The 57,671-nt window shown below is 62.4% G+C and carries 50 protein-coding genes (1 of these 50 running past the window's edge); 22 read left to right on the plus strand and 28 right to left on the minus strand.

All coding sequences use genetic code 11. The features are described from left to right. Positions 1-154: 154 nt before the first annotated feature. From Q1Y33_RS05030 to Q1Y33_RS05040, 3 genes are read right to left on the minus strand one after another with little or no spacing between them, the layout of a single operon-like run. Positions 155-1,879, minus strand: coding sequence for a phosphoethanolamine transferase (locus Q1Y33_RS05030; RefSeq protein WP_300798656.1), 1,725 nt, complete (start codon positions 1,877-1,879; stop codon positions 155-157). Position 1,880: 1 nt separating this feature from the next. After that, the gene (locus tag Q1Y33_RS05035) at positions 1,881-3,110 is read right to left on the minus strand and encodes a BamA/TamA family outer membrane protein (protein WP_300798657.1); all 1,230 of its coding nucleotides are present in this window, start codon (positions 3,108-3,110) and stop codon (positions 1,881-1,883) included. A 12-nt stretch (positions 3,111-3,122) separates the two neighbouring features. After that, positions 3,123-3,641, minus strand: a complete 519-nt coding sequence (locus tag Q1Y33_RS05040) for a hypothetical protein (protein ID WP_300798658.1) — start codon at positions 3,639-3,641, stop codon at positions 3,123-3,125. 212 nt (positions 3,642-3,853) lie between these two features. Here Q1Y33_RS05040 and Q1Y33_RS05045 point away from each other — a divergent pair, with 212 nt between their 5' ends. Continuing rightward, a complete protein-coding gene (locus Q1Y33_RS05045) occupies positions 3,854-4,336 on the plus strand; it encodes a low molecular weight protein-tyrosine-phosphatase (protein ID WP_300798659.1) in 483 nt (160 codons plus the stop codon). Here the strand turns inward: Q1Y33_RS05045 and Q1Y33_RS05050 are convergent. Next, the gene (locus tag Q1Y33_RS05050) at positions 4,314-5,195 is read right to left on the minus strand and encodes a PorV/PorQ family protein (protein WP_300798660.1); all 882 of its coding nucleotides are present in this window, start codon (positions 5,193-5,195) and stop codon (positions 4,314-4,316) included. The two genes, Q1Y33_RS05045 and Q1Y33_RS05050, sit on opposite strands and share 23 nt — an antisense overlap. 1,082 nt (positions 5,196-6,277) lie before the next feature. Continuing rightward, positions 6,278-7,024, minus strand: a complete 747-nt coding sequence (fabG, locus tag Q1Y33_RS05055; protein WP_300798661.1) for a 3-oxoacyl-[acyl-carrier-protein] reductase — start codon at positions 7,022-7,024, stop codon at positions 6,278-6,280. A 291-nt stretch (positions 7,025-7,315) separates the two neighbouring features. Between fabG and glyA the strand changes: the two genes are divergently transcribed. Then, positions 7,316-8,596, plus strand: coding sequence for a serine hydroxymethyltransferase (gene glyA, locus Q1Y33_RS05060; RefSeq protein WP_300798662.1), 1,281 nt, complete (start codon positions 7,316-7,318; stop codon positions 8,594-8,596). A gap of 1 nt (position 8,597) precedes the next feature. Beyond that, the gene (locus Q1Y33_RS05065) at positions 8,598-9,278 is read left to right on the plus strand and encodes a DUF2461 domain-containing protein (protein ID WP_300798663.1); all 681 of its coding nucleotides are present in this window, start codon (positions 8,598-8,600) and stop codon (positions 9,276-9,278) included. A gap of 91 nt (positions 9,279-9,369) precedes the next feature. Here the strand turns inward: Q1Y33_RS05065 and Q1Y33_RS05070 are convergent, their stop codons facing one another. The 9 genes from Q1Y33_RS05070 to glmM all read right to left on the minus strand — a co-directional run bounded on the left by Q1Y33_RS05070 (position 9,370) and on the right by glmM (position 17,928). Next, positions 9,370-10,575: an MFS transporter gene (locus tag Q1Y33_RS05070; protein ID WP_300798664.1), complete on the minus strand. Its 1,206-nt coding sequence runs from the start codon at positions 10,573-10,575 to the stop codon at positions 9,370-9,372. A 131-nt stretch (positions 10,576-10,706) separates the two neighbouring features. Then, positions 10,707-10,922, minus strand: coding sequence for a nitroreductase family protein (locus Q1Y33_RS09665; RefSeq protein WP_363322796.1), 216 nt, complete (start codon positions 10,920-10,922; stop codon positions 10,707-10,709). A gap of 9 nt (positions 10,923-10,931) precedes the next feature. Next, a complete protein-coding gene (locus Q1Y33_RS09670) occupies positions 10,932-11,279 on the minus strand; it encodes a nitroreductase family protein (protein ID WP_363322792.1) in 348 nt (115 codons plus the stop codon). A gap of 1 nt (position 11,280) precedes the next feature. Then, on the minus strand, positions 11,281-11,775 hold the full coding sequence (locus Q1Y33_RS05080; RefSeq protein ID WP_300798665.1) for a GAF domain-containing protein: 495 nt from the start codon (positions 11,773-11,775) through the stop codon (positions 11,281-11,283). Between the two features lie 167 nt (positions 11,776-11,942). After that, positions 11,943-13,787, minus strand: coding sequence for a glutamine--fructose-6-phosphate transaminase (isomerizing) (glmS, locus tag Q1Y33_RS05085; protein ID WP_300798666.1), 1,845 nt, complete (start codon positions 13,785-13,787; stop codon positions 11,943-11,945). A gap of 131 nt (positions 13,788-13,918) precedes the next feature. Next, a complete protein-coding gene (locus tag Q1Y33_RS05090; protein ID WP_300798667.1) occupies positions 13,919-14,701 on the minus strand; it encodes an inositol monophosphatase family protein in 783 nt (260 codons plus the stop codon). Positions 14,702-14,716: 15 nt separating this feature from the next. Continuing rightward, a complete protein-coding gene (locus tag Q1Y33_RS05095) occupies positions 14,717-16,084 on the minus strand; it encodes a dipeptidase (protein WP_300798668.1) in 1,368 nt (455 codons plus the stop codon). Further along, positions 16,085-16,396 carry a copper resistance protein NlpE gene (locus Q1Y33_RS05100; protein WP_300798669.1) on the minus strand — a complete coding sequence of 104 codons (312 nt, stop codon included), beginning with the start codon at positions 16,394-16,396 and terminating at the stop codon, positions 16,085-16,087. Positions 16,397-16,539: 143 nt separating this feature from the next. Next, a complete protein-coding gene (gene glmM / locus Q1Y33_RS05105) occupies positions 16,540-17,928 on the minus strand; it encodes a phosphoglucosamine mutase (RefSeq protein WP_300798670.1) in 1,389 nt (462 codons plus the stop codon). Positions 17,929-18,042: 114 nt separating this feature from the next. On the opposite strand from glmM, the gene Q1Y33_RS05110 reads away from it, so the two are divergent. From Q1Y33_RS05110 to Q1Y33_RS05145, 8 genes are all read left to right on the plus strand, one after another. After that, positions 18,043-18,921, plus strand: coding sequence for a nucleoside phosphorylase (locus tag Q1Y33_RS05110; protein WP_300798671.1), 879 nt, complete (start codon positions 18,043-18,045; stop codon positions 18,919-18,921). A gap of 37 nt (positions 18,922-18,958) precedes the next feature. Beyond that, positions 18,959-20,083, plus strand: a complete 1,125-nt coding sequence (gene dnaN, locus Q1Y33_RS05115; RefSeq protein WP_300798672.1) for a DNA polymerase III subunit beta — start codon at positions 18,959-18,961, stop codon at positions 20,081-20,083. Between the two features lie 11 nt (positions 20,084-20,094). Continuing rightward, positions 20,095-20,865: a 3'-5' exonuclease gene (locus Q1Y33_RS05120; RefSeq protein WP_300798673.1), complete on the plus strand. Its 771-nt coding sequence runs from the start codon at positions 20,095-20,097 to the stop codon at positions 20,863-20,865. Positions 20,866-20,867: 2 nt separating this feature from the next. Then, positions 20,868-22,694 carry a LysM peptidoglycan-binding domain-containing protein gene (locus tag Q1Y33_RS05125; RefSeq protein WP_300798674.1) on the plus strand — a complete coding sequence of 609 codons (1,827 nt, stop codon included), beginning with the start codon at positions 20,868-20,870 and terminating at the stop codon, positions 22,692-22,694. Positions 22,695-22,701: 7 nt separating this feature from the next. Continuing rightward, positions 22,702-23,355, plus strand: coding sequence for a redox-sensing transcriptional repressor Rex (locus tag Q1Y33_RS05130; RefSeq protein WP_300798675.1), 654 nt, complete (start codon positions 22,702-22,704; stop codon positions 23,353-23,355). A 25-nt stretch (positions 23,356-23,380) separates the two neighbouring features. Then, entirely contained in the window at positions 23,381-23,974 is a 594-nt protein-coding gene (locus tag Q1Y33_RS05135) for an FAD synthase (RefSeq protein ID WP_300798676.1), read from the plus strand. Between the two features lie 97 nt (positions 23,975-24,071). After that, positions 24,072-24,485 (plus strand): thioesterase family protein, encoded by a 414-nt coding sequence (locus Q1Y33_RS05140; protein WP_300798677.1) that lies wholly within the window; start codon positions 24,072-24,074, stop codon positions 24,483-24,485. 35 nt (positions 24,486-24,520) lie between these two features. Beyond that, entirely contained in the window at positions 24,521-26,218 is a 1,698-nt protein-coding gene (locus Q1Y33_RS05145; RefSeq protein ID WP_300798678.1) for a S41 family peptidase, read from the plus strand. A gap of 173 nt (positions 26,219-26,391) precedes the next feature. On the opposite strand, the gene htpG is transcribed toward Q1Y33_RS05145, so the two are convergent. Then, positions 26,392-28,452 (minus strand): molecular chaperone HtpG, encoded by a 2,061-nt coding sequence (gene htpG, locus Q1Y33_RS05150; protein WP_300798679.1) that lies wholly within the window; start codon positions 28,450-28,452, stop codon positions 26,392-26,394. A 296-nt stretch (positions 28,453-28,748) separates the two neighbouring features. On the opposite strand from htpG, the gene Q1Y33_RS05155 reads away from it, so the two are divergent. Continuing rightward, positions 28,749-29,267 (plus strand): nitroreductase family protein, encoded by a 519-nt coding sequence (locus Q1Y33_RS05155; RefSeq protein ID WP_300798680.1) that lies wholly within the window; start codon positions 28,749-28,751, stop codon positions 29,265-29,267. Between the two features lie 131 nt (positions 29,268-29,398). Here Q1Y33_RS05155 and Q1Y33_RS05160 read toward each other — a convergent pair whose 3' ends face one another. The 3 genes from Q1Y33_RS05160 to dnaE are packed head-to-tail and all read right to left on the minus strand — an operon-like array spanning position 29,399 to position 34,699. Next, positions 29,399-30,391 (minus strand): aldose 1-epimerase, encoded by a 993-nt coding sequence (locus Q1Y33_RS05160; protein ID WP_300798681.1) that lies wholly within the window; start codon positions 30,389-30,391, stop codon positions 29,399-29,401. Position 30,392: 1 nt separating this feature from the next. Further along, positions 30,393-30,707 carry a thioredoxin gene (trxA, locus tag Q1Y33_RS05165; RefSeq protein WP_300798682.1) on the minus strand — a complete coding sequence of 105 codons (315 nt, stop codon included), beginning with the start codon at positions 30,705-30,707 and terminating at the stop codon, positions 30,393-30,395. Between the two features lie 41 nt (positions 30,708-30,748). Then, positions 30,749-34,699 carry a DNA polymerase III subunit alpha gene (gene dnaE, locus Q1Y33_RS05170; protein ID WP_300798683.1) on the minus strand — a complete coding sequence of 1,317 codons (3,951 nt, stop codon included), beginning with the start codon at positions 34,697-34,699 and terminating at the stop codon, positions 30,749-30,751. A gap of 128 nt (positions 34,700-34,827) precedes the next feature. Here dnaE and Q1Y33_RS05175 point away from each other — a divergent pair, with 128 nt between their 5' ends. Continuing rightward, on the plus strand, positions 34,828-35,037 hold the full coding sequence (locus tag Q1Y33_RS05175; protein WP_295906789.1) for a DUF2007 domain-containing protein: 210 nt from the start codon (positions 34,828-34,830) through the stop codon (positions 35,035-35,037). A gap of 106 nt (positions 35,038-35,143) precedes the next feature. On the opposite strand, the gene Q1Y33_RS05180 is transcribed toward Q1Y33_RS05175, so the two are convergent. The 6 genes from Q1Y33_RS05180 to ettA form a co-directional block, all read right to left on the minus strand. Next, positions 35,144-35,881 carry a shikimate dehydrogenase gene (locus Q1Y33_RS05180; protein WP_300798707.1) on the minus strand — a complete coding sequence of 246 codons (738 nt, stop codon included), beginning with the start codon at positions 35,879-35,881 and terminating at the stop codon, positions 35,144-35,146. Beyond that, positions 35,881-36,822, minus strand: coding sequence for a DUF368 domain-containing protein (locus tag Q1Y33_RS05185; RefSeq protein WP_300798684.1), 942 nt, complete (start codon positions 36,820-36,822; stop codon positions 35,881-35,883). Before Q1Y33_RS05185 ends, Q1Y33_RS05180 begins: the two co-directional genes overlap by 1 nt. A gap of 117 nt (positions 36,823-36,939) precedes the next feature. After that, positions 36,940-37,248 (minus strand): DUF3276 family protein, encoded by a 309-nt coding sequence (locus tag Q1Y33_RS05190; RefSeq protein WP_295906787.1) that lies wholly within the window; start codon positions 37,246-37,248, stop codon positions 36,940-36,942. Positions 37,249-37,350: 102 nt separating this feature from the next. Continuing rightward, positions 37,351-39,030 carry a S41 family peptidase gene (locus Q1Y33_RS05195; protein WP_300798685.1) on the minus strand — a complete coding sequence of 560 codons (1,680 nt, stop codon included), beginning with the start codon at positions 39,028-39,030 and terminating at the stop codon, positions 37,351-37,353. 120 nt (positions 39,031-39,150) lie between these two features. Continuing rightward, complete coding sequence (gene hisS / locus Q1Y33_RS05200) at positions 39,151-40,500, minus strand: histidine--tRNA ligase (protein WP_300798686.1); 1,350 nt, start codon at positions 40,498-40,500, stop codon at positions 39,151-39,153. A gap of 143 nt (positions 40,501-40,643) precedes the next feature. Continuing rightward, positions 40,644-42,320 carry an energy-dependent translational throttle protein EttA gene (gene ettA, locus Q1Y33_RS05205; RefSeq protein ID WP_300798687.1) on the minus strand — a complete coding sequence of 559 codons (1,677 nt, stop codon included), beginning with the start codon at positions 42,318-42,320 and terminating at the stop codon, positions 40,644-40,646. Between the two features lie 343 nt (positions 42,321-42,663). Here ettA and Q1Y33_RS05210 point away from each other — a divergent pair, with 343 nt between their 5' ends. Both Q1Y33_RS05210 and Q1Y33_RS05215 read left to right on the plus strand, forming a co-directional pair. Next, on the plus strand, positions 42,664-42,837 hold the full coding sequence (locus Q1Y33_RS05210) for a hypothetical protein (protein WP_300798688.1): 174 nt from the start codon (positions 42,664-42,666) through the stop codon (positions 42,835-42,837). Between the two features lie 13 nt (positions 42,838-42,850). Then, positions 42,851-44,713, plus strand: coding sequence for a fimbrillin family protein (locus tag Q1Y33_RS05215; protein WP_300798689.1), 1,863 nt, complete (start codon positions 42,851-42,853; stop codon positions 44,711-44,713). Positions 44,714-44,945: 232 nt separating this feature from the next. Here the strand turns inward: Q1Y33_RS05215 and rbr are convergent, their stop codons facing one another. Beyond that, positions 44,946-45,524: a rubrerythrin gene (gene rbr / locus Q1Y33_RS05220; protein ID WP_300798690.1), complete on the minus strand. Its 579-nt coding sequence runs from the start codon at positions 45,522-45,524 to the stop codon at positions 44,946-44,948. A gap of 214 nt (positions 45,525-45,738) precedes the next feature. On the opposite strand from rbr, the gene Q1Y33_RS05225 reads away from it, so the two are divergent. Beyond that, complete coding sequence (locus Q1Y33_RS05225) at positions 45,739-46,785, plus strand: CapA family protein (RefSeq protein ID WP_300798691.1); 1,047 nt, start codon at positions 45,739-45,741, stop codon at positions 46,783-46,785. A gap of 81 nt (positions 46,786-46,866) precedes the next feature. Here the strand turns inward: Q1Y33_RS05225 and Q1Y33_RS05230 are convergent, their stop codons facing one another. Next, entirely contained in the window at positions 46,867-47,172 is a 306-nt protein-coding gene (locus tag Q1Y33_RS05230; protein ID WP_300798692.1) for a DUF4491 family protein, read from the minus strand. Positions 47,173-47,288: 116 nt separating this feature from the next. Then, complete coding sequence (locus tag Q1Y33_RS05235; RefSeq protein ID WP_300798693.1) at positions 47,289-48,638, minus strand: DcaP family trimeric outer membrane transporter; 1,350 nt, start codon at positions 48,636-48,638, stop codon at positions 47,289-47,291. A gap of 162 nt (positions 48,639-48,800) precedes the next feature. Here Q1Y33_RS05235 and Q1Y33_RS05240 point away from each other — a divergent pair, with 162 nt between their 5' ends. The 6 genes from Q1Y33_RS05240 to Q1Y33_RS05265 all read left to right on the plus strand — a co-directional run bounded on the left by Q1Y33_RS05240 (position 48,801) and on the right by Q1Y33_RS05265 (position 56,008). Then, the gene (locus Q1Y33_RS05240; RefSeq protein WP_363322794.1) at positions 48,801-49,961 is read left to right on the plus strand and encodes a metallophosphoesterase; all 1,161 of its coding nucleotides are present in this window, start codon (positions 48,801-48,803) and stop codon (positions 49,959-49,961) included. Then, a complete protein-coding gene (locus Q1Y33_RS05245) occupies positions 49,952-51,034 on the plus strand; it encodes a dihydrofolate reductase family protein (protein WP_300798694.1) in 1,083 nt (360 codons plus the stop codon). The genes Q1Y33_RS05240 and Q1Y33_RS05245 overlap by 10 nt, the downstream gene beginning before the upstream one ends. 110 nt (positions 51,035-51,144) lie before the next feature. Then, positions 51,145-52,599 carry a TolC family protein gene (locus Q1Y33_RS05250; protein ID WP_300798695.1) on the plus strand — a complete coding sequence of 485 codons (1,455 nt, stop codon included), beginning with the start codon at positions 51,145-51,147 and terminating at the stop codon, positions 52,597-52,599. A gap of 11 nt (positions 52,600-52,610) precedes the next feature. Beyond that, entirely contained in the window at positions 52,611-53,597 is a 987-nt protein-coding gene (locus Q1Y33_RS05255) for an efflux RND transporter periplasmic adaptor subunit (RefSeq protein WP_300798696.1), read from the plus strand. A 7-nt stretch (positions 53,598-53,604) separates the two neighbouring features. Next, positions 53,605-54,780, plus strand: a complete 1,176-nt coding sequence (locus tag Q1Y33_RS05260; RefSeq protein WP_300798697.1) for an ABC transporter permease — start codon at positions 53,605-53,607, stop codon at positions 54,778-54,780. Between the two features lies 1 nt (position 54,781). Next, positions 54,782-56,008 carry an ABC transporter permease gene (locus Q1Y33_RS05265; RefSeq protein ID WP_300798698.1) on the plus strand — a complete coding sequence of 409 codons (1,227 nt, stop codon included), beginning with the start codon at positions 54,782-54,784 and terminating at the stop codon, positions 56,006-56,008. Between the two features lie 210 nt (positions 56,009-56,218). On the opposite strand, the gene Q1Y33_RS05270 is transcribed toward Q1Y33_RS05265, so the two are convergent. Continuing rightward, positions 56,219-57,671, minus strand: the final stretch of a protein-coding gene (locus Q1Y33_RS05270; protein WP_300798699.1) for a TonB-dependent receptor. It continues 1,481 nt past the right edge of the window; only the last 1,453 of its 2,934 coding nucleotides appear in the window; the start codon falls outside the window, past its right edge — the gene reads right to left on this strand; the stop codon is at positions 56,219-56,221.

Genomic DNA, 57,671 nt, shown 5'->3' on the forward strand with positions numbered 1-57,671 from the left:
ACATCGTTTTTTTCGTTTTTTTGACATAAAAACAGAGATTAGTAGAAACCGGTTTCTACTAATCTCTGTTTTATCCTCCTAACTGCCAAATATTAAGTCGGTTACATTTTATATCTCCAACCAATTTTGGCATCATTACCCGGGATGACGGCGGTTACGGAACGATGCCGTACCGACGGAAGACCTCCATGTCCTCGGGCATGAGCCCTGTCCGGACGAAGGGTACGGCCTCGTTGTGGTCGTTCAGGTAGCAGCGCGGAGCCGTGCGGTCGAAGTCGGCGCTTACGAGCGACACCCGCGTGTCGATGTAGCGGCCGCGGATCGAGGCCATGTCGGCCATCGTGTGGAAAAGCGCGTGGGTCGTGGTCGCCGCCGAGGCGTTGGCTTCGGCCGCAGCGACCTTTTCGGGAAAATTGGCCCGGTACTCCGGGGAGAACCATGCCAGCGACGCCACCCAGAGCTGGTAGGCCGTCGTCGTGGGCGAGGCGTGCAGGAAACGGTGACGCCGGTCGTCGAGGATGTCCTCGCCGTGGTCCGCGCAGTAGAGCAGCGCCGTCGAGGTGTCCTCCAGTCCGCGCAGGTAGTTAATCGTCTCGGCCAGGAAATGATCCGTATAGACGATCGAGTTGTCGTAGGCGTTGCGGAGCATCTCGGCATTCTGCTCGTTGATGGCAACGTCGTTATCCGGCTTGAAGACAGCAAATTCGCGCGGATACCGCTGGTGATAGCTGAAGTGGGAGCCGTAGCAGTGCAGGATGAAGAGCAGTTTTTGTGAAGTGCTCGTTTCGATGACCTTGCGCATCTCGCTGAACAACTGCATGTCGTGACGCGGCGAATGGATGTAGAGCAGGTGCTTCGCATCGTGTGCCAGGTGGTCGATCATGGCCCCCTGCGGCGACTGGTTCGAGATGAACCACGTGTCGAATCCCGCCTCGTTGAAGAGGGCCGGGAGCCCCCGGCGGCGGTAGAGCTCCTCGTGTTCGTCGGTGCCGACCGACGAGAGAATCAGCGGCACGCTCTTGTGCGTGGTGTTGCTCTGCGTGAGGATGTCGCGGAAGAGCACCAGATCGTCGAATGTCGAGAGCCGCGGATTGGTCTCGCGTCCGTAGCCGTAGAGCTGCCAGCTCATCGCACGGGCCGCCTCGCCGATGATGTAGACGTAGATTTCCCGTCCGGGTGCCTCCTGCGTGCGTGTGGCCCCGTAGGTGAAGCCCGCGGCCGTCTTCTCGAAATTGCGCGACTTGCGGAACTCCGACCCGCTCAATCCGGCATTGTAGAGCACGTTGAGCGGGAAGATTTCGTCGCGCAGCACGTGCTTGCTCTCGCTGACGCGGTAGGCGGGCCACAGGACGAGCAGGCCCAGGGCGAAGAGCACGGCGCCGGTCAGTCCGATGTTCATGCGCGTCATGCGCGTCATGTAGCGCTTCAGGCCGATTTCGCGCGAGGCGAGCCACAGCAGCGGCACGTACATGACGCATACCAGCACGACGGCAGGGTAGATGTTGCCCAGCAGCTCACCCGCCTCGCCGGGATTGGTCGTCAGCAGGTTGGTGAACATGTCGGTGGCGATGATCGAGTTGCCGAACAGGTAGAGCAGCACGATCTGGAAGGCACACAGGAAGATGAACGGGAAGGCCAGCCAGACCATGACGCCCGAGCGGCGCAGGACGACGCTCCACATCATGAAAAAGCCGAGCGGCAGCAGGATGAGCGCCTCGGTGGTCCAGACCGAATAGTGCTCCGTATTGGCGAGGACGCAGTTCGGTATGATCATCGCCACGAAGAAATAGACGGGCAGCAGGATCGTGGTGACGCGGCCGCGTCGGCCGGACGGTTCGCGGCGCCTGCTTTTCGGCGGATCGTTATGCTTGTTTCCCATTTCAGAAAGCTTCGTTTATGTTGAGCAGAAAGCCGCTGGTCTTTTTGCCGAATCCGTAGTCGATGCGGACGTTCACCCGCTTCTTCAGCTCCCAGCGCAGACCGATGCCGTAGTTGGGCAGCGTCTCGTCCCAGTCGAACTCCCGCAGGCTGTTGAATACGTTGCCGGCACCGCCCCAGACGACGCCCCCGATCCGGCGCCAGATACGCTGCCGCACCTCGATCTGCGCCGTAATCAGGCAGTTGTCCGTATAGCGGCCCTGGTAGTATCCGCGCATGCGCTGGCTGCCGCCCATGCGGGCGAGCATCGGCCACGGCGTGCCTTCGGAGTTGAAGATGCCGTAAAGGTCGGCGGCGAGGATGCCGTCTTTCCAGACCTTCTGGTAGAAGTCGGCCGTGACGGTCGTGCGCCACAGCGTCTTGCCGCAGTTGCCCAGATGCTTCGGATAGGAGCTCTCCTGAAACGAGAGGTAGATGCCCCGGAACGGGTTGGGAATGAAGTCACGCGAGTCGTACTCGGCGATCAGCCCGATGCCCGTGGCCGTGTAGTGGTGTTTCTGCCCCTCGAGATAGCTCTCGCCCAGCGCATCGAAGCCCCGGCCCTTCGTGTGTTCGAACCCCAGCACGACGCCGAGGTAGGTGTTCGGCAGGACGCGGTGCACGTAGCGGGTCTCGATCTGATACTGTTTTTCGGTGTAGGTAGTCTCCTGGTTGTAGCGCCCGGCGTGGTAGCCGACGCCCCACAGCGAGCGGGGTGCCGACGTGAACATCAGCGTATAGTTGAGCCGGCTACGGTTCTTCGAGAAGATCGTGTTGCCGGTGACGCCCAGCGAGTAGAATCCCGTGACGGAGACGTTGCCGAAGACCGAGACGTCCGACGGCGAGGTCACCGAATCGGTCCGGTCGATGCGGTAGAGCCCCGCGGCGAGCACGCCGATGCCCAGGCTCGTGTTCTTCGAGTAGCTCGGGCCGCCCGCAAAGGTGACGTCGATCTTCTTTTCGAAGGTGCGGTCGACGGTCGAACCGCCGAAATAGTCCACCACGCGCTGCAGGAACGGCTTTTTCCGTGCCGATGACTGCTGCGCGAGCGGCGTGTAGGTGTAGTGCAGCGTGTCGCTGCCCGAGACGTAGGTGTAGACGCTGTCCCGCTCCCGTTCCTGCGCCCGCACGTCGGAGGGCCGAAGACAGAGGCCGCACAGGATGCAGCCCGCAACGAGGATTGCGCGGATCATTCGGGAATCCGATTATTTGTACTTGTCGATAACCTCGTAGAAGGCCTGCTTGTCCTGCTCGGAGAGCTCGCCCTTGCGCAGGAAGACCAGCTCGCCCTCCTTCGAGACGAAGAGCAGCACGAACTGGTTGTTGCAGTCGCCCAGTCCCCAGGCCGTGCTCAGGATGCGCTCCTGGTCGGCCAGCACGAGTGCGCCGTTCTTCTCCGTGCGCTTCTTGGCCATGTTGCGGGCCATGCCGTTGGGAATCATCGGGGCATCCTTGAGGTTCATGACGCCGAATCCGTAGATGTTGTCGCTCTCGGCGCGGTGGGTGCGTTCGAGTTCGAGCGTGAAGTCGTTGTTCTGCTTGTGGCGGTCGGGGTCCACGTAGAATATCATCAGGTTCTTTTCTCCGAAGTAGGGCAGTTTGGCGGGCTTGCCGTCCAGGTCCAGCACCTCGACGTTCGAGACTTTGCGGGGCAGGTCCTGGGCCGTGGCGAGCGACGCCGTGAGTGCGAATGCCGCCAGCATCACGATAACTTTCATCTTCATTGCATTCCGTGTTTAAGTTATTACAAAGAATCGGGGGCAAAGATACGATTTTTATCCGAACATACGGCTCGTGCGAGGGTGGAATATTGTTCCGATTGTTCTTTTTTCTGCTCCGCAAGAGGCGGATGCCGGGCGGGAAAACGGCATCCGGGAGTCCTGCGCCGCCCGGGCGGAGGTTGCAAATCCTCTTCCGAAACGTTATCTTTGCCGCCATGAAAAAGAGGATTCTGTTCGTATGCCTCGGCAACATCTGCCGCTCACCGGCCGCCGAGGAGATCATGCGCCAAACCGCCCGGCGCAATGGGGCGGAGGAGCTGCTCGCCGTCGATTCGGCCGGCACCTACGGAGGACATGCCGGCGATCTGCCCGACGCCCGCATGCGCCATGCGGCGACAGGACGCGGATATGTGCTCACGCACCGCGCACGGCGCATCACCGAAGCCGATTTCGACCGCTTCGACATGATTGTCGTCATGGATGACATGAACTACGAGGCGGTGCACCGGCTGGCGCCGTCGCGCCGGGCCGCCGAAAAGATATTCCGCATGCGGGAGTTCTTCAGTCGCCACCCGCAGTGGGACCATGTTCCCGATCCCTATTACGAGGGGCATGAGGGCTTCGAGCTGGTGCTCGACATGCTGGAGGACGGCTGCGCGGGGATACTGGATTACATCAGAAATCCAGACCGAAACTGATGCTGTAAGTGTTGTGCAGCAGGGTCTCCTTCGCGGCGAAGAGGTAGGCGAAGTCGAGCCGCAGGTGCAGGAAACGCACGCCGAAGCCGACGGTCGTGTAGCTCGGATAGTAGTCGCGCCGCTCGCCGTAGTGGTAACCGGCGCGCAGCTGGACGAGCTGCATGAGGTTGTACTCCGCACCGACCGACATCTGGAAGCCGCGCACGTGCGACGGCGTGAAATAGTACCCCAGGTCGGTGCCGACGGTAATCTCGTGGGCATCGGAGAGGAATGTATCCAGCGCGACACCCGCCGTGAGGTCCATCGGCAGCGCATAGGCCGAGTCGTCGAGGTAGCCGCCTAGGTTGCCCAGCTTCGCACCGGCGCGCAGTGTCGAGTAGTCGCCCACGTTTTCTATCGGCAGCGAGTAGGCGGCACTCAAGTCCGCCGCCAGGGCATCTGCCGAAGCATCGGGTCGCGAGAGGTGCATGTAGCGGGCGACGATGCCGACGGCCCAGCGTTCGCCGATGCGGCGCGTGTAGCCGGCATCGACGGCCATGTCGCTGTTACCCCGCTCGCGCAGGTACTGGCGCCAGCCGAGCTGCACGAGGTTTGTGCCGCCGACACGGCAGTATCCGGATACGGCGTAGTAGTCGAATTTTCCCTGTCCGTAGTAGGACGAGGAGACCTGCGAGGGCAGGGGTGAGAAGGCTGCCGTCGCGGAGTTGTTGTAGAGGGCGTGTGATCCCGAGATGGTGGTCATGGCCACGCCGCCCATGCCGAGGACCTTGGCGTCGGGCGTCGGGAGCGTGGGGGCCTGCGCGTGGGCCGTGCCGATGCAGGCGCAGCACGACAGGACGAAAGTTGCGATTCGTTTCATGTTCGCAAATATACGTAAAAAGATGGAATCTCCAACTCCGGATGCCGCCTGAGGCGTATTGTGCGGGCGGGCCGCCTGACGACGGCATCTCTTCGCCGGGCCGGTCTTCTCCGGAGCGCGCAGGATCGGAGCCTGTGCGCCACCCCGTGACGGACACGCCGCGGGCCGTACCCCTTTTTCCCCGCGTCGAACGAGAGTGCGGATTATGGGTGCCGCCGCTGGCGGCAATGTGTATAAATAATATGATCTCGGCGACGTGTTCTCTCTTATCTTCCCACCGCAAGGCTGATTTTCCCCGCAAGACGGGTCCCGACTTGGTTCCGATGGCGGGGAAGCGGACGGGCGGCTGAAAGCGTGAGCGGCGGGGACGGTTTGCTTGCAAACCCGCGAATAGTCGCCCGACGCCGCTTTCAGACGACCGGACGCCGCCATCGGAATCGGTCGGGTGGCTTTTGCTGCTTTTCGCCATCGAAAAGCAGAGAAAAAGAAAGAGTTTTCTCTTGTACTTTTGAGGCCAAAAGTACCAAAAGCCTCCGCACGTCGTTCTCCGTGGGAGTGCGCGAGCCGCGGTGCTGTCCGGGGCGCGCAAGATCAAGCCTATGCGCCACCCCGTGGCGGACGCGCCGCCACTCGCACCCTCTTTTTTCGCGTCGAACGAGAGTGCGGATTGATTGTGCCGCCAGCGGCGGCAATATGTATAATAACGGTTGCGCGTCTCACCCTGATATATGCCCCTTTTATTTCCCTGCAAGATCAGTTCTCTTTTTCCCGCAAGGCGGGTCCCGACTTGGTTCCGATGGCGAAAAAGCGGACGGGCGGCTGAAAGCGCAAGCGGCGGGGACGGTTTGCTTGCAAACCCGCGCACAGTCGCCCGACGCCGCTTTCAGACGGCCGGACGCCGCCATCGGAATCGGTCGGGTGGCTTTTGCTGCTTTTCGCCACCGAAAAGCAGGTAAAAAAGCAGTTAAAAAGAAGTGGAGAGGGGCGGATAACAGGTAAAAGAGAAGATTTCCCCATGAAAAGAGCCTGCCGGAAAATCCGGCAGGCTCTTTCGTTGCGACGGGGATCGTTCCCGGGTCGATTTAGCAGTTCATCGCACCACAGCAGTGGATAACCTGGCCGCTGACATACGACGAGAGGTCCGACGCAAGGAACAGCGCTACTTTGGCTACATCCTCGGGCGTGCCGCCGCGACGCAGCGGAATCTGCTTGTACCACTCCTCCTTGACCGAGTCGGGCAGCTTGTCCGTCATGTCGGTGATGATGAAGCCCGGGGCGATGCAGTTGGCGCGGATGCCGCGGGGACCCATCTCCTTGGCGATCGACTTGGCCAGACCGATCATGCCGGCCTTCGAAGCCGAATAGTTGCACTGTCCGGCGTTGCCGCTCACGCCCACGACCGACGACATGTTGATGATCGAGCCGCCCTTCTGACGCGCCATGACCGGCGTTACGGCGTGGATGAAGTTGAAGGCCGACTTGAGGTTGACCGTCAGCACGGCGTCCCACTGAGCCTCCGACATGCGCATCATCAGACCGTCTTTCGTGATGCCGGCGTTGTTGACCAGAATGTCGATGCGGCCAAAGTCCTTCATGATCTCGTCGATGACCTTGTGCGTCTCTTCGAAGTTGGCGGCGTTCGAGGCATAGCCCTTGGCCTTGACGCCGAGTGCGGCGATTTCGGCCTCGGTAGCCTTGCCGTTCTCGTCGATCACCAGGTCCGTAAAGGCGACGTCGGCGCCTTCCGATGCGAATTTCAGTGCAATGGCCTTGCCGATGCCGCGGGCAGCACCCGTTACGACAGCCACTTTTCCTTCGAGTAATTTCATAGTTATCTCAATTTTGGTATAAATAGCCGATTTTCCGGCACAAAGATACGAAAAATATTTTAATATGAGCCAAAAGTCCGGTCTTCTCCCGATTTCTTTGGCCTGCGCACGACCGGACGGCAGGAAAAACGGCAGTGTACCGCATGCACCGTGCGGACATCCTTCCGCGCCGGCGGACTATGGCGCGCATGCATTTCGGAAGGAAAAAGTAAAAGTTTGATAGAATTTCGACAAATTTGCTTATCTTTACAAACCGTAAAGGTAACGGATTTCAAAAACCCAAAGTAAAACATGAAAAGAGATTCCCAGATTTTCGATCTGATCGCCGCCGAGCGCAGCCGTCAGATGCACGGCATCGAACTCATCGCTTCGGAGAACTTCGTCAGCGACCAGGTCATGGAGGCCATGGGCTCGGTCCTCACGAACAAGTACGCCGAGGGTTATCCCGCCGCCCGCTACTACGGCGGCTGCGAGGTTGTCGACAAGGTCGAGTCGCTGGCCATCGAGCGCGTCTGCCGCCTCTACGGCGCCGAGTACGCCAACGTGCAGCCCCACTCGGGCGCACAGGCCAACATGGCCGTCTTCTTTGCCGTGATGCAGCCCGGCGACACCTTCATGGGCCTTGACCTGGCACACGGCGGACACCTCTCGCACGGTTCGCCGGTGAACATGTCGGGCAAGTACTTCAAGGCTGTGGGCTACCGTCTCGACGAGGCGACTGGCCGCATCGACTACGACGCCATGGAGCGCCTGGCCGAGGAGTGCCGTCCGAAGCTGATCGTCGGCGGTGCGTCAGCCTACTCGCGCGAGTGGGACTACAAGCGCATGCGCGAGATCGCCGACAAGGTCGGGGCGCTGCTGCTCGTCGACATGGCCCACACGGCGGGTCTGATCGCCGCGGGGCTGCTGGAGAATCCCGTGAAATATGCCCACATCGTCACCTCGACGACCCACAAGACCCTGCGCGGCCCGCGCGGCGGCATCATCCTCATGGGCAAGGACTTTGAAAACCCGTGGGGCCTCACCACGCCGAAGGGCGCCGTGAAGATGATGTCGCAGATTCTCAACTCGTCCGTCTTCCCCGGCATCCAGGGCGGACCGCTCGAGCACGTCATCGCCGCCAAGGCCGTGGCTTTCGGCGAGGCGCTCGAACCCTCCTACAAGGAGTACCAGATACAGGTGCAGAAGAACGCCCGCGCGATGGCCGAAGCCTTCGTTAAGCGTGGCTACAAGATCGTCTCGGGTGGTACGGACAACCACCTGATGCTGGTCGACCTGCGCACGAAGTTCCCCGAGCTGACGGGCAAGCAGGCCGAGAAGTGCCTCGTGGCCGCCGATATCACGACGAACAAGAACATGGTGCCGTTCGACAGCCGCTCGCCGTTCCAGACCTCGGGTCTGCGCTTCGGCACGCCGGCCATCACGACGCGCGGCCTGAAGGAGGACAAGATGGACTACATCGTCGAGCTGATCGACCGCGTGCTGGAGAATCCCGACAGCGAGGAGAACATCGCCGCCGTGCGCCGCGACGTGAACGCCCTGATGGCCGACTATCCGCTCTTCGCCTGGTAACATGGAGCAGGTGCTCGATTTCCTGCGGCGGCTGCACGACAACAACGACCGCGAGTGGTTCGATGCGCACCGCGCCGAGTGGACGCGCGTGAAGGGGCGCTTCGCCGGCTTCACGCAGCGTCTGATCGACGGCATTGCGTCGTTCGACAGCTCGGTGCGGGGGCTGCGGCCGCAGGACTGCACCTACCGCATCGCGCGCGACACGCGTTTCTCGGCCGACAAGACGCCCTACAAGAACTACATCAGCGCCTTCATCGCGCCGCGCGGCAAGAAGTCCGGCTATGCGGGTTACTACCTGCATGTCGAGCCTTCGGGCGACGGACTGCTCGGCGGCAGCCAATTGGGCGGCGGGGTGGTCTGCCTCGAACCGGTCGTGCTGCGCTCCATGCGCGAGGAGATGCTCGACAATGGAGCCGAGGTGCTGCAGGCCGTAAAGGCGGCTCCCGGATTCCGCATCTGGGAGGGCAACAAGCTCAAGCGCGTGCCGACGGGCTTCCCGTCCGACAGCGAATATGCCGAGCTGCTGAAGCTCAAGGATTTCTACGTCGAGCGGCCGCTCGATGAAAAGGAGCTGTTGCGTCCCGACGCCGTGGAATACCTCGTCGGGCAGTTCCGGCTCACGCAGCCCTTCGTGGCGATCCTGAACCGCGCGATCCGCTACGCCTACGAGGAGATGATGTAAGTGCGCGCATTTCGTGTCCAAAACGAACGGCAGGCTTTTCCGAATGGAAGGCCTGCCGTTTTTTTCGTGCGCGCTGCGCCGCGACGCCGTGTCAGCGGAGCCGGTTGGCAAGGAAACTTCGGCGTGCGTAGAGGAAATAGAATATCACGCCCGCGGCATTGACCGCAAAGGCGAGCCAGAAGGCCGCCGTATAGCCGCCCAGGTGCTCGGCGATGCTGCCGCCGCCGATGATGCCGATGCCGACGCCGAGGTCCCACGAGGTGAGGATCGTCGAGTTGGCCGTGCCGCGGCGTTCGTGCGGCGCCAGGTTGATGAACATCGTCTGCATGGCGGGGTACATGTGTCCGTTGCCCAGACCGATCATCAGCGCCGCGGCGTAGTAGCCCCAGAGGTTCGGGACGGCCGAGAAGATGAGGTAGCCGCACAGCGACAGCACCATGCCCGCCGAGGCGTTCTGCACGATCTTGCCCTGCCGTAGCGACTTGCTGCCGATGAGCCGCGAGAGGATCAGACCCACGGCCAGCAGCATGAAGAAGGTGCCCGACCCGGAGGTGATGTGCAGCACCTCCTGGCTGTAGATGGCGATGTAGGTCGAGATGACGCCGAACGAGAACGAGAAGGTCGCGATGCAGAGCCCCTCGCTCCACCCCTTGAGCAGGACGAAGCGGTCGAGCGACAGCTTGCCGTCGCGCTGCACGGGCTGGCGGTCACGGCAGCGGATCGTCGAGTCGATGGCCAGTCCGGCGAAGGCAATCACGAGCGAGAGGGTGAAGAGCAGGTTGAAGTTGTGGATCGTGTGGTAGATGTAGAGGCCTGCCGACGGGCCGATGGCCATGGCGATGTTGTTGCTCAACCCGTAGTAGCCGATGCCTTCCGACCGCCGCTCGGGATGGAGCACGTCGATGGCCATCGTGCTGCTTGCCACGGTCGTGGCGCCGAACGGCGCGCCGTGCAGCGTGCGGATGACGGCAAAGAGCAGCAGCGAGCCGGTGATGTAGTAGCCCGCGAAGAGCAGGGCGAAGCAGAAGTAGCAGAGCAGCAGGACCTTCTTGCGGTTGAACGTGTCGACGACGAATCCGCTGAAGGGGCGCACGCAGAGTGCCGTGAGCGTGTAACCGCACAGCACGAAGCCGATCATCGCCTTGTTGGCCGCGAAGGTGTCGCGCAGGTAGAGCGGCAGCAGCGGCGCCAACAGATAGAATGCGAAAAAGAGCATGAAGTTGGCGATCCACACCTTCAGATAGTTGCTGTTCCAGAGGGCGGGACGTGCCGTCTGCCCGTTGTCAGAAGAGGCCATAAGCGCGATTTTTCCCGGTGCGCAAACCCGTTGCGGCCGGATTACGGGGCAAAAATAGCGATTTTTCCGCTGCGTTGTACCGCGCAGGGGCTTTCACCCGCCACCCGGACCGGGTTTTCAGGACATTTGGGCTACTCTGCGTCCTGCCCGGGCTGCGGCTCTTTTCCCGGGCGGTAGGCGTTCCACGAGCTGATCTCCGCGATCGGCTTGCGCACCTTGTCACGCGTCGCGGCGGCCGGATAGCCCACGGTGATGAGCAGCGGAATCCGCTTGCCGCGCGGCACGCCGAGCAGGCGGGCCGTCTGCGGTTCGTCGAACCACCCGAGGATGCAGGTGCCAAGACCCAGCTCGGCCGCCTAGAGGCAGAAGTGCTCGACGGCGATGCCGACGTCGAGCATGCAGTAATCCTTGCGCTTGAGCATGCTGCCGATGCGGGCCGTGAAGTTCATCTTTTCGAGCACCACGGCGACGATGACCGGCGCCTCGGCGGCAAAGCGGTTCATGCCGAGCCCCTCGGCCGCACGGGCCAGCCGGGCCTTGAGTTGCGGATCGTCCACCGCGACGAAGTGCCACGGCTGCGAATTGCAGGCCGACGGGGCGAGGCGCGCCGCCTCGATGCAGCGCATGACCAGCTCGCGCGGCACGGCGCGCGCTTCATAGTGCCGGTCGCTCTGGCGTTTGCGTATCAGTTCTGAAAAGTCCATGTCAGTAGATTGTTTCGGAGATCAGGGCGGCGATCCGTTCGAGGCCGCGGCGGTCCGTCTCGTCGAAGGCCGCGGGGCGGTCGCTGTCGATGTCGAGCACACCGCGCACCATGCGTTCGGACCCCGTCGAGAAGAGCGGGATGACGATCTCGGAGCGCGAGAGCGAGCTGCAGGCGATGTGCCCGGGGAACTGCTCGACGTCGGGGACCACGATGCTCCGCTCCTCGGCGAAGGCCGTGCCGCAGACGCCGCGTCCCTTGCGGATGCGGTAGCAGGCGACCGTTCCCTGGAACGGCCCGAGGCGGAGCTCCCCGCCCGCCGCGCGGTAGAATCCGACCCAGAAGAAACCGAAGGCCTCACGCAGGGCGGCTGCCGTGTTGGCCAGCACGGCCACTTCGTCGTCGATGCCCTCGATGAGTGCCGCAAGGCGCGGCAGGAAGGCGTCGTAGCACGCCTGCTTCGTGAGTTCGGGTGAAAGGTCGAAACTTTGTTCCATGCCTGTGTGTCGTTTGTCCGCTGTAAAGATAACCATTTATTCCGATTTTGCCGCATCGCCGGCCGCGGCGCGTATTTCCGTCCGGCCTCCGGCAGGGCTGGCAGCAAAAAAGGGCAGAGACCGTTTCCCGGCCCCTGCCCGACAGGCATCGCGCCTTGCCGGAGCGCCTATTCGACGGTCACCGACTTGGCGAGGTTGCGCGGCTGGTCGACATTGCGGCCCTTGTAGACGGCGATGTAGTAGGCCAGCAGCTGCAGCGGCACCGACACGACGATCGGCATGAGGCACTCGGTGATGACCGGCACCTCGATGCAGTAGTCGGCCGAGCGGCGCACCTGTTCGTCGTCGCGCGCCATCACGGCGACGATCTTGCCGCCGCGCGCCTTGATCTCCTCAATGTTGCTCGCCGTCTTCTCGTAGGTGTGGTCCGGCGTGGCGATCGCGACGGTCGGCATCTCGGCGTCGATCAGCGCGATGGGACCGTGCTTCATCTCGGCGGCGGGGTAGCCCTCGGCGTGGATGTAGGAGATCTCCTTGAGCTTGAGCGCCCCTTCGAGCGCCGTGGGGTAGTTGTATCCGCGGCCCAGGTAGATGAAGTTGTGGGCATAGGTGAATATCTTGGCCAGGTCCCTGATCTGGTCGCCGACCTTGAGCACCTCCTCGAGCGTCGCGGGCAGGTCGAGCAGCGCCTGCGCCACCTCATGGTAATAAGCATCCGTCACGGTGCCCTTCTCGCGGCCGATGGCCAGCGCCAGCATCGCCATGACGGTCACCTGGCCCGTGAAGGCCTTGGTCGAGGCCACGCCGATCTCCGGTCCCACGTGGATGTAGGCACCCGAGTCGGTGGCGCGGGCGATCGACGAGCCGACGACGTTGCAGATGCCGAAAACGAAGGCCCCGGCCTTGCGGGCAAGCTCGACGGCGGCCAGCGTGTCGGCCGTCTCGCCCGACTGCGACACGGCGATGACGATGTCGTCCGCGTGGATGATCGGGTTGCGGTAGCGGAACTCCGAGGCGTACTCCACCTCGACGGGTATGCGGCAGATGTTCTCGATCAGGTGCTCGCCGATGAGCGAGGCGTGCCACGACGTGCCGCATGCCACGAAGATGATGCGGCGCGCCGCGAGGAACTTGTCGCGGTGGTCGATCACGCCCGAGAGCTTGACTTCGCACGTCTCGGGATTGATGCGCCCGCGGATGCAGTCGACGATCGTGCGCGGCTGCTCGTAAATCTCCTTGAGCATGAAGTGGGGGTAGCCGCCCTTTTCGAGCTGCGAGATCGAGAGCTGGAGTTTCTTGATGTCGATGCGGCTCTCGTGGTTGTCGAGCGTCACGACCTTGAGCGGGTGGTTGCGGTTGATGACGGCGATCTCCCCGTCGTTGATGTAGACGAACTCCTGCGTGTATTCGATGATCGACGCGGCGTCCGACGAGAGGAAATATTCGCCCTCGCCGAGCCCGACGACCATCGGGCTGCTCTGACGTGCGGCGATGATCTCGTCGCGGTTGCCCTTCTCGATGACGGCGATGGCGTAGGCGCCGACCACCTGCTTGAGGGCCTGCTGCACGGCTTCGAGCAGCGTACAGCCGTTCGTCGTGCGGACGTACTCGATCAGGTTGACCAGCACCTCCGAGTCGGTGCTGCTGCGGAACGTGTAGCCGTTGGCCGTCAGGGCATCCTTCAGCACGCGGAAATTCTCGATGATGCCGTTATGGATCAGCGCGATGTGTTCCGATTCGGAGTAGTGGGGATGGGCATTGGCGTCGTTCGGCACGCCGTGCGTGGCCCAGCGCGTGTGGGCGATGCCGATCGTACCGCCGAGGTCCTTGCCCGCAAGGAAATGTTCCAGATCGGAGACCTTGCCCTTGCACTTGTAGACGTTCAGTGCGCCGTCACGGTTCACCAGGGCGACGCCGGCGCTGTCGTATCCCCGGTATTCGAGGCGGTGAAGCCCCTTGATCAGAATGGGGCAAGCCTCCCGCTTACCCACATAGCCGACTATTCCACACATTTTTTCTCGATTTATCCGGCCGGCAAAATAAGAAAAAATTTTAATAACTACACGAAAGTGGGGGCGGAAATTTCTTCCCGCCCCCGTTAAGATTTTGTTACATCTTTTCTATTTCGCTTTTTTGCAGCGTGTTAGCGAATGTATTGCAGCATCTCGCCGACCAATGTGTTGTTGCCGGCAACGATCGAGACGCCGCGTCCCTCGCGCAGGCTGCGTACCGCACCGCCCGCCTCGCGGACGATCAGCTCCCCGGCGCAGACATCCCACACGTGCAGCGCCAGCTCCCAGTAGCCGTCCAGAAAACCCGCCGCCACGCAGCAGAGGTCGTAGGCCGCCGAGCCGTAGCGGCGGATGCCGCGCGTGCGGGGCAGGATGCGGGCGAGGTTGTCGGCATTGTTGTCCGGGTTGGTCACCTTGTCGTAGGGAAATCCCGTGGCGAGGACCGTCTCCCCGAGCGTCCGTTTCTCCGCCACGCGGATCGGATGCTGCGGACCCTCCATGCGGCCCATGCAGGCGCCGCCGCCGAGCGTGGCGGTGTACAATTCATCGAGGTAGGGCGCATAGACCACCCCGACGACCGTCTCGCCGCGGTGCTGCAGGGCGATCGAGACCGTGAAGACGGGCAGCCCCTGGCTGTAGTTGGTCGTGCCGTCGAGCGGGTCGACGACCCACAGCCATTCGCCGTGGGCATCGCCGCGCGTGCCGCCCTCCTCGCCCAGCACGGCATGGTCGGGGAAACGCTCCGCAATCATGCGGACGATGAGCGCCTCGCTCTCGCGGTCGGCGCGCGTCACCACGTCGCTGACGTTCGACTTGGTGCGGATCGCCAGGTCGCCGCCGCGGAAGTAGGCGAGGTGTATCTTCCCCGCTTCGCGTGCCATGCGCACGGCATGTTCCAGATAGTTCTCGTACATCCTGCGCTCCTCCGGTTATTTGCCCTCGGCGAAATACTTGTAGAACCACGGAATGGTCTCCACCCCGCGGTAGAACTGCTCGAGCCCGTAGCTCTCGTTCGGCGAGTGGATCGCATCCTCGGCCAGTCCGAAGCCGATCAGCAGCGACTTGATGCCGAGAATCGACTCGAAGCCGCTGATGATCGGAATCGACCCGCCCGAATAGAAGGGCAGGGGCTTCTTGCCGAAGGTTCTGGCCACGGCCTTCTCCGCCGCCTTGTAGGCGGGCATGTCGGTCGGTGCGACGTAGGGCATGCCGCCGTGCAGGGCACGGACCTTCACCTTCACGCTGCGGGGTGCGATGGCGCGGAAGTGGCGCTCGAAGAGCCGGGATATCTTGCGGAAGTCCTGATCGGGCACCAGACGCATCGAAATCTTCGCCGAGGCCTTCGACGGGATCACCGTCTTGGTTCCCTCGCCGATGTAGCCGCCCCAGATGCCGTTGACGTCGAGCGAGGGGCGGATGCCCGTGCGCTCGATGGTCGTGTAGCCCGCCTCGCCCTCGACGTCGCCGATCGCAAGCGAACGCTTGTAGGCCGCCAGGCTGAACGGCGCGCGGTTGAAGGCCCGGCGCTCGGCCGCGGTCAGCTCGCGCACGTCGTCGTAGAAGCCCGGGATGGTGACGTGTCCGTTCTCGTCGATAAGGCTTGCCACAAGGCGTGCCAGCACGTTGGCCGGATTGGCCACCGCACCGCCGAAGAGTCCCGAGTGGAGGTCCTTGTCGGGTCCCGTCACCTCGACCTCCATGTAGGCCAGGCCGCGCAGGCCGCAGGTGATCGAGGGGGTCTGCATCGAGATCATCGAGGTGTCCGAGACGAGGATGATGTCGGCCTTGAGCAGCCGTTTGTTGCGGCGGCAGAAGTCGTAGAGGCTCGGCGAGCCGATCTCCTCCTCGCCCTCGAGCATGAATTTCACGTTGCAGGGCAGCGTGTCTGTCGCACACATCGCCTCGAAGGCCTTGGCGTGCATCCAGAGCTGGCCCTTGTCGTCGTCAGCGCCGCGCCCCCGGATGCGGCCGTCGATAATGACCGGCTCGAAAGGCTCCGTGCGCCACTCTTCGCGCGGGTCCACGGGCATGACGTCGTAGTGCCCGTAGACGAGGACGGTCTTCGCCTTCGGCGAGACGATCTTCTCGGCATAGACCACCGGGTTGCCCTCCGTGGGCATCACCTCGGCCCGGTCGGCTCCGGCCTTGACGAGTGCCGCGGCCAGATGTTCGGCACAGCGCTGCATGTCGGGTTTGTGCTCGCTCTGCGCGCTGATCGACGGGATGCGCAGCAGATCGAACAATTCGTCGACGAAGCGCTCCCTGTTGGCTTCGATATACTGTTTTACCTGATCCATTTATTCGTCTTTTTCGTCGGTTTTATAAAGAACATACCATGTGCCCGCCTCTCCCGGAACGGGCTGCTTGTCGGCGTCGAGCATGCGCAGCCGCCCCTGCTCGACCCTGTAGCAGGAGATGCCCTCGCCGTCGGCGGGCGTCAGCGTCAGCAGGTTTTCCGCAACGCGCCAGGCGCCCTCTTCGTCGTACTCCGCCTCGCGCTCCAGATACCGCATGTGCAGCAGGTAGGTGCCGTCCGCACGGAGCGTCAGGTGCATCCCGATTCCCGGGCAGTCGGCTGCGGGGATGGTTCCCGCATAGCTTCCCGCCACATCGCGCGGGTCCTCCGCCGGGCGGCTGTTGCATACCGCCGGAACCGCCCTGTCCGCCGCGGCGCCTTTCCGTTGCATGTTGCCGCCGCACGATCCCGAAAGGAGTGCGGCGGCAACGAGAACTGTCAGCGTCCGGCTCATGCCTAAATCTTGCAGATCGCCTTGATCTCCGCGATGAAACGCTGTGCCAGCGCGTCGGCCTCGTCCATCGACTTGGCCTCGGTGTAGACACGGATGATCGGCTCGGTGTTCGACTTGCGCAGGTGCACCCAGTTCTCCGGGAAGTCGATCTTCACGCCGTCGATGTCGTTCACCTGCTCATTGCGGTAGCGCTCCTTGATCTCGCGCAGCACCTTGTCCACGTCGATTGCCGGCGTGAGCTGGATCTTGTTCTTCGAGGCGAAGTAGGCGGGGTAGGTGGCGCGCAGCTGCGTCATCGTCATGCCCTTCTTGGCCAGGTAGGTCAGGAAGAGTGCCGTGCCGACCAGCGCGTCGCGGCCGTAGTGCAGTTCGGGGTAGATCACGCCGCCGTTGCCCTCGCCGCCGATGATGGCGCCGACCTCCTTCATCTTCGTGGTGACGTTGACCTCGCCGACGGCCGAAGCGTAGTACTTGCCGCCGTGGCGCTCCGTCACGTCGCGCAGCGCGCGCGACGACGAGAGGTTCGAGACCGTATTGCCGCACTGCGTCGAGAGGATGTAGTCGGCCACGGCCACGAGCGTGTACTCCTCGACGAACATCGAGCCGTCCTCCGAGACGAAGGCCAGGCGGTCGACGTCGGGATCGACGACGATGCCCAGGTCGGCCTTCTCGCGCACGATGACCTGCGAAATCTCCGTCAGGTGCTCGGGCAGCGGCTCGGGGTTGTGGGCGAACTCGCCCGTAGGCTCGCAGTTGAGCTCGACGACCTCGCAGCCCAGCTCGCGCAGCAGCTTCGGCATGACGATGCCGCCCACGGAGTTCACGGCGTCGATGACCACCTTGAAGTGGCGCTTGCGCACGGCCTCGACATCGACGAGCGGCAGCCCCAGCACGAGGCGGATGTGCTCGTCGTTGAACCCGTCGCGCGAAAGCACGTGTCCGATCTCGTCGATCGAGGGGTATTCGTAGCCGCTCTCCTCGGCCATGGCGAGCACGCGCTTGCCTTCGGCGTCGGAGAGGAATTCGCCGCTGGCGTTGAGCAGCTTCAGGGCGTTCCACTGGCGGGGGTTGTGCGAGGCGGTGATGATGATGCCGCCGTCGGCCTTCTTCGTGATGACGGCCATCTCGGTGCCGGGCGTGGTGCAGAGCCCGACGTTGATGACGTCGGCACCGCAGGCCAGCAGGGTGCCTTCCACGAGATTCGAGACCATTTCGCCCGAAATGCGGGCGTCACGGCCCACGACGATGGTCAGTTTCTTGCCGGGATTGCGCTCGGCGATCAGGCGCACGTAGGCCGTCGTGAACTTGACGACATCGAGCGGCGTGAGGTTCTCGCCGACGGGGCCTCCGATGGTTCCGCGGATGCCCGAAATGGATTTGATGAGTGTCATGTTTCGCTTGTTTTGGTTGGATACTTATGTTAAAGAAAATTTTTGCCGATGTTTTGATATTCGAGGTAAATATATTACTTTTATGCCAATTATGGAAATTAAAAAGCAACATTTATGAGAACTATTCCCGCTTCCGAATTGATAATCAACAGCGACGGATCGATTTTCCACCTGCACCTGCGTCCCGAGCAGCTTGCCGATACGGTGATTCTGGTCGGAGACCCCGGCCGCGTAGCCCTCGTGGCCGAATATTTCGATACGAAGGAGTGCCAGGTCTCGAACCGCGAATTCAATACCGTGACGGGTACCTATAAGGGAAAACGCATGACGGTCCTCTCGACCGGCATCGGCATCGGCAACATCGACATCAGCGTCACGGAGCTCGACGCGCTGGCCAACGTGGACTTCTCCACGCGGCAGGAGAAGGCCGTCAAGCGGCAGCTGACGCTCGTGCGGCTGGGCACCTCGGGCGCCATCCAGCCCGACATCCGCGTGGGCGAATTCGTCTTTTCGCGCACGTCGGTGGGCTTCGACGGCCTGCTGAACTACTACAAGGGCCGCAACGAGGTGTGCGACCTCGAGATCGAAAAGGCCTTCATGGCCCATACGGGCTGGAACGAGCTGCTGCCGAAGCCCTACTTCATCGATGCCGACCGCACGCTCTTCGAGCACTTCCGCGACGTCACGCGCGAGGGCATCACCATCGCTGCGCCGGGCTTCTACGCCCCGCAGGGCCGCTGGGTGCGCCTCGAGCCGCAGGACGTGCACCTGAACGAGAAGATCGAGTCGTTCGACTACCACGGACGCCGCATCACCAACTTCGAAATGGAGGGCTCGGCGCTGGCCGGACTGGCCGCCCTGATGGGGCACCGCGCCGCCACGATCTGCACGATTATCGCGCAGCGCATCGCCCTGGACGCCTGCACCGACTACAAGCCTCACGTGCGCAGGATGATCGAAACGGCGCTCGACAAGCTCGCCGCACTGGAATAACGAATATGAACAGACCAAAAAAACAGAAAAAATACCTATGAAATTCACCGTATCAAGTTCGGCTCTGCTGTCGCTGCTGGCAACAACCGGAAAGGTAATCAGCAATAAGAACACGCTGCCCATTCTCGACTACTTCCTCATGGAGCTCAACGGCGACCAGCTGAAGGTCACTACGTCGGACCTCGAGACGACGCTCGTGGGGTCGATCACCGTCGACAGCGTCGAGAGCGAAGGGACGATCGCCGCACCGGCCAAGCTGATGCTCGACTCGCTGAAGGAGTTTCCCGAACTGCCGCTGACGATCGATGTCAACGGCGCCAGCTGGGAGATCAAGATCAGCTGGAAGAGCGGCTCGCTGTCGATTCCGGGCGCCAGCGCCGTGAGCTACCCGGCCGTGCCGCAGCTCAACGCCGAGCGCAAGGAGCTGCGTCTGGATGTCGATACGCTCGTCAACGGCATCAACAAGACGATCTTCGCCACGGCGGACGACGAGCTGCGCCCCGTGATGAACGGCATCTATCTTAACCTGCAGCCCGCATCGCTCACCTTTGTGGGTACCGATGCGCACAAGCTGGTGAAGTACGAGTCGGAGTGCGCAAACGAGGTGAGCGCGTCGTTCATCCTGCCGAAGAAGCCCGCCAACCTGCTCAAGTCGGTGCTGCTCAAGGAGGAGGACGCCATCGACGTGAGCTTCGACTCGAAGAACGCGATGTTCCGCCTGAAGAGCCACACGCTCGTCTGCCGCCTGATCGAGGGCAACTACCCGAACTACAACGCCGTCATCCCGGCCAACAACCCCAACAAGGTGCTGGTCGACCGCATCGAGCTGGTGAACGGCATCAAGCGCGTGGCCGTCTGCTCGAACCCCACGACGAACCTCATCCGCATGGACATCGCCGACAACCGCATCACGCTCACGGCCCAGGATATCGACTTCTCGGTGTCGGCCAACGAGACGATCTCGTGCAGCTACGACGGGCAGCCCATCTCGATCGGTTTCAAGTCGACGTTCCTGGTCGAGATACTCTCGAACATCGAGACCCCGACGGTGGTGATCGAACTGGCCGACTCGACGCGCGCCGGTGTCTTCAAGCCGGTCTATGACGACAAGCAGACCAGCTCGACGCTCATGTTGCTCATGCCGATGATGATCAACGCATAACGACATCCGAAATGAAGTTAAACCTCAAGCGCCCGATCATCTTCTTCGACCTCGAGACCACCGGTGTGGATACCGCCCGGGACCGCATCGTCGAGATTTCGATGGTCAAGGTGATGCCCGACGGCGAGGAGATCCGCAAGACCCGCCGGCTCAACCCCGGGATGCCCATCCCCGCCGAGGCGACGGCCGTACACGGCATCACCGACGAGGATGTGAAGGATTGCCCGACCTTCGCGCAGGTCGCCAAGTCGCTCGAGCAGTTCATCCGCGGCTGCGACTTCGGCGGCTTCAACTCCAACCGCTTCGACCTGCCGGTGCTGGTCGAGGAGTTCCTGCGTGCGGGCGTCGACGTGGACCTCAAGCGCCGCAAGTTCATCGACGTGCAGAACATCTTTCACAAGAAGGAGCAGCGCACGCTCGTGGCGGCCTACAAGTTTTATTGCGACAAGGAGCTCGACGACGCCCATTCGGCCGAGGCCGACACGCTGGCCACCTACGAGGTGCTGCAGGCGCAGCTGGACCGCTATCCCGACCTGGCGAACGACGTCGACGCCCTGGCCGAGTATTCGGCGCGGGGCGAATGCGCCGACTATGCCGGGCGCATCCTCTACAACGAGCGGGGCGAGGAGGTCTTCGGATTCGGCAAGTACAAAGGCCGTTCGGTGGCGGAGATATTCCGCATCGAGCCGAGCTACTATGCCTGGATGATGAACGGCGACTTCCCGCTCTATACGAAAAAGGTGATTACGGAGATCCGCATGCGCGACAAAACGACGAAATGACGATGAAACGACTTTGCCTGACGCTTCTGTTGCTCGCATGGGGCCTGTGTGCCGCGGCGGCGGAGAAATCTCCGACGATCGTCTACATCAACGGGGCGAAATACTACATCCACACGGTGCAGGCGGGCGAAACGCTCTATGCGCTGTCGAAGGCCTATGACGTGAGCGAGAAGGTCATCCTGGAGAACAACCCGTCGCTTGCCGGCGGGCTCAAGGCTGCGGCGGTCATCAAGATACCGTTCGTCTCCGAAGTCCCGGCCCCGAAACCGGACCGCAAGCTGCGCAAGACCTTCGACTTCCACACGGTGGCGAAGGGCGAGACGCTCTATGCCATTTCGCGGCAGTACGAAATCCCGATCCAGACGATCATCGAGGACAATCCGACGCTCGACCCGATCCATCTGCGGTTGGGCGAGCGCATCCTCATCCGCAGGAAGCAGATCGGCTCCGAAGACGAGGCCGGCACGCAGCAGCAGTGGGAGGAGTACCGCAATTCGCTCAACAGCGTGGCCGAGGCGGGCACGTCGTACCACATCGTGCGTCCGGGCGAGACCTTCTATTCGCTTGCGCGCCGCTACGAAATTACCGAAGAGGAGCTCGGACGGCTGAACGGCGGGCTGAAAGCCGCCGACCTGAAGGCCGGGGCGATGATCAAGGTGCCGGGCGAAGCGTTGCCGGCCCCTGCCGCCGCCGACTTTGCAGATACGCTGTCGCTGCCGGCGGACCCCGAGCGGTTCGTCGATGAACGGGTCGAGGAGATCGAATTCCGCGCCCTGCGGACAGGGCAGCCGCTCAACGTCGCGCTGCTCCTGCCGATGGCCGTCAACGGGCAGGCCAATGCCAACTACCTGGAGTTCTATCAGGGGTTCCTTCTGGGGCTCGACAGCGTGAAGGCCCGCGGCTACTCGGTCAATCTGAACCTCTACAACACGGCGCGCGACACGGCGCGCATCCGCGCGATCGTCGAGGATGCGGCCTTCGCCTCGTGCGACCTGATCGTCGGCCCGGTCTACGAGGAGGGGCTCTATCCGGTGATCCGCTTTGCCGAACAGCGGCGCATCCCGGTCGTCTCGCCGCTGGCCCACATCACGCGCATGAACAGCGACGTGCTCTTCCAGCTGGCTCCCGATCCGGAGCACAAGTACGACAAGGTGGCCGACCTGCTGCGCGGCGAGCGGCGTGTGACGCTGATCTATACGGCCAGCACGGACAGGGAATTCGAACGCGAAATCCTGGCGCAGCTGGGCGACACGCCCTATACGCGGCATACCTACCAGTACGAGCACCCGTCGAATGCGCGCGAGAACAGCCCGAGCGACCTGACGCCGCTGCTCGAAAACGACGCCGACAACGTCTTTGTCGTCATGTCGGACAACGAGGTCGAGGTGGACCGGATTCTTGCGGCCCTCGCATCGGCCGACACGAACCTTACGAGCCGCGGCCGCACGGCGCCCCGCTTCGTGGTGCTGGGCAATGCCCGCTGGAACCGCTACAACAACCTCGACCATGCGATGTTCTTCAAGGACCGGGTCATCTTTGTCTCGACATACCACGCCAAGCGTGACGCGGAGGTCGTTGCGGAGTTCGACCGGGACTACATCCGGGCCTTCGGCTCGCTGCCGACGCTCTACTCCTACCGGGGCTACGATGCGGCGCTGATTTTCTGCCCGGCGATGTACAACGACATCGAGTACGACATGGAGGGACGCCGCTATACGCCGCTGCAGAGCACCTATCTCTTCGGACAGCGCGAGGGCAGCCACAACCACGTCAACCGCGAGTGGACGCGCGTCAACTACAACAAGGACTTTACGATAACGATCGAATAAAACGGATATGGGCGCATTGACGAACGGAATTCCCGAAAAGACCATCGAACGGTTGAGCGAATACCGGCGCACGCTACTTGCCAGCCACAAGCGGGGCATCACGCACATCTTCTCGCATGTGCTGGCGGGCATGCACGGCATTACGGCCGTGCAGGTGCGGCGCGACCTGATGCTCATCGGCTTTTCGAGCGATACGAAAAAGGGGTATGACGTGCAGGTGCTCATCGAGTACATCAGCAACATCCTCGACAGCCCCACGCCGATGAACATCGCCGTGCTGGGCATGGGCCACCTCGGACAGGCCATCACCAAGTATTTCAACGGCAAGGGGCTGAAACTGAAGATTACGGCGTCGTTCGACGTCGATCCCGAGAAGGTCGGCACGACCATCGACGGCATTCCGTGCTACCACATGGACACCTTCGAGGAGGTCGTCGAGAACAAGGACATCAGCATCGTGGTCGTCTCGTCGCCGACGAAGGTGGCGCCGCAGCTCGTCCTGCCGATTATCAATGCCGGCATCAAGGGGGTGCTCAACTTCACCTCCACGCCGCTGAACTTCCCGCAGGGCATCGTCGTCGAGAACTACGACATCACGACGCTGCTCGAAAAGGTCGCCTATTTCGTCAAGGAGAGCGAGGATACCTCCGGTAATTCATGAGGTGCGACGGCGCAAAACATCGGAAATGAGAGTATTTCACGGATTCGATTCCCTTCCCCGGTTTGTCCGGCCTGTCGTGACCGTCGGCTCCTACGACGGCGTGCATCTCGGGCATCGGGCCTTGATCGACCGACTTGTCGCCGAAGCCCGGGCGCAGGGCGGCGAGAGCATCGTGCTGACCTTCGAGCCCCATCCGCGCATCACGCTCGGCCGGGCCGACGGGCTGCGGCTGCTGACGACGCTCGACGAGAAGGTCCGCCTGCTGGAAGCGCTGGGGGTCGACAACGTGATTGTCATTCCCTTCGACCGGACATTCAGCGCGCTGTCGGGCGGGGAGTTCGTCCGGGAGTACCTGCAACGCCGGCTCGGCGCCGGGACACTCGTGGCGGGGTACGACCACCGCTTCGGGCACGACCGCATCGACAGCGAAGCCACCGCCGGACTGGGCATGCGCGTAATCCGCATCGACGAATGCGAGGTCGGCGGCGAGCATGTCAGTTCGACGGTCATCCGCCGGCTGATTGACGAGGGACGCATCGCGGAGGCCGAGCGGCTGCTCGGGCATCCGGTAAGCGAGAGCGTCCTCCGAGACTGCACCCCGGAGACCTGCAAAAAGTGAGTGGGGGTGGCTGCGGCCGCCGTGCGACGGGTCCGGGGGGGGGTACGAGACGGGATTCCCGCCTTTGGAAAAAGGAAGCACACAAAACAGTTACAAGATGATAAGTCACGATTGCAAAATCCGCGTGTGGTACAAGCACACCGACCAGATGGCCATCTGCCACCATTCGAATTACATTTGCTATTACGAAGCGGCGCGCAGTGAGTTTCTGCGTGCGCTGGGCATGTCCTTCGCCGAGGTGGAGAAGCGGGGCATCATGATGCCGATCCTCGAGGTGCAGTCGAAGTACCGCAAACCGGCCTACTACGACGAACTGCTCACCGTGCGGATTATCCTTCGGGAGCTGCCCACGACGCGCATCAACTTCTTCTACGAAATCTATAACGAGCAAGGACAGCTCATCAACACCGGCATGACGCAGCTGGGCTTCATTCACAGCGACACGCGCCGTCCGTGCCGCTGTCCGGAGTGGTACCTCGACCTGATCCGGGCCCACTGGACCGAGGAGTAGGCAGGACAATGCTTTGACAGCAAATATTCTGACAGATGAAAAAAGCCCTGTTTGCATTCTCGACTGTTCTTCTTTCCTTGGCCCTTACTCTCGTTTGTTGCGAAAGGGACTCCGTAAAATCACTTTCGGCAGAGGAGGCACGGGCAGAGCTCACGCTCCCTGAGACGCCCGACAGCGCACAACTCTCCGCTGCGATACAGGTTGCACGAATCTGGGGCTTTGTCAAATATCACCATCCTGCTTTTTCCGATAAATCATCGGATGCGGATGCCGAATATTTCACCCTTCTGAACCGCATCCTTCATGCGCCGGATTCGACACACAACGGAATATATGCGGACTGGATTGCCACGTTGGGACCCTTTTCCGCACGTGCCGACCACAACGAGCGGCTCGAAGTCTTCAACGACTTCGGCTGGATTTCCGACACGCTGCTTCTCGGAAAACCTTTAAGCCGCCTGTTGTCTGAAATACGTCAGGCCGATCCGGGCAGAAACCGTTATGTCGAACAGACACCCGTCAATGTCTCATACGTCGAGCCGGAATATACCGATATTCCGGACGAAGACATCGCATACAGACTGCTCGGTGTGGCCAAATTCTGGAATGCCGTCGACAGCTATTCTCCCAACCGCAATCTGACGGACCGCCCGTGGGACGAGGTGCTTTCCGACTATACGGCCATGGCATTCGACCGCTCGGTCAACTTTATGGCGCTCTATTCCCGCATGGTATCCGAACTGTGCGATACGCATGTCAATTCGTGGTTTATCCCGCTCTTCGGCGGACGGTTTGCACCCGTCGTATGCCGTTTTGCCGAAGAGCGCCTGTTCGTTGCGGATACCTGCACGCTTGTACCCAACGATTTCCGTGTCGGCGACGAGATTCTCCTCATCGACGGCCAGAGACCCGTCGACCGGCTGGCGGCTCTCACGCCCTATATACCTCACTCCAACAGCGCTTCACTCATGCGCGACGGCTCCTACGCATCGCTGCTGACGGCCGGGAACGATGTGCAGGTCGAGTATCGGAGCAACGGGGAGATTCGCACGTCCATCCTGCCCACGGTCGCCGGAGAGGAGTTTGTCGGACGTATTTACACGAGCCTGTATACGCCCGAAAAACCGACGTTTGAAGAGGTGGCGGATGGTGTGGCCTGCATCCGCATCGGCACACTCACGTGCGCCGACGAAAGCAGGCTTGAAGATTTCCTGCATGAGCATGACAAACTGATTATCGACATGCGGGCATATCCTGCCGACTACAACGTAATTCACTATATGCTTCCCAAATACCTTTTTTCCGAGGCCCGGGAGGCAATTGCCATACTGCTGCCGCTGGCGGATATTCCGGGAACCGCGACGCGCAGGGGGCAGTCAACGGCCCGAACGTCCGATCCCGACCGGCTTTTCAGGGGGCGGGTCGTGCTGCTGGTTGACGCCTGTTCGCAGTCGATGTCCGAATACTTTACCATGTTCCTGCAAACAATTCCGGGAGCCGTGACGATTGGCAGCCAAACGGCCGGAGCCGACGGAAATGTAACGCGTGTCCAGCTGCCGTATGCGGCATTCAACCTCACCGGTCTCGGCGTATACTATCCCGACGGGCAGAACGCCCAGCGCCACGGCGTGAAGATTGACATGGTGGTTGAGCCGACAGCCGAAGGGTTGATGCAGGGCCGAGACGAACAGATGCAGGCGGCAATCGACTATCTGAACGGTGCCGGTATCTGACCCCGGCAAATTGATTCGGCATCGAGGATGATCGTACCCCGTGCGTCCGGCACCCCGCAATCAACCGCATTGTGCACGGAGACAAAAAAGGGAGCGGACCTCTTTATGAAGAAGAGGTCCGCTCCCTTTTTGAGTGTCCGGCGGCGGAATGTCCGTCACCGCACCCGAGGGGGTTATTTCTCGATCAGCGAGATCGAACGCTGGATGAAATCCGTCAAGTTCTTGCCCTTGAGCATGCCGTTGGTCAGCAGGGCCAGGTCGATGATCTGCTTGACGAGCTTGTTCTCGCCGCCGATCTCGCGCAGCCGCTCGTTGCGCTCGTCGCGCAGCGTGACGACCTTCTTCGACAGCTCCTCGCGCGTGGATTTCTCCTCGGCCGAGAGCTCCTCCTCCTTCTTGCCCTTGACCACCTCGTCGAAGCGCTTTTCCTCGGCAACGGCCGCGTCGATCTTCTTGGTGATCGACTTCAGCTTGTCGCCGTAGGACTTCTCCACGTCGGCGAGGATGTCGATGACGATGGGGTGGTTGCCGTTCACGGCGATCGTGAAGTTGTCGGGCATCTGACCGTAGAACTGGCTCATGCCGCCGCCTCCCATGGCCGCCATCTCCTTCATACGGCGCATAAACTCATTCTGCGTGATGACCACGGGCGCCTCGTCGGGCGACATGGCCTCGAACGAGATGTGGTAGTGAATCTTCTCGTCCTTGGGCATCTGGCTCTCGAAGACGGGCGTCAGAATCTCCTGCTGTCCCTCGGTAAGCGACATCTTGATATCCTCGTCCTTCTGGATGAGCTTCTCGATGACGTCGCTGTCCACGCGGGCGAAGCGCACCTCCTTGTTCTTCGACTCGTACCAGTTGATGTAGTGGTTGTCGAGCTGGCCGTCCATCACCAGCACGTCGTAGCCCTTGGCACGGGCGGCTTCGAGCGACGTGTGCTTCTCGACGGGATCGTCCACGTAGAGGAAGACCACGGTCTTGTTCTTGTCCGTCTGGTTCTCCTTGACCTTCTCGGTGTACTCCTTCGGCGTGAAATACTTGCCGTCGACGTTCTTCAAGAGCATGAAGTCGGTGGCCTTCTCGGCGAACTTCTCGTCGGTCAGGATGCCGTACTGGATAAAGATCTTCAGGTCGTCCCACTTGGCCTCATAGTCCGGACGCATCGTGTTGAAGAGCTCCTGCAGCCGGTCGGCCACCTTGCGGGTGATGTAGCTCGAGATCTTCTTCACGTTGGCGTCGCTCTGCAGGTAGCTGCGCGAGACGTTCAGCGGAATATCGGGCGAGTCGATCACGCCGTGCAGCAGCGTCAGGTACTCCGGCACGATACCCTCGACCTGATCGGTAACGTAGACCTGGTTCGAGTAGAGCTGGATCTTGTTCTTCTGAATCTCGAAGTTGTTGTGGATCTTCGGGAAGTAGAGGATGCCGGTCAGGTGGAACGGGTAGTCGATATTGAGGTGGATGTAGAAGAGCGGATCGTCGCTCATCGGGTAGAGCTCGCGGTAGAACTCCTTGTACTGCTCCTCGGTGATGTCGGTCGGCTTGCGCGTCCACAGCGGATCGACGTCGTTGATGATGTTGTCCTTCTCCGTGTCGACATACTTGCCGTCCTTCCACTCCTTGACCTTGCCGAAGGCGATGGGCACGGGCAGGAAGCGGCAGTACTTGCGGAGCAGCTCCTGAACCTTCGACTCCTCGGCGTACTCCTGCGTATCCTCGGCCAGGTGCAGGACGATCGTCGTGCCGCGGTCGCGCGCCTCGTCGGTCTCCTCCATCTCGAACTCGGGCGAACCCTCGCAGCTCCAGTGCACGGTCTTCGCGCCCTCCTTATAGGAGCGGGTGAAGATTTCGACCTTGTCGGCCACCATGAACGACGAATAGAAGCCCAGACCGAAGTGTCCGATGATCGCCTGGTTCTTGTATTTGGCCATGAACTCCTCGGCACCCGAGAAGGCGATCTGGTTGATGTACCTGTCGACCTCCTCGGCCGTCATGCCGACACCGCGGTCGGTGACCGTCAGGGTCTTCTTCGCCTTGTCGACGGCGACATGGATCGTCAGATCGCCTAACTCGCCCTTCACCTCGCCGATCGACGAGAGGGTCTTGAGCTTCTGCGTGGCATCGACAGCGTTCGAGATCAGCTCGCGCAGGAAAATTTCATGGTCCGAATAGAGGAATTTCTTGATTACGGGAAAGATATTCTCCGTAGTCACTCCGATTTTTCCGTTTTTCATAGTCGTATCGTAGTTTTTTGATTTTTGTTCGTCTTCACCGACAGCAACAAACCGTGTGCCACTCCCCGGTATCTGTCAATCTGTCAGCAGGGGACTGACAGGGTGGCGCAACGTGCGCAGTTCGCGCTGTCGGCGCTGTCCGTGGGGGGCGAACACCGACGGCGCGCCCGCACGGACCTTCTCCGCGGACCCGGCCGTCCGTGAGAAAGCAACGCATGGCACCGGCCGTGATATTGCCGGACAGGGACGTGCGGATGTCGGCGTTTTTTCGTATCTTGTGGGAAAAATCGGACGTTATGGATTTTCTCGCATTGGCAAAGAGGCGGTACGCCTGCCGCAGCTACAAGAAACAGGCGGTGGAGCAGGAAAAGCTCGATCTTATTCTCGAAGCGGGGCGCGTGGCCCCCACGGGTGCGAACCGCCAGCCCCAGCGGCTCGTTGTCGTGCGCTCGCAGGAGGGGATGGCACGGCTGGCGCGCTGTACGCGCGACTTCGGCGCCCCGGTGGCGATCATCGTCTGTGCCGACACCACGGAGGTGTGGACGCGCAAATACGACGGCAAGCGGATCGGCGACATCGACGCCTCGATCGTGACGGACCACATGATGCTCTGCGCCGCATCGCTCGGGCTCGACACGCTGTGGATCTGCATGTTCAAGCCCGAGGCCGTGCGCGAGGAGTTCGGCCTGCCCGAGGGGGTCGAACCGGTGAACATCCTGCTCATCGGCTACGGCGACGGGGAACCCGCGTCACCCGACCGCCACGCCGAGACCCGCAAACCCCTTGCGGAGACGGTCATCTGCGAACATTTCTGATCCGACCCATATAAATATAAGAGAGGAACGGGCCTTGTGACCCGTTCCTCTCTCTTTGTGCGGTTGAACCCCGGAAGGGACGATGCGGATGGATGCCGGAAGCGACACCCGGCCATGTCCCGCGCTGCCGCCTACTTTGCGTAGAGGCGGAAACCCATGCGCCAGCTCTCGCCCGGGGCGATGCTGCGGAAGCCTTCGGCTTCGGGATCGGCCATGTTCGGGGCATTCGTCGTCCACGACTGCGGCTCGGGGCAGCAGTAGGGCTCGTGTCCGCCGTTGTTCCAGATCGTCCAGTAGGTCGTCTTGTCGTCGACCTCGTAGAAGGTGCGGACACCCGTGCGGAGGTTCTCGACCAGCGCACCGCGGTACGGCTTGCCGTCGACCTCTATCTCGCGCAGCGTGAAGCCCGCCTCGATCGGCTCACAGCCCGTGACGCGCAGTCCGCCGTCGCGCAGCTTCGCAAACTGCTCCGTGAGCGGCAGGCGGCGGCCCGTCGGGAGGTTGCGTGCACTCAACTCCATCTGTTCGCCCACGGCCACGCGCATCACGTAGTCGGCGTCCGTGCCGCCGGCAAAGGGGATGCGCATCGGCGTGTGGAATCCGACGCCCACGGGCATGCGCTCCGCACTGCGGTTGGCGAACATGATCTCCTGCTTCAGCCCCTCGTTCGAGAGACGGAAGGTGATCTTGCACTTGAAGGCGTGCGGGAAGTCGCGGTAGATGGCGTCGTTCCCGGCGTTGGCGTAGTAGCGGCACTCGACGAGCACCTCGTCGTCGTTCTCCAGTGCCTTCGACACGGCGAACGGCTGGCTCTTGAGGATGCCGTGGTGGTAGTTGTGCTCCTTCTCGATGGTGATGGGGTACCGGTAGGTGCGCCCCTCGAAGGTGTAGCATCCGTCCGCAATGCGGTTGGGCGGGAAGAGCACCGGCAGGCCGAAGACCTGCGGACGCCCCTTGAAGGTCGCGATCTCATCGGCCGCAGGCGTGCGCAGAATCTCGACGCCCAGCCGCGTATTAGCCAGCCGCACGAGGTTCGCACCCATCGCGGGCACGAGCAGCGCCGTGTAGTCGCCCTTCGCAAATTCGACGGCCTGCAGGCCGTTCCAGTCGATGCAGCGGATCATCCTACAGCAGCTTTTCGATCTTCGCCTTCAGCGCGTCCTTCGATGCGGCGCCGACCTGCTTGTCGACCAGCTCGCCGCCCTTGAGGAAGATGATCGTCGGGATGTTGCGCACGCCGTACTTCATCGTGATGTCGTCGTTCTCCTCGACGTCGCACTTGCCGATGACGACGCGGCCCTCATACTCGGCGGCCAGCTCGTCGATGATCGGGGCCACCATGCGGCAGGGGCCGCACCACTCGGCCCAGAAGTCGATGACCACGGGCTTCTCCGACGAAATAATCTCCTGAAAGTTCTCCTTGTTGATTGCTAAAGCCATAGTTGTAATGATTTGAAGTTATTGTTTAGTTGAATTCCAATTTATGCTATCGAATAGTTGATCCGGTTTTCATCGAGATAGTCTACCAGTGATTGCGAGAGCGTTACACGGTGTGACTTCGAGTACAGGTTTATCACGACCTGCGTGTTGCGGTCGAAGACATTGACGCGCAGCAGCGTGTCGCCCTTCGACCCGCGGACCCGTTCCGAAAGGCCTCCGATCAGCTCGTGCGTCACCTCCTCGACGGGCAGCTGCACGGTCACCTCCTTGATCGAGTCGCGCAGTTCGGAGAGCTGCATGATCGAGACGATCTTCACCTCCAGCTCCTTGTCGTTGTAGGGCCGGGGCTGCACCTTGCAGCGGATGAAGAGGAAGTAGTCCGTGAACATGAACTTGCGGAACGTCTCGTAGTCCTTGCCGAAGAGCGCGAACTCGTAGGTGCCGTTGTAGTCCTCGAGCTTGAACTTGCCGAAAGGCTTGTTCGTGCGCGTCATCAGGTTCTGCACGCCCACGACCATGCCCGCCACGGCGATCTCCTGCCCCTTGAGCGCCTCGGGGTGCTCCAGTTCGGTGACCTGCGTCTTGCACATGTGGTCGATCAGGACCTTGTATTCGTCGAGCGGGTGCGCCGAGAGGTAGAGGCCCATCATCTCGCGCTCCTTGCCCAGCGTCTCGAGCTGCGTCCAGTCGGCGCACGCCGGCAGCACGGGGCGCTGGATGTCGACATGGCCGTCGCCGCCGAAGAGGCTCTGCTGGGCGTTGTCGCGCTCGGTCTGGAAGCGCTGTCCGTAGCGCATCAGCTGCTCGAGGAAGGTGACGCCGCTCGAATCGCGGCTGTCCGTACCGAAGAACTTGCCGCGGTGGAAGTCCGTAATCGAGTCGAAGGCGCCGGCATAGGCCATGTTCTCCAGACACTTGCGGTTTACGACGCTGAAGTTCAGCCGCTCCATGAAGTCGTAGATGTCCTTGTAGCGGCCGTTTTTCTCGCGTTCTGCGATGATGCTTTCCGCGGCGGCCTCGCCCACACCCTTGATGGCGGCCAGACCGAAGCGCACGTCGCCCGCGGCATTGGCCGAAAAGGTCTTCCGCGACTCGTTGACGTCCGAACCCAGCACGCGGATGCCCATGCGCTTGCACTCGTTCATGTAGACGGTCAGCTGCTCGACGTTCGTGAGGTTTCGGCTCAGCACCGCCGCCATGTACTCCGACGGGTAGTTGGCCTTCAGGTAGGCCGTCTGGTAGGCGACCCACGAGTAGCACGTCGCGTGCGACTTGTTGAAGGCATAGGAGGCGAACTTCTCCCAGTCGCCCCAGATCTTCTCGAGCACCTTCGGGTCGTGGCCGTTCTTCTGTCCGCCGCGGATGAACTTCGGTTTCAGGGCGTCCAGCTTGTCCTTGAGCTTCTTACCCATCGCCTTGCGCAGCGTGTCCGACTCGCCGCGCGTGAAGTTGGCCAGCAGACGCGACAGCAGCATGACCTGCTCCTGGTAGACCGTCACGCCATACGTATCCTTCAGATACTTCTCCATGACGGGGATGTCGTAGACGATCGGGCTGCGGCCGTGCTTGCGCGCGATGAAGTCCGGGATGTAGTCCATCGGGCCCGGACGGTAGAGGGCGTTCATGGCGATCAGGTCCTCGAAGGTCGAGGGCTGCAGCTCGCGCAGGTATTTCTGCATGCCCGCCGACTCGAACTGGAACGTACCGACGGTGCGGCCCTCGCTGTAGAGCTTGTATGTCGCCGGGTCGTTGATGATCGAGAAGTCGTCGATGTCGATCTTGACGCCCTTCGTCTGGCGGATGTTCTCGACGGCGTCCTTGATGATCGAGAGGGTCTTCAGCCCGAGGAAGTCCATCTTGATGAGGCCCGTATCCTCGATGACCGACCCTTCGTACTGCGTGACGAGCATCTTCTCGCCCGTCTCCTTGTCGTCGGCCGTCGAGACGGGCACCCAGTCGGTGATGTCGTCGCGGCAGATGATCGTACCGCAGGCGTGCACGCCCGTGTTGCGGACGTTGCCCTCGAGCATCTTCGCATAGCGGATCGTGTCGCGCAGCACGGGGTTGTCCGACTGCTCGGCGGCCTTCAGCTCCGGCACCAGCTCGATGGCCTGCCCGAGGCTCTTGACCGGCTTGCCCTCGGGCGTCTTGTCGGGCACGAGCTTGCAGAGCCGGTCCGACTCCGAGAGCATGAGTTTCTGCACGCGGGCCACGTCCTTGATCGAGAGCTTCGTGGCCATCGTGCCGTAGGTGATGATGTGGGCAACCTTCTCCTTGCCGTACTTCTGCGTCACCCAGTTGAGCACGCGGCCGCGGCCGTCGTCGTCGAAGTCGACGTCGATATCGGGCAGCGAGATACGGTCCGGATTGAGAAAACGCTCGAACAGCAGGTCGTAGGCAATCGGGTCGATCTGCGTGATGCCCAGACAGTAGGCCACGGCCGATCCGGCCGCCGAGCCACGTCCCGGACCCACCGAGACGTCCAGCTCCTCGCGCGCCGCACGGATAAAGTCCTGCACGATGAGGAAGTAGCCCGGGAAGCCCATCGTCTTCATGATGTGCAGCTCGAACTTCAGCCGCTCCTGCTGCTCCTCGGTCAGGTGCTCGCCGTAGCGGCGGTGCGCCCCCTCCATCGTCAGCTTGGCCAGGTAGTCGGCCTCGAACTTGATGCGGTAGAGCTTGTCGTAGCCGCCGAGTTTCTCGATCTTCTTGCGGCCCTCCTCCTCGGACATGACGACGTTGCCGTTCTCGTCGCGCGTGAACTCGTCGTAGAGCTCCTGCTCCGTGATGCGGGCGCGATACTCCTCCTCGGTGCCGAACTCCTTCGGAATCTCGAAGTTGGGCATGATCGGCGCGTGGTCGATCGAGTAGAACTCGATCTGGTTGCAGATGTCAACCGTCGTGGCCATTGCCTCCGGGTCGCTCTCGCCGAAGATCGCCGCCATCTCGGCCGTCGTCTTGAGCCACTCCTGCTTCGAGTAGAGCATGCGCTTCGGGTCGTCGAGGTCCTTGCCCGTCGAGAGGCAGATCAGGCGGTCGTGCGCCTCGGCGTTGTCCTCGTCGACGAAATGCACGTCGTTCGTGCAGACCATGCGCACGCCGTATTTGGCCGACAGTTCGCGCAGGTGGCGGTTGACCTCCAGCTGCATGGGGTAGGCCTCGTGGTTGGCCCGCTCGACGGTCGCCTTGTGCAACTGCAGTTCGAGGTAGTAGTCGTCGCCGAAGACCCGCTTGTGCCAGCGGATCGCCTCCTCGGCCTTCTCCAGATCACCGGCCGTGATGGCGCGCGGCACCTCGCCCGCCAGGCAGGCCGAGCAGCAGATCAGCCCCTCGTGGTACTTCTCGATCTCGGCGCGGTCGGTGCGCGGACGCATGTAGAAACCGTCGGTCCACGCCTTCGAGACGATCTTGATGAGGTTGTGGTATCCCTTGAGGTTCTTGGCCAGCAGGATCAGGTGGTAGCCGCTCTGGTCCTGCTTGCCCTCCTTGTCCTGAAGGCGCCGCCGCGCGACATAGACCTCGCAGCCGATGATGGGCTTGAAGTCCGGCACGGCTTCGAGCCCCGCGATCTTCTCCTGCGCCACCGCCGGGTCGAAGCCGAACTCCTTCTGCATGCTTTCGACCTCCTCGACGCGCGCACGGGCCGCGGCGCAGGCCTCGGCATCCTCGGGCGAGTCGTTCTTGCGGCTCTCCAGCGCAGCAAGTTCCTCCTTGAGCTGCCGGAGCCGCGCGGCGGGGTCGCTGCCCTCCGCCAGCAGCTTTTCGAGCCCGGCCGAGAGTTTTTTCAGCGTCTTGATCTTGTCGTGCTTCTTGCCGTTCTGTTTCTTGACGTAGTTGTAGAACTCCTTGATACCGAACATGTCGCCGTGGTCCGTCACGGCGATGCCGGGCTGACCGTCGGCCATGGCCTTGTCCACCAGACGCTGGATGCTGGCCTGTCCGTCGAGGATCGAATATTGCGAATGTACGTGAAGATGAACGAATTTCGACATGGCATGCAGGTTTTCCCCGGGGCGGGGTTCATGCAAAGATAGGCATATTTCCGCACAATTCGTGGCAGGGGTGTTGCATTTTATCAACAAAATGCTTAACTTTAGATAACCGATAAAACCGATGAACCATGAAAGAGGACACTATGGTTGTATTGGCGGAGTACAACACGATCACGGAGGCTGAAATCAGCAAGTCGATGCTCGACAGCGCCGGCATCTGGTCGACGATCCGCAACGAATACATGTCGACCATCTATCCCATCGGCACCATGCCCGCACAGCTTGTCGTGCGCGAATCGGACCTCGAAAGCGCCCGCGCCCTGCTGCAGAACAGATAGCCGGCAGCACCGAAACGGGAAGAAGCGGCACCTTCGGGGTGCACTCCTTCCCGTTTTGTTCTTCGCATGCCGCACCCGCCGAAAGGGCGGGTAGGGCTCCCGCGAACTATTCATTCCATATCCGCCACGAGGCCTCGGCCTGCGTGCGGAACATCGTCTCCCCGTTCAGAATGCGGGCGCCGCGCTGCCGCCCGAAGTCGAGAAAGCGTGTCAGCGGCGGGTTGTAGACCAGATCGAGCAGAAAGTGCTCCGGCGTCACGTAGGCATAGGGAATGCGCGGCGCGGCATCGACGGCGGGATACATGCCGACGGGTGAAGCGTTGACGATCAGCCGGCTGTACTCGACCACCTCGCACGGCAGGTTGTCGTAGGTAAAGTTGCCCCTTGCCGGGTCGCGCGACACGAGGTCGTAGGCGATGCCCCGCTCCGCAAGGACATACTGCACGGCCTGCGAGGCGCCGCCCGTACCAAGAACCAGCGCCCGTTCGGGCTGCTCGGCACCGAGCAGCTCGTCGAGCGCCGCACGCAGACCGATGATGTCGGTATTGTGCCCCGTGAGCCGCCCGTCGGCCGTGCGGCGGATGCAGTTGACCGCCCCGACGGCCGAAGCCTCGAACGAGAGTTCGTCTGTCAGCGGCACCACCTCGCGCTTGTAGGGGATCGTGACATTCAACCCGCACAGATCGGGTGTGCGGCGCAGCAGTTCGGGCAGCGCATCGATCGATGGCAGCTCGTAAAGATCATATCGGCAATCCGTTATCCCCTCTTTTCTGAACTTTTCCGCGAAGTAGACGGCCGAGGCCGAATGCCCCAGCGGCCGACCGATCAGTCCGTAACGCCGCATCATGCCTCGCGTTTCTTCGTGATGATGCGCGCCAGCACCTCAATGCCGTAGATCGTCAGAAATCCGATGATGCAGAGCAGGATGGCCTCGGTCAGCAGCGCCGGTCGACCGGTGATCTGCTCGAAGGTCGCAGGCAGGACGTTGCGTTCGATCAGCGGCTGAAGCGCTCCGTGGCTGTCCAGGTAGGTCTCGACGACCTCCTTCCAGGGCCACACCTTGTTGAGCGAGCCGACCATGAAGCCCATCAGCACGGCGACCGTGACGTCGTGCCAGTGCTTGAGCAGCCACGAGAGCAAGTGCGAGAAGGAGATGATGCCCGCGGCGGCGCCGATGACGAAGACGACGATCACGGGGATGTTCAGGTCGCCGACGGCCTGCATGATGTACTGGTACTTGCCGAGCAGCAGCAGGATGAAGGCTCCCGAGATGCCCGGCAGGATCATGGCGCAGATGGCGATGGCACCCGAGAGCATGATGAACCACCAGTCGTTGGGAGTCTCGGCGGGCGTGGCGACGGTGATCCACCAGGCGATGGCTGCGCCGACGAGCAGCGAAGCGACCGTCGAGAAGTTCCAGCGGCCGATCTGCTGGGCGACGAGCAGGGCCGAGGCGACGATCAGTCCGAAGAAGAACGACCAGATGGCGATCGGGTGGTTCGTGAGCAGGTAGGTCATCAGTCGGGCGAGCGAGAAGATCGCGATGGCGATGCCGACGAGCACGGGCAGCAGGAAGCGTCCGTTGATGTGGCGCCAGAACGAGACGAGGCGCCCCTTTGCGAGGAGTTTCAGGGCCTGGAGGTCGATGCTGCGGATCGAGTCGATGAGCTCCTCGTAGATGCCCGAGATGAAGGCGATCGTGCCGCCCGAGACTCCGGGTACAACGTCAGCCATGCCCATGGCGCAGCCCTTGAGCGCCAGCATGATGTAGCGTGAAAATTTCATATGCGGTTGATTTTGGGTACAAAGATACGACAAAGCAGCGGACTGTCAAAAAAAAAATTGCACGATTACAGGGGCGCCTCCCGGGTAATCGTGTAATTCATAGGCCGCATCAGACCGTCAGGCCTTCTCTGCCACCTGCTCGAAGAACTCGGGCTTGCTGCGACGGATGAAGTCGATCACTTCCTGAAGTCCGCCTGCAAACTTGGCGAAGTCCTCCTTGTAGAGGAAGATCTTATGCCGGTCGTAGCTGCAGGTGCCGTCGGGGTTTGGCATTTTGCGACTCTCGGTAATGGTGAGGAAATAGTCATCGCCGCGCGTGGCGCGCACGTCGAAGAAGTAGGTTCTACGGCCTGCCTTCACGGCTTTCGTGAGAATCTGATCACCATTTTCCTCGCTCTCTCGACGAGGGGTTGGATGAGGTAACATGACAATCGCAGTTTTTTGGTGCTGGTGTTAATGTATACAAATATGTCCTTTGTATATACGAATATACACAAAAATCCGCAAACCACCAAAAAATCGTGCGTGCTATTTTCCTTTTTCCAGCAGGGGCAGGCCCCGTTTTTCCCACTCTTCGAGGATTGCGACGGCACGGTGAAACGTCTCGCTGCGCTCCGCATTGATTACGCGGTAGAAGGCCTCGGTGCCATACAGACGCTGTGCCACAAGGGCTTTGAGCTGTATGCGCATGAGCGGAGCCGAGGCCCCGAGTCCCGCAGAGTCGACCGCAACGCCCCGTGCGGCGCCCAGCTCCGCCACTTCCCGGAGCATGGCCGTGTCGGCCACGAATCCGGCATCGAACGCCCCGAAGTCGGGATAGCGCCTTTCGAGCGAGTCGCGGCGACGGTCCATCGTCGCGACGACGTATTCGTTCACCACGCCGCGGCGAATCAGTTCGGCGTAGTACTTCGAATATCCCGTCGTGTCCTCGTCGACCGGCACGTCGGGCCGGATACCGCCGCCGCCCCGGACCGTGCGGCCCGTGCGGAGCGTGCGGAACTCGGGCGCCGCGGCGTCAAGCGAGTCGCGCACGGCGTCGTCGTAGCGGCGCAGGTGGTCGAGGTAGTATTCGCGCCGCTTGCCCTTCTCGTAGGGGCGCTGGATGATGCGGCCCGAAGGGGTGTGGTAGCGGGCGATGGTGATGCGCACGGCCGAGCCGTCGCCGAGCATCACCTGCCGCTGCACGAGCCCCTTGCCGAAGCTCGGGCGGCCCACCACCACGCCGCGGTCCCAGTCCTGGATGGCGCCCGTGACAATCTCGGATGCCGAGGCCGACACTTCGTCGATGAGCACGACCAGTTTGCCGCCGAGGGCCTCGCCGTCGCGCTGTGCGTGGTACGACCGCGTCGGGACGCTTCGTCCCTCGGTCGAGACAATCAGCGCCCCGCGCGGCAGGAAGAACTCCGCCATGCCGATGGCCTGTTCGAGCAGGCCGCCGCCGTTGCCGCGCAGGTCGAGAATCAGCTTCGCAGGGCGGCCGAGCCGCTCGTATGCCTCGCCGAACTCGCTCATCGTCGTGCGGCCGAAGCGGTTGACCTTGATGTAGCCGATGCCGTCGGCGGCCATGTAAGCGGCGTCGACCGTATTGAGCGGAATGCGGTCGCGCACCATCACGAAGTGCAGCCGTTCGTCGACGCCGTGGCGCACGATGTCGACGGCCACGCGCGTGCCGGTCTTGCCGCGCAGATACTTCGGCACGTCCGCCTGCCGCATGCCCACGGCATCGAGCGAGTCGATGCGCACGATGCGGTCGTTGGGCAGCACGCCCACCCGTTCGGCCGGTCCGCCGGCTATGGTGTTGACGACGATGATTGTGTCGCGCAGGATGTTGAACTCCACGCCGATGCCGCTGAACTCGCCGTCGAAGCTCGCCGCCACGGACTGCATCTGCTCGGCGTCAAGGTATGCCGAGTGGGGGTCCAGCTCGTCGAGCATCCCCGTGATGGCCTCCTCCACGAGCGGTGCCATCTCGACCTCGTCAACATAGTAGCGCACCAGATAGCGGTAGACCTCCATGAGTTTCTGCAACTGCGGCGCCGCATCGGATGAGGTCTGGGCCGGAAGCGCGACGGGCAGCAGAAGCCCCGCGAGCAGCAGCCAAACGGGCAGCAGGAGGTGCAACACCTTGCGACAGGGGCGCCCGGACGCGCCGGCGGTCTTTTCGGCCGACGCCGCATGCAGGGGGCGTATGGAACGGATGAGTTTCATGTCTTTTCGGTCTTTTTTCGGACGGTGGAACGAAATACGGGGCCGTCGTGCCCCGTATTCCGAACGTATCGTCCCGTGGTTTTGGTATGCGGCGCTCCGCACGTGCGGGCCGTCCTTTATTTAATTGCTGCTGGAGAGTGTGCCGACGACCTCGGCTATCGGCACCTGCCGCTGCTCGCCCGAGCGCATGTCCTTGAGCGTCACGACGCCCGCCTCCAGCTCCTGCGAGCCGATGATGACCACACAGGGGATGCCGCGGCGGTTGGCGTACTCCATCTGCTTCTTCATCTTGCCCGGCTCGGGGTATATCTCGGCGGCGATGCCTGCCTGGCGCAGCTGCCGGAGCAGCCCCAGGGCTGCGGTCTGCTCCTTCTCGCCGAGGTTCGTCAGGAAGACACGCGTCGAGAAGTTGACCTCCTCGGGGAAGAGCCCGAGGCCCGTCATGACGTCGTAAATGCGGTCGGCACCGAACGAGATGCCCACGCCCGAGAGGTTGGGCATGCCGAAGATGCCCGTCAGGTCGTCGTAGCGGCCGCCGCCCGAGATCGAGCCGATGGCGTAGTCGAGGGCCTTGACCTCGAAGATCGCCCCGGTGTAGTAGTTCAGTCCGCGCGCCAGCGAGAGGTCCAGCTCGACGGGCAGCGACAGCCCCAGCCGTGCGATGTGCGTGAAGACCGTCTCGATCTCGTCGACGCCCTTCAGGCCGGTTTCCGATCCGGCGAGAATCTCCCGCAGCAACGCGATTTTCTGCGCATTGTCGCCGCTCATCTCCAGAATCGGCTGCAGCCGGGCTATCGCCTCGTCGTCGAGCCCGCGCTCACGCAGCTCGGCCTTGACGTTCTCCAGCCCGATCTTGTCCAGCTTGTCGATCGCCACGGTGATGTCCATCATCTTGTCGGCGTGGCCGATCGTCTCGGCGATGCCGTAGAGAATCTTGCGGTTGTTCATCTTCAGCGCCACGCGGATGCCCAGCCGGCGGAAGACCTCGTCGACGATCTCCACCAGCTCGACCTCGCAGAGCAGCGAGCGCGTGCCGATGACGTCGACGTCGCACTGGTAGAATTCGCGGTAGCGGCCCTTCTGCGGGCGGTCGGCACGCCACACGGGCTGAATCTGGTAGCGCTTGAAGGGGAAGGTCAGCTCGCTCTGGTGCTGCACGACGTAGCGGGCGAAAGGGACCGTCAGGTCGTAGCGCAACCCCTTCTCGCAGACCTTCGACGCCTGGCGCACCTCCTCGTCCGAGAGGCCGGCGGCGTAGTCGCCCGAGTTGAGAATCTTGAAGAGGAGCTTGTCGCCCTCGTCGCCGTATTTGCCCAGCAGCGTCGAGAGGTTCTCCATCGCCGGGGTCTCGAGCGGCGCAAAGCCGTAGGTGCGGAACACCGAGCGGATCGTATCGAAAATGTAGTTGCGGCGCATCATCTCCACGGGGGAGAAGTCGCGCGTGCCCTTGGGTATGGACGGTTTTTGCATGTTCGGTTCAGTGTGTTTGTATCGTTCGTCGGAGCCGGAGCAAAAGGGGAGCCGCAGCAGTGGGCCTTCGCCCTTTTTCTGCCCTCTCTCTTTTCTCAGCCTCCCTGCCGGGGCGCACCGGATGTATGCCCCCGGCGGGCGGATTACTCCTCGATAAGTTTCTTGTATTTGACGCGGTGGGGCTGTACGTCGCCGCCCTGGGCACGCTTCCACTCCTCGTATTCGGAGTAGGAGCCCTCGTAGAAGACCACCTTCGAGTCGCCCTCGAACGAGAGGATGTGCGTGGCGATGCGGTCGAGGAACCAGCGGTCGTGCGAGATCACGACGGCACACCCGGCGAAGTTCTCGAGACCCTCCTCCAGCGCGCGCAGCGTGTTGACGTCGATGTCGTTCGTCGGCTCGTCGAGCAGCAGCACGTTGCCCTCCTCCTTCAGGGCGAGGGCCAAGTGCAGGCGGTTGCGCTCGCCGCCCGAGAGCATGCCGCACTTCTTCTCCTGGTCGGCGCCCGAGAAGTTGAAGCGGGCGACGTAGGCCCGGGCGTTGACCTGCCGGTTGCCCAGCGTGATGAGGTCGGCGCCCTGCGAGATCACCTCGTAGACGGTCTTCTCCGGGTCGATCGACTTGTGCTGCTGGTCGACGTAGGCCAGCTTGACGGTCTGGCCCACGCGGAACGTACCCTCGGTGGGCTGCTCCAATCCCATGATCATGCGGAAGAGCGTCGTCTTACCCGTACCGTTGGGGCCGATGACGCCGACGATGCCGGCGGGCGGCAGCGAGAAGTTCAGGTGCTCGTAGAGCACACGGTCGCCGAAGGCCTTTTTCACGTCGTGGGCCTCGATCACCACGTCGCCCAGACGCGGACCGTTCGGGATGAATATCTCGAGCTTCTCCTCCTTCTGCTTCGTATCCTCGTTCATCATCTTGTCGTAGGCCGACAGACGGGCCTTCGACTTGGCATGACGGCCCGAGGGCGACATGCGCACCCACTCCAGCTCGCGTTCGAGCGTCTTGCGGCGCTTCGACTCCTGCTTCTCCTCCATGGCCATGCGCTTGGTCTTCTGCTCGAGCCAGCCCGAGTAGTTGCCCTTCCAGGGGATGCCCTCGCCGCGGTCGAGCTCCAGAATCCACCCGGCGACGTTGTCCAGGAAGTAGCGGTCGTGCGTCACGGCGATCACCGTGCCCTTGTACTGCTGGAGGTGCTGCTCGAGCCAGTCGATCGACTCGGCGTCGAGGTGGTTCGTGGGCTCGTCGAGCAGCAGCACGTCGGGCTGCTGCAGGAGCAGGCGGCACAGGGCCACGCGGCGCCGCTCGCCGCCCGAGAGGTGCTTGACGTTCTCGTCGGGGTCGGGGCAGCGCAGGGCGTCCATCGCGCGCTCGAGCACGCTGTCGAGCTCCCAGCCGTTGCAGTGGTCGATCTTCTCGTAGACGACGCCCTGCCGTTCGATGAGCGCCGCCATCTCGTCGTCGGACATCGGCTCGCAGAGCTTCGTGTTGATCTCCTCGTACTCCTTCAGCAGGGCCACCGTCTCGGCGCATCCCTCCTCGACCACCTCGCGCACGGTCTTCGTGTCGTCGAGTTTGGGCTCCTGCTCCAGGTAGCCGACCGTGTAGCCGGGCGAGAAGACCACCTCGCCCTGGAAGTTCTTGTCGATTCCGGCGATGATCTTCATGAGCGTCGACTTGCCCGCGCCGTTCAGACCGATGATGCCGATCTTGGCGCCGTAGAAGAACGAGAGGTAGATGTTGTTCAGAACCTTTTTCTGGTTGGTGAAGGTCTTGCTGACCCCGACCATCGAAAAGATGATTTTTTCGTCTGCCATATTTCCGTTTTTGTCGATTTGCGTGTGAGCGCGATGCCGCACGGGATGCCGAAGCCCCGCCGGACGGCGAAGATGCCGCCGTTCCGTTTTCGGGCGGAATATCCGTGCCGCGTCGATTTTGCAAATATACGACGAATTTCCGGATTTCCGTCTCCCGCAGACCGATTCTTTTCCCGCCGGAAAGCCCGTGCGGAGGGGTCGGTTGCACAATTTTTACAGCCATTGCACAAAATCGAAGATTTTTTGGCCCGATTTGCAGATTCATCGACAAAATTCAAAGTTCCGGCCCCGGGCTGTTCATTAAATATTGTATATGACCAACCCAACCTAAAACTTGTGTGAAATGAAACAACCTTACACGAAACCGACGGGTGCGGAGTACCTCCCGCCCGAGATCGAAATTCTGTACGTGACGCCCGAATGCGGCTTTGCTGCTACCGGGAACGGAGCCCCGGAGTTCGATGATCCGGATATCCTCAGCTGGGAATACGGAGACTACAATAATGTCGGAGAATAAAAACGCCCGAGCCATGAAACGAATCTGCACACTGATCCTCCTTGCAGGAGTGTTTGCCGGATGCGTCAAGGACGATACTGCCGGCGTGAAACGTTATACGGGAACTCCCGTGGTCATCATGGCCGCCATGGACGGGACCCGCACCTCGCTGGGCGACGACGCCCGCACGGTCACCTGGTCGAAGGGCGACCGGATCGCCGTTTACAGCCAGCTGGAGGCCGAGGGCACGTCGGCCGTCGCCATAAACGGAGGCAACCAGATGGAGTTCACGCTCGACGAGGGTTCCGCCGGGCTGACCCACGGCCGCTTCAACGGTTCGCTTGTCTTCGCCGAGGACGAAAGCATCTACACCAACCCCACCTACACGCTGCATGCCTACTATCCCTACAGCGCGGCCAACGACAAGAACAAAAAGTGGGCCGTGGCCGGCACGCTGCCCGCCATGCAGAGCTGCGACATGAAGGGGGTCTACGACCTTTCGGCCTGCGACTTTCTGGTCGGCGAGGCGAAGGGCGTGTTGAGTTCCGACTCCGAGTTCGGCATCGCCTTCAAGCGGGTCTTCGCCATGATGCAGTTCCAGATTACGAATGCCACCGCGGAGACCTTCTCCGTGCGGCAGGTCACCATGTCGGCCGCCGGCAAGGCCCTTGCCGGTGATTTCACGATTCAGGTGCACCGCAACCTGAATGTCGTCGAGGGCAGCCTCGGCGAGGGACAGGACGGACGTCCGAAATTCAAGACCCCGAGCGAATCGGTGGGTGTCACCGTGGACCAGGGACTGCTCACCGTCGGGGAGCAGGGAACGGCCCGTCTGCTGTTCAACCGCTGGGAGGAGCTGACGAATACCGACCTGACCGTCACCGTCACGACCAACAAGGGGACCTACACCCGCGTGCTGAAAACCGGCGACCGCGACTTCTCGCTCAAGGACAACTACATCCTGCCGATCCACATCGATGCACTCGAGCCGCTGGGCGATGTCGAGGTGGACAACTACGTAGAGGACGGCAGCATGACGCTGGTTTCATCGGATGATGCGACACTTCCTACAAGCGGTGGCACATTCTGTATCGAAGGCAATGTTACCGTCAAGAGCAATCTCTCGATACGGGGCAATTTTACAGTAATCGGGCGCCATACGATCAACGGCGTACCGCAGGATGCAATCAATATCTGCTTTGCGAACAACCATGCATCCGCAAAGGACAAGACGTTAACCTTCAGGGATATAATTGTAAGACCGGTTGCAACGTCTTCATCCAACCGATACATTATCCGCAGCAACAACGCGAAGGCGGACATGCAGAGTGTTGTATTCGAAAACTGCATTCTGGAATATCCGGAGGGGGTAACCCAAGACCCCGACCACTTCGTCCTTTTGATGCACAACAGCGGTTATGTCATCAAGAACCTGACAATCAAGAACTGCATTATCCGCAACATGCCGAACGGGCTGATCACCTATGCGGGGGCCTCGGCCGATGCACAGTCGCGGATCGAGCAGATCGAGCTGGTGAACAATACCTTCTACACCGACGAGGCGACCGCTTCCGCCTACATGAGCTTCTGCGGCGGCAACATCGTCCTGCGCAACAACACCTTCTACAACTACTCCTCGAAGGCGGACGGCGCCCTGATCTCCGTGGCTGCCGGAAACGTCGAGTGCACGAAAAACATCTTCCACGCACCGACGCCCTCCGTACTCTTCGACAACCAGCCCGCGACAGAGACGGACAACTGCCTGTTCAACTTCTCCGTGCTGGCCGGCGGCGAGGCAGGCACCACCGACCCGGGCTTCGTGAATCCGACGGCGGACTTCACGCCGCAGAATCCCGAAGTCATCGCGGCAGGGCAGGGCGACCAGCGCTGGCTCTGATACGCTCCGCAGCGACAGTAAAAGGTCCGCACCGAAAGTGCGGACCTTTTTTGCGCGGCTCCGTCTTCCGGCATGCTGTCCCCTGACCGCGGACACTGTCGGGATTGCGCCCTGCCTGTCCGCCCGTCCGCCTGTTCGCGGTGCGACGCACGAATCCCTCCGGGCACGAAAAGGCCGCACCCCGACGGAGTGCGGCCCGATTGCGGATCGCCGGCCCTGCGGCCGTGTGCGATCAATAGTTCTCCTTCTTGGGTTCGAAGTAGGCCTGCGGATGCTTGCAGGCGGGGCAGAGCTTCGGAGCCTCCTCGGCCTCGATGATGAAACCGCAGTTGCGGCACTGCCACCAGATCTTGCCGTCGCGCTTGAAGAAGTTGCCGTCGGTCAGGCGGCTCAACAGCTTCAGGTAGCGGCGCTCGTGCTCGGCCTCGACGATCGAGATCATGCGGAATGCGGCTGCGATCTCGGCAAAGCCCTCCTCGTCGGCCACCTTCGCGAACTCACGGTAGAGGACATCCCACTCCTCGTTCTCACCCTTGGCGGCGGCGAGCAGGTTCTCGGCCGTCGTGCCGATGGGACCGGTGGGGTAGCTGGCCGTGATCTCCACGTCGCCGCCCTCAAGGAACTTGAAGAAACGCTCGGCGTGCTCCTTCTCCTGCTCGGCCGTCTCGGCGAAGACGCCCGCGATCTGTTCGTAACCCTCCTTCTTGGCCTTGCTCGAGAAGAAGACGTAACGGCTGCGTGCCTGGCTCTCGCCGGCAAATGCCTTCAGCAGATTCTGTTCGGTACGTGTACCCTTGATGCTCTTTTCCATAGTTTTGTCGTGTTTGGTGTTTTTCTGAAGCAAAGATAGCAAAATCCGTTTCACTTCGCCAAAAAAAAGCGATCGGTAGTTTTTATGGGCCTATTCGGATTATCTATACGCCTTTCCTGTCCCCCGAAGAATGGGTCCGGCCGCTCCCTCCCGGATACAAAAGGCCGTTTTTCGCGAATAATTCCTATTTTTGCAATCGCAAACGGGCCAAACGATGAAATACCTGCGCTGGATACTCTGCGCCGCACTGCTGGCGGCGGTCTGCTGCCTTCCGGATCACGGGAGACGCGAAGAGCGCATGCCCGAACCTCCGGCGCCGGAGCGCATCCGGCTCCTCTTCGGCGGCGACGTGATGCAGCACCTGCCGCAGATCACGGCGGCGCGCCGCGACGGCGGATTCGACTACGGCGGGGTCTTCGCCGCGCTCGAGGCCCGCTTCCGGGCGGCCGATCTCGTGGTCGTGAACCTCGAGACGACGCTCGCCGACGCGGAACCCTATGCGGGCTATCCCGTCTTCCGCTCGCCCGCGGCGCTGGCCGATGCCCTGCGCGAGGCGGGGGTCGATGTCGCCGTGCTGGCCAACAACCACTGCTGCGACGGCGGCCTGCGCGGCATCCGCACGACCGTCGGCGAGCTGGAGCGCTGCGGCATCCGCCACACGGGCGTCTTCCGCGACTCGGCCGACTACCGGCGCAACCATCCGCTCACGCTCCGCTGCGGCGGCATCGGCATCGCCCTGCTCAACTACACCTACGGCACGAACGGCATGCCCGTACCGGCCGGTACGCTCGTCAACCGCATCGACACCGCGGCCATGGCGCGCGACCTGGCCGCAGCGCGGCACTCCGGCGCCGACTGCATCGCCGTCTGCATCCACTGGGGCAACGAATACGAACGCCGTCCCGATGCGTCGCAGCGGACCCTGGCCCGTTTTCTGCGGCGGCACGGCGCCGACCTCATTATCGGCAGCCACCCGCACGTCATACAGCCCTTCGAGGCCGATACCGTCTCCGCGGTCTTCTATTCGCTGGGAAATCTCGTCTCGAACCAGCGCCGCAGGTACTGCGACGGCGGCCTGCTGGCCGAGATCGCGGTGACGAAGCATCCCGACGGCCGCATGGAGTATACGGCCGGGGCCGTCCCCGTCTGGGTGGCGCTGCCGGGCTACCGCATCCTCCCGCCCGAGGCGGCCGACACGATGCGTCTGGGCGAAGCCTACCGCACTTTCCGCCTCGACACCGATTCGCTGCTGACGCACTGAAGCCCGGATGTGCGGCGGGCGATTTTCCGACCGGAACTTCTATAAATAAATATACGTGCATCCGATGCGGATGCCGGGCGGCTACTGCCGTCTGCGGGGATTGCGCGGGAACCACCCTTTGGCCACACGCCTGCGCTGCTCGAACAGTTCGCCGATGGACCAGAGCGACGAGGCGCCCCACACGGCCAGCAGCGTCGACCAGACGACGTGCCGCACGGCCACCGACGCCGCGATGGCGGCAAGGCCCATAAGCAGGAAGACCCACCAGATGCGCACGCCGAAGTGGTATTCTCCCTTGATGACGAGCGGGTGGAAGAGCCCGATGATGAGAAACGTCGCAAGGCCGATTACCAGCCCCGTCAGGTTGTATTGCACGATGAAATCCATGTTGTCGCTGTTGTGTTCCGGAGACAAAGGTATCAAAAAAATGCGGACGGAGCACTCCGGCCCCGTCCGCAATGCAACAGTCCGCGCCCAAAAAGCCCGCGCGGCGGATCATGCCGTCAGAAGCTGTATTGCAGCAGCATGTTGACGCGGTTGGCGTGGTTCTGTGCGCCCGACATGTTCTCGCGCGTGCCGTAGAGGTATTCGCCGGCGATCTTGAAACGCGGCGTCACCGAATAGAAGATGTTGCCGAAGATGTACTGTCCCTGCCGGTATTCGTCCTCGGCGTAGAAGCCGTCGCACTTGTCGATGCGGACCATCGAATAGCCGCCCGAGAGGAAGAGGCGCGGCGTGAGGTTGATCTGTGCGGCAGCCTGCCAGCCCCACATCGGCGTGGTGCGGATGCGTGTCGCATCGTTCGGGTCGGGCGTGAAGTCGAGGCCCGAGCCGATCAGATCCAGCATGTAGGGGGTGATGCCCTCGCCGTAGACGCCGTTCATGAAGAGCTGCAGGGGACGCCCCAGCTTGATCGTGCCGCTGAACTGCGCGCCCCAGCCCAGCAGCGAGGTGGTGCTCTCCGTGCGGTTGTTGTACAGGTACATGTTGCGCACGATGCCCGACAGGCGCAGGTGGCTCGACATCTCCCGGCCCCACGCGACCTGCAGGTAGGCCGGGACGTCGGGAACGCGCTGGTGCATCGGTGCGAAGTTGTCGCCGTAGGTTCCGCTGACCCGGGGCATTTCGGCCGCAATGCCGAAGGTCATGTGCTTGCGGGCGAACGACACCTCGTAGCGGAGCATCGTGGCGAAGTCGTAGTTGTAGGCGTTAGGGCCCTGGAAATCGATGGTCGTGGGCGACGCCTGCAGGTCGCAGAAAGTCGTGATGTCGCGTCCGAAGGTCAGACCCAGGAAGTTGACATAGGCCGAGCGCAGACGCGGCGTGTAGCTGCCCGGCGCCCCGCCGCGGAAGTCCGTGTCGATGTGGACCACGACGCGTCCCAGCGTCCGGGTATTGGCGATGGCCGTAATGTAGAGCCTCGAGGTCGAAGCGTCCATCATCAGCTTCTGATCCGTGTCGTAGCTGCCCGGAATCGGTATCTCGTAGGGCACGAAGTCGATGTTGTCCGAAATGCCGTCGAAGTCGTATCCCGTGCGCAGGGCGACGAAGCCGCCCACGGCAAAGGAGAAGCGGTTGTCCCTCGACGTGAAGACGAATTTCGGATAGTCGTCCTGCTGGAATCCCGTGCGGTGCGTCTCGAGGTAGTCCTGCGTGGCATTGGCCACGGCGGCGCGGTTGGCCAGGGCAGCCTGTTGCAGCGGGCTGTTGTTATGGTTGTAGATGGTGTCCACCTCGTGCACGGAAACGAGGTAGACCGTAGGCTCGTACTTGCCCCTGCGGGACTGGTGATGCTGGGCCGAGACGGACGATGCGAGCAGCAGGGCCACGATCAGGAGTCGAATTGTTTTCATAGGCTGTAAATTTATGTTTTTGTGTTCCTCGGGGCCGATGTCCAAGTTGTATGCCAAATAAATCCGTCAAATATGCAAAAAATTTCTATCTTTGTGAAACTTCGGTCCAATGTGTGCAGGCACGGACCGGCATACCTATTAAATTAAGAACGTATTTCGCCGATGCTGCTCTTTTACGTCATACCGCTGCTCGGAGCCGTGGCCATCGTGGCGGACCTGCTCCGCTTCCGCCGCATGCGGCAGCAGCAGAAACGCTGCCCCGTATTCCGGATGCTCTGGTGCGGCGTGACGGATGTCATTCCGGTCGTGCTGCCGCTGGCCGGACTCGTCGTGCGCGACAACACGCCCGGCTACATGTCCGTAGTGATGTGGCTCGTATGGATCTGGATGCTCACCGTGCTGCCGCGGCTCATCCATTACCTCTTCCGGCTGCTGCACCTCCGGCGCACGGGCATCGTGCTCGGCTGCGGCATCGTCGCCGCGCTGGTCTGGGGTGCGACACTCGGCCGCACGACCCTGCACGTCAGCCGCGTGGAGGTCTGCTCGCCGCGCCTGCCCGCGGGATTCGACGGCATGCGCATCGTGCAGCTCTCGGACATGCACCTCGGCACGCTCGTCTGCCCCGAACGGGAGCTCGCGCGCATCGTCGACTCGGTCAACGCCCTGCACCCGGAGCTGGTCGTCTTCACGGGCGATCTGGTCAACATCCGCGCCTCGGAGCTCGACGTCCGGGCCGTGCGGCTGCTCCGCCGCATCGAGGCGCCGGTCGTCTCGGTCACGGGCAACCACGACGTCGGAGCCTACATCAAGGATACGGTCGCGCTGCCCCGCGAACGGTCGCTCGCAGACCTGCTTGCCGCACAGCGGGCGATGGGGTGGCGCGTGCTCGATGACGAGACCGTCTACCTGCACCGCGGCGGCGACAGCATCTCGCTCTCGGGCGTCTCGTTCGACCCGGCACTGCGCAAACAGCGTCACGACAGCGACATCAAGGCTGCGAACCTCGACCGCGTGTATGCCGGCGTGCCCGACTCGCTCTACAACCTGACGGCCGTGCACCTGCCGCAGCTCTGGGAGCAGATCACCGGCCGCGGATACGGCGACCTGACCCTCGCGGGGCACGTGCACGCCATGCAGTTCAAGGTCCGGCTCTTCGGCCGCGCGTGGTCGCCCGCGGCGTGGCTCTACGACCGCTGGAGCGGCCGCTACGACGAGCAGGGGCGCACGCTCTACATCAACGACGGCACGGGATACGTAGCCTATCCGATGCGGCTGGGGGCCTGGCCGGAAATCACGCTTTTTACCCTGAAACGATGCGAATAACCCTATCCGCCGCGGTTACGGCCGACGGCTACCTCGATGACAATACACCCCGGCGGTTGATGATCTCCACGCCGGGAGACTGGGCGGCCGTGCTGGCGCTGCGCGCCGCGCACGACGCCATTCTGGTCGGTGCCGAGACGCTGCGGCGCGACGACCCTGCACTGCTGTTGCGCGACGAAGAGGCCCGGGCCCGACGGGCGGCCCGCGGGCTGCGTCCCGACCTGACGAAGGTGACGCTGACCCGCTCGGGGCGGCTCTCGCCCGCGATGCGCTTCTTTACGGAGGGTGATGCCGACCGTCTGGTCTTCTCCGAAGTGCCGATCCCGGCACTGGACGGAGCGGCGGAGGTGATCCTTCCGGGCGTGCCGCTTACGGCCGCGGCCGTCGTCACGGAATTGGAGAAACGCGGCATCCGCTCGCTCTTTGTCGAGGGCGGCGCCCGGACGCTGCACCAGTTCCTCGACGCCGGGCTGGCCGATACGCTGCGCCTGGCGGTGAACCCCGCCCTGACGCTCGGTCCGGAGCGGGGCGGCTCACGGCTGGCCGTGCACCTTCCGGAGGGGCTGCCATGCCGCCGCGAACGGCTCGACGACGGCATGGAAGTTGCCACGTGGAGACTTCGGCCCGACACGGCGGACGAGGACCTGTACTGGCTCGGACAGGCCGTGGAGGCGAGCCGCCGCTGTGTGCCGTGCGCCACGTGCTATCGCGTCGGGGCGGTGATCCGCACGGCGGCGGGCGAATGCTTCACGGGCTACACCCACGAGACGTCGCCCACGCACCACGCCGAGCAGGAGGCCGTTGCCAAGGCCCTGCAGGCCGGCGCCGAACTGCGCGGCGCGTCGATCTACTCCTCGATGGAGCCCTGCTCGACGCGGCGGAGCGAGCCGGAAAGCTGCACACAGCTGATCCTGCGCCACGGATTCGCCCATGTGGCCTTCGCGCTGTACGAACCCAACTGCTTCGTCTGCTGCCGCGGGGCACAGACTTTGCGTGAGGCGGGAGTGAACGTGCGCGTCTATCCAGAACTGGGGGAGGAGGTCCTGAAACTCAACGCCCACCTGAAGTACTGAAACAGTCGCATTTTGTGTCCATAAAGGCTTAATATTGGTCAAAAAGCCGTCATATACGGAGATTATCGGAGGAATCCATATATATTTGCCGCAAAAATATGTTCCATGATATGAAATCAAGAGTCAGAATCCTATTGACCGCTGCCGCCGTGGCGGTTGCGGCTCCGCTTTCCGCACAGCAGGCCGAGCAGTTGCTGTCGCTCGACGAGGCGATTGCGGTCACACTCGCGGACAACCCCGCCATGAAGGCCGCCGCCTATGAGGAGCGGGCCGCCGAGCAGGAGCGCCGGGCCGCCATCGGCCTGCGCATGCCCCGCATCGGAGTGACGGGCGCCTATGCCTACCTGGGCAAGGACATCGGCTTCGACTTCAACGACATGAAGGGACCGGTGAACGACATCGCCGGCCAGATTCTCGGCAGCGGCATGGTGCCGCCGCAATACATCCCCACGCTTCAGGGGCTGATCTCGCCGCTGCTGGGGGCCGACTGGTCGCTCACGATTCAGGACCGCAGCCTGGGATTCGTGGGGGGCGAGGTGACCCTCCCGATCTGGATGGGCGGCAAGATCAACGCCGCAAACCGCGCCGCGAAGATCAACCAGCGCACGGCCGAGGCGCAGGGCGACCAGACGCGCAACGCGCTGATCTCGGAGCTCGTCGAGCGCTACTTCGGGCTGTCGCTTGCGCGGCAGGTCGTCGAGGTGCGCCAGCAGGTGGTCGACGGCGTGCGCCGCCACCTCGAGGATGCCGTGGCGCTCGAAAAGAACGGCATGATCTCGCGCAGCGAACGGCTCTACGTGGAGGTCAAGATGGCCGAGGCGGAACGCGAGCTGGCCAATGCGAAGCTCGAGGCCGAGACCGTGGCCAGCGCCCTGTCGAACACGCTGGGGCGCGACAACGACTGGCGTCCCGTGACGGCGATGTTCATGGTGGACCAGATCGGAGAACTATCCGACTATCAGGAGATTGCACTCGAGCGCAACCCGCTGCTCAACCAGGTGTCGCTCAAACGCCAGCTGGCCGAGGAGGGCGTGCGCGCGCAGCGTGCCGACTTCCTGCCGCAGGTAGCAGCCATGGGTGGCGGAACCTTCTACAACTACCAGGTCTCGGGCCTCGTGCCGCGCTGGGCCGTGGGCGTGGGGGTACACATCAAGCTCTTCGACGGTCTGAACCGCGAGTACAAATATTCGGCGGCCAAGCAGACCGCACGCCGGGTGGGCGAGTTGCAAAACAAGGCCGGACAGGACATCTCGGTGCTGATCGAGAAGCTCTACAACCAGATGCTCAACTACCGCAACCAGATGGCCTCGATCGACTCGTCGCTCGAATTCGCCGAGGAGTACCTCCGCATGAAGAACGCCGCCTTCCTCGAGGGCATGAGTTCGTCGTCGGACCTGATCGACGCCGAGCTGAACCTTGCGGGCGTGCGCACCGAGCGGCTGCAGGCGGCCTACAAGTTCGATCTGGCGCTCGCGCAGCTGCTCGAAGCCGCGGGCATCAGCGAGGAGTTCGCCGACTACGCCCGGCGTGCCGACGCCCGGCCGATCTACTTCGATAAGAAATAACAAACACCGATATGAAACGAAGCAACATTTACGGAATCATCGCGGCCGCGGCGGTCATCATCCTCTCGGTCGCACTCATCAGCTGGTACCTCACGAAGAAGACCCCGATGCTGATTCAGGGCACCGTCGAGTGCACGACCTACAAGGCCTCGTCGAAGGTCCCGGGACGCATCGACGCCATGAAGGTCGCCGAGGGCGACCGCGTGGAGAAGGGACAGCTGCTCTATGCGCTCTCGACGCCCGAGCTCGACGCCAAACTCGCGCAGGCCGAGGCCGTGAAGAGTGCCGCCGCCGCGCTCGATGCTGCCGCCGTGGCCGGTGCGCGCATCCAACAGATCGAAGCCGCGCTGAACATGTGGGAGAAGGCGCAGGCCGGGCTGGAGCTGGCCCGCAAGACCTACGAGCGCGTGAAGAACCTCTATGACCAGGGCGTCGTCCCGGCACAGAAGCTCGACGAGGCCACGGCCAACTACGAGGCCATGAAGGCCACGGCGCAGGCCGCGAAGGCACAGTACGACATGGCGGCCGACGGCGCCCGCAAGGAGGACAAGGCCGCGGCGGCGGCCCGTGTGCGTCAGGCCGAGGGGGCCGTGAGCGAGGTCGAGTCGTACATCAGCGACGCGATGGTCTATTCGCCGGTGACGGGCGAGGTCTCGACGATCGTCGCCCAGGAGGGCGAGCTCGTAGGCAGCGGCTATCCCGTCGTGGCGATCCTCGACATGAGCGACATGTGGGTGACCTTCAACATCAAGGAGACGCTCCTGCCCAAAATCAAGGTCGGCACGCGCATGACGGCCTACGTCCCGGCGCTGGACCGCGACGTGGAGCTGGAGGTGACCTACATCGCCGTGCAGGCCGATTTCGCCACGTGGGCGGCCACGCGCACGCAGGGCGGCTTCGACATCCGCACCTTCGCCGTGAAGGCCCGGCAGACGGGTGACGCCGTGCAGCTGCGCCCCGGCATGAGCGTACTGGTGGACTGGGACAAAATCGACTGATCCGACGATGCGTTTCCTGCGGAATACCTGGGCCGTGCTGCAACGGGAGCTGGTGCGTCTGACGCACCAGCCGATGTATCTTACGCTGATGCTCATCCTGCCGCTGGTGTCGTTCGCCTTCTTCGCCCTGCTCTTCAACCAGGGCGTGGCGCGCGACATTCCCATTGCCGTCCTCGACGAGGACAACACGTCGCTCTCGCGCAAAGTCACGCAGATGATCGACGCTACGCCGACGGCACTGGTCGCCTACGGTATCCAGGACATGGACGAGGGCGAGCGGCTCATGCGCGAGGGCAAGGTCATGGCCATCGTGCAGATACCGGCCTTCTTCGAGAAGAACATCCTGAGCAACACGCAGACCCACATCGAAAACTACGTCTCGGGCACGAACATCACGGTCAACGGACTGCTGTCGAAGGATATTCAGACCGCCGTGACGACCTTCTCGGCGGGCATCCAACTACAGCTGCTCACCAAGCAGGGACTGACCGAACGGCAGGCCATGGCGCAACTGATGCCCGTGCGGTTCGACCGGCACGTACTGTTCAATCCCTACATCAATTACGGCTATTACCTCTCGCCGAGCTTCATGCCGATGATGCTGCTCATCTTCGTCGTCCTCACAACGGTCTTCACCATCGGCACGGAACTCAAGACCGGCACGGCCCGCGAGTGGCTGCGCACGGCCGACGACTCGGTGGGGGCCGCGCTGCTGGGCAAGACGCTGCCCGTCACGGTGGAGATGTTCATGTTGTCGCTCGTGATGTTCCTCATCATCTTCAAGGTCGTGGGCACGCCGCTCAACGGTTCGCTCACGGTCATCCTCGTCAGCACGCTGCTCTTCATCATGAGCTACCAGGCCATTTCGGTGCTGATCGTCTCGCTGCTGGCCAACCTGCGGCTCTCGCTCTCGATCGGCGGCGGATACTCCGTGCTGGCCTTCACCTTCTCGGGCCTGACCTTCCCGATCATGGCCATGTGGGAGCCGATGCAGTGGGTGAGCCGCTTCTTCCCGTTCACCTACTACACCGACATCTTCGTGGACCAGATGCTGCGCGGCGCGCCCGTCGTCTGCTCGCTGCCCGACATGGGTTGGATGTCGCTGTTCATCGTTTTACCGCTTCTGTGCCTGCCCCGGCTCAAACGGGTCTGCACGGAGGAAAAATTCTGGGGGAGACTGTAGCATGAGCCGCTTTTCGAAACAGATGAAATCCTACCGCCAGCAGCTGCTGACGGTCATGCGCAACGAGTACCGCACGATCTTCACCGACGGCGGCGTCATGCTGATCCTGATCTTTGCGCTGCTGATCTACGCTACGGTCTATTCAATGGCCTACGGGTCGCAGGTGCTGCGCAACGTCCCCATCGGTGTCGTGGACGAGAGCCGCACGCCGACGAGCCGCAGCCTGATCGAAGCCTTCAATTCGGGTCCGAACACCTACGTGGCCTACGAGCCCACCGACATGGAGCAGGCGCGCCGGCTCTTCTACGACCGCGAAATCTACGGCGTCGTCTACATCCCGTCGGACTACGCCAACCACCTCTACGGCGGCGAGCAGGCCGTCGTGTCGATCTACTGCGACGCCAGCTACTTCCTCATGTACCGGCAGGTGTTCCAGGAGCTCGTGACCTCGATCGGACGGACCGGCGCGATGGTCGAGTTCCAGCGCCTGATCGCCAAGGGGGCCAACATCCCGCAGGCGCAGGCCACGACGCAGCCCGTGATCTACCAGTCGCACAACCTCTTCAACCCCTACCTCGGCTACGGGACCTTCGTCATGCCGGCGATCATCATGGTCATCATCCAGCAGACGATGCTCATCGGCATCGGCATGATCGGCGGCACGTGGCGCGAATTCGGGCTCTACCACAAGCTCTGCCCCGCGGGGCGGCGGCGCATGTCGACGCTGCCCATCGTCACGGGCCGGGCGCTGGTCTACGCCTCGGTCTACGCCGTGACGTGCGCCTACGTGCTGGGCGTCCACTACCGGCTCTTCGAATACCCGACGAACGGGTCGACGTGGACCCTCGTCCTGTTCCTCTCGGCCTACATGGCCGCCTGCATCGCCCTCTCGATCGCCGTATCGACGCTCTTCCGCTACCGCGAGAACTCGCTGCTGCTGCTCCTGTGGACCTCCATCCCGCTGCTGATGCTCAGCGGCGTGTCGTACCCCCGCGAGGGCATTCCCGACTGGCTCTACAACTTCGGGCAGATCTTCCCGAGCAGCCACGGCGTCAACGGCTTCATCCGCATCCGCACGATGGGGGCCTCGCTGCAGGAGGTCTTTGCCGAGATCAAGGCGCTGTGCATCCTGACGGTTGTCTACGGCGGCCTGGCCTGCATCGGCACGCACCTGGCCATCTGCCGCGAGGAGCGGCGCCGCGAACGCGAAGCCGCACGGAAAGGGTAGGAGAGCGGTATCCCCGGCATCCCGGGGCCGCACCTCCGGACCAAATGCCAGCCGAGGGCGGACGCCGCGGGAAGGGATATTTTGCAGTGCACATCCCCGAACGCCGGACAAGGACGCGGTCTCCGGAATCCCGGACGCGGAAGCCAACAAAAAGAGGGACGTCGGTAATTCCGACGTCCCTCCTTTCATGTCCGGATGCTCCGGCCGCGGCTATCTCGGGCCGAAGCCCGGAGGCGGGGGCGGCATGCCGGGACGGCGGCGCGGAGGCTCTACTCCGTCATAATCCTGAATGTTGCGCGATCCCTTTTTGCCGAACAGCCGCAGGTTGTAGTTGAACTGCACCATGTAGTAGCGGCCGATGACGCTGTTCATGGCGTTCTGCGTCCAGCCCGAGCCCGTCGTGCGGACGAAGGCCCGGTTCTGGTTGAACAGGTCGTTCACACCGATCATCACCTCGCCGCGCTGGTTGCGGAAGACCTTTTTGCCGATGTAGACGTTGCAAAGCAGGTAGGAATCCTCGTAGTCGTTCGTGAAGCCCACGTACTGCGTGTAGGCGGCGCTTGCCGTGAAGGTGAAGCCGAGCGGGAAGACGACCTTCAGGTCGCCGCGCGCCGTGTGGTTGAAGTAGCGGTTCTTCGTGTCGGCGGCGCTCAACGAGTTGGTCGCCTCGTTGTAGGTGCCGTGCCACGAGAGGGTGAAGTCGACATTCTCGGAGATGTTGCTGCCCAGCACGGTGTGGAAGTCGTAGCCCATGTTCTTGCTGTCGTTGCGCTCGCCGCCCGTAATCATGCCCGTCGCGGAATCGACCGTGCCGCCCAGCATGCTCGGGGTCTGCGTATAGGTCACGCCCGCCATGACGTTGAAGTTGCTCTTGAGCCAGCCGATGGGGAATCCGTAACTCATGTGGGTGCGCAGCTCCCAGAATCCGTCGAGGTTGACCTGCGTCGAATAGTAGTTCGGCGTGTAGGTCTCGCCGCCGATCTCCATGGCGCCGGGCGACTGCACGAGGTGCGTGGCGTTGTAGTTCGATGTCGCCTGCATCGAGAACATCCACATGAAGGTGCGCCCCTTCTCGACGTTCGAGTTCGTGTAGTGGAAATTCACGCGGTGCGTATAGGAGGGATTCAGGTCGGGGTTGCCGTGCGAGATGTTCTGTGCGTCGGAGACATCGAAGACGCTCTGCAGCTCCGTGACCGAAGGATTGTCCGTGTAGGAGGTGATGAACAGACGCAGAGAGTTCTCGCGGTTGACGTTCAGCTGCCCCATCATGAAGTAGGTGAAGTCGTCGTAGGTGTGGCGTATGCGCTCGGATTCTCCGCGCGTGACCTGCCCGTCAAGGGCCGAGCGCTGGTAGTAGACGTTCGCCACGAAGGTGTTGCGGTTTTTCGAATAGCGGAATCCCGGACCCACGCGCTGCGTGGTGTAGTTGCTCTCATAGGAGTTCGAAAGCATCGGATCGGGCGTCAGCCCCGCGATGGAGAAGTCCGCACCGGTGACATACGACCGCGTATCGCGCTCCTGATGCTCGAAGTTGGCCCGGTACTGGAGGCTCACCTGCGCATATTTGGCCACGGGCTCCGTGTAGGTGAACTCGCCGCGCAGCGAATAGCTGCTCGAGGGGGCCAGGTTGCGCAGGTAGCGCAGCTCGGTATAGGCCTCGGGG

It is taken from the genome of uncultured Alistipes sp. (assembly GCF_949296715.1).
In the GTDB taxonomy this organism is placed as follows: domain Bacteria; phylum Bacteroidota; class Bacteroidia; order Bacteroidales; family Rikenellaceae; genus Alistipes.

Coding starts and splice junctions, on each gene's coding strand:
- Q1Y33_RS05245 (WP_300798694.1), top strand. CDS start 49,952: ATGCGAATAACCCTATCCGCCGCGGTTACGGCCGACGGCTACCTCGAT.
- Q1Y33_RS05065 (WP_300798663.1), top strand. CDS start 8,598: ATGGAGCAGGTGCTCGATTTCCTGCGGCGGCTGCACGACAACAACGAC.
- trxA (WP_300798682.1), bottom strand. CDS start 30,707: ATGGCTTTAGCAATCAACAAGGAGAACTTTCAGGAGATTATTTCGTCG.
- Q1Y33_RS05140 (WP_300798677.1), top strand. CDS start 24,072: ATGATAAGTCACGATTGCAAAATCCGCGTGTGGTACAAGCACACCGAC.
- glyA (WP_300798662.1), top strand. CDS start 7,316: ATGAAAAGAGATTCCCAGATTTTCGATCTGATCGCCGCCGAGCGCAGC.
- Q1Y33_RS05095 (WP_300798668.1), bottom strand. CDS start 16,084: ATGGATCAGGTAAAACAGTATATCGAAGCCAACAGGGAGCGCTTCGTC.
- Q1Y33_RS05210 (WP_300798688.1), top strand. CDS start 42,664: ATGAAACAACCTTACACGAAACCGACGGGTGCGGAGTACCTCCCGCCC.
- fabG (WP_300798661.1), bottom strand. CDS start 7,024: ATGAAATTACTCGAAGGAAAAGTGGCTGTCGTAACGGGTGCTGCCCGC.
- Q1Y33_RS05265 (WP_300798698.1), top strand. CDS start 54,782: ATGAGCCGCTTTTCGAAACAGATGAAATCCTACCGCCAGCAGCTGCTG.
- hisS (WP_300798686.1), bottom strand. CDS start 40,500: ATGCAAAAACCGTCCATACCCAAGGGCACGCGCGACTTCTCCCCCGTG.
- dnaE (WP_300798683.1), bottom strand. CDS start 34,699: ATGTCGAAATTCGTTCATCTTCACGTACATTCGCAATATTCGATCCTC.
- Q1Y33_RS05215 (WP_300798689.1), top strand. CDS start 42,851: ATGAAACGAATCTGCACACTGATCCTCCTTGCAGGAGTGTTTGCCGGA.
- Q1Y33_RS05195 (WP_300798685.1), bottom strand. CDS start 39,030: ATGAAACTCATCCGTTCCATACGCCCCCTGCATGCGGCGTCGGCCGAA.
- glmM (WP_300798670.1), bottom strand. CDS start 17,928: ATGACACTCATCAAATCCATTTCGGGCATCCGCGGAACCATCGGAGGC.
- ettA (WP_300798687.1), bottom strand. CDS start 42,320: ATGGCAGACGAAAAAATCATCTTTTCGATGGTCGGGGTCAGCAAGACC.
- Q1Y33_RS05070 (WP_300798664.1), bottom strand. CDS start 10,575: ATGGCCTCTTCTGACAACGGGCAGACGGCACGTCCCGCCCTCTGGAAC.
- Q1Y33_RS09670 (WP_363322792.1), bottom strand. CDS start 11,279: ATGGACTTTTCAGAACTGATACGCAAACGCCAGAGCGACCGGCACTAT.
- Q1Y33_RS05110 (WP_300798671.1), top strand. CDS start 18,043: ATGAGAACTATTCCCGCTTCCGAATTGATAATCAACAGCGACGGATCG.
- Q1Y33_RS05255 (WP_300798696.1), top strand. CDS start 52,611: ATGAAACGAAGCAACATTTACGGAATCATCGCGGCCGCGGCGGTCATC.
- Q1Y33_RS05260 (WP_300798697.1), top strand. CDS start 53,605: ATGCGTTTCCTGCGGAATACCTGGGCCGTGCTGCAACGGGAGCTGGTG.
- Q1Y33_RS05050 (WP_300798660.1), bottom strand. CDS start 5,195: ATGAAACGAATCGCAACTTTCGTCCTGTCGTGCTGCGCCTGCATCGGC.
- Q1Y33_RS05250 (WP_300798695.1), top strand. CDS start 51,145: ATGAAATCAAGAGTCAGAATCCTATTGACCGCTGCCGCCGTGGCGGTT.
- Q1Y33_RS05035 (WP_300798657.1), bottom strand. CDS start 3,110: ATGATCCGCGCAATCCTCGTTGCGGGCTGCATCCTGTGCGGCCTCTGT.
- Q1Y33_RS05230 (WP_300798692.1), bottom strand. CDS start 47,172: ATGGATTTCATCGTGCAATACAACCTGACGGGGCTGGTAATCGGCCTT.
- Q1Y33_RS05090 (WP_300798667.1), bottom strand. CDS start 14,701: ATGTACGAGAACTATCTGGAACATGCCGTGCGCATGGCACGCGAAGCG.
- Q1Y33_RS05180 (WP_300798707.1), bottom strand. CDS start 35,881: ATGCGGCGTTACGGACTGATCGGTCGGCCGCTGGGGCATTCGGCCTCG.
- Q1Y33_RS05145 (WP_300798678.1), top strand. CDS start 24,521: ATGAAAAAAGCCCTGTTTGCATTCTCGACTGTTCTTCTTTCCTTGGCC.
- Q1Y33_RS05040 (WP_300798658.1), bottom strand. CDS start 3,641: ATGAAGATGAAAGTTATCGTGATGCTGGCGGCATTCGCACTCACGGCG.
- Q1Y33_RS05135 (WP_300798676.1), top strand. CDS start 23,381: ATGAGAGTATTTCACGGATTCGATTCCCTTCCCCGGTTTGTCCGGCCT.
- Q1Y33_RS05155 (WP_300798680.1), top strand. CDS start 28,749: ATGGATTTTCTCGCATTGGCAAAGAGGCGGTACGCCTGCCGCAGCTAC.
- Q1Y33_RS05175 (WP_295906789.1), top strand. CDS start 34,828: ATGAAAGAGGACACTATGGTTGTATTGGCGGAGTACAACACGATCACG.
- Q1Y33_RS05190 (WP_295906787.1), bottom strand. CDS start 37,248: ATGTTACCTCATCCAACCCCTCGTCGAGAGAGCGAGGAAAATGGTGAT.
- Q1Y33_RS05185 (WP_300798684.1), bottom strand. CDS start 36,822: ATGAAATTTTCACGCTACATCATGCTGGCGCTCAAGGGCTGCGCCATG.
- Q1Y33_RS05160 (WP_300798681.1), bottom strand. CDS start 30,391: ATGATCCGCTGCATCGACTGGAACGGCCTGCAGGCCGTCGAATTTGCG.
- Q1Y33_RS05235 (WP_300798693.1), bottom strand. CDS start 48,638: ATGAAAACAATTCGACTCCTGATCGTGGCCCTGCTGCTCGCATCGTCC.
- dnaN (WP_300798672.1), top strand. CDS start 18,959: ATGAAATTCACCGTATCAAGTTCGGCTCTGCTGTCGCTGCTGGCAACA.
- Q1Y33_RS05045 (WP_300798659.1), top strand. CDS start 3,854: ATGAAAAAGAGGATTCTGTTCGTATGCCTCGGCAACATCTGCCGCTCA.
- glmS (WP_300798666.1), bottom strand. CDS start 13,787: ATGTGTGGAATAGTCGGCTATGTGGGTAAGCGGGAGGCTTGCCCCATT.
- htpG (WP_300798679.1), bottom strand. CDS start 28,452: ATGAAAAACGGAAAAATCGGAGTGACTACGGAGAATATCTTTCCCGTA.
- Q1Y33_RS05120 (WP_300798673.1), top strand. CDS start 20,095: ATGAAGTTAAACCTCAAGCGCCCGATCATCTTCTTCGACCTCGAGACC.
- Q1Y33_RS05225 (WP_300798691.1), top strand. CDS start 45,739: ATGAAATACCTGCGCTGGATACTCTGCGCCGCACTGCTGGCGGCGGTC.
- rbr (WP_300798690.1), bottom strand. CDS start 45,524: ATGGAAAAGAGCATCAAGGGTACACGTACCGAACAGAATCTGCTGAAG.
- Q1Y33_RS05130 (WP_300798675.1), top strand. CDS start 22,702: ATGGGCGCATTGACGAACGGAATTCCCGAAAAGACCATCGAACGGTTG.
- Q1Y33_RS05240 (WP_363322794.1), top strand. CDS start 48,801: ATGCTGCTCTTTTACGTCATACCGCTGCTCGGAGCCGTGGCCATCGTG.
- Q1Y33_RS05030 (WP_300798656.1), bottom strand. CDS start 1,879: ATGGGAAACAAGCATAACGATCCGCCGAAAAGCAGGCGCCGCGAACCG.
- Q1Y33_RS05080 (WP_300798665.1), bottom strand. CDS start 11,775: ATGGAACAAAGTTTCGACCTTTCACCCGAACTCACGAAGCAGGCGTGC.
- Q1Y33_RS05125 (WP_300798674.1), top strand. CDS start 20,868: ATGAAACGACTTTGCCTGACGCTTCTGTTGCTCGCATGGGGCCTGTGT.